Origin of the sequence: Dactylosporangium roseum, assembly GCF_025264685.1 — a bacterium.
GTDB lineage: Bacteria > Actinomycetota > Actinomycetes > Mycobacteriales > Micromonosporaceae > Dactylosporangium > Dactylosporangium roseum.
Map to the genome: position 1 here is coordinate 981,092 of NZ_CP073721.1, position 57,398 is coordinate 1,038,489.

The following is a 57,398-nucleotide window of genomic DNA, read 5'->3' on the forward strand; positions in this document are numbered from 1 at the left end:
GCCAAGCATCGCGTTCCATACACAGCGGAGTGCGTGGCAGGTCACCCGGACCTTGTCCCCTTTGCAACCAGCCTGTTACCGGACACCCAGCCAACGTCGAGTTTACGACTCCGCCGGCGTCTTGCGGAACACGATCTGGCGGTACGACCAGAATCGGAACGCTGTCCCGAGCGCCATGCCGACGACGTTCTTGGCGATGTTGTCCGCCAGTTTGGTCTGGAAGAAGGGCCACACCGTGCCGAGCACGTAGTGGCTGAACCACAGGCAGACCAGCGCGATGACCAGGCCGCCGACGTTGAAGAGGAAGTACAGCGAGTATTCGCGGCGGAGGTTGGTCCGCTCGCGGTCCCGCCAGGTCCAGAACCGGTTGCCGACGAACGCGACGGTCGCGGCCACGACCATCGAGACGGTCGCGGCGAGGAGGTTGTTGACGCCGCCGTAGAGCAGCACGTTGAAAATCGTGACGTCGACACCGAACGCGACGATGCCGACCGTGCCGAACTTCCCGAGCTCGTGCATCAGGTGCCCGAACCGGGCGTAGAGACCGCGCAGCCCGCCCGGACGTGTTTCCGGGTCGGATGTCCTCGACTGCAACTCCGTCACCTCGCAGAGGGTACGGCACCACGCACCCCGGTGGGCCTGTGCGCCGCAGACCGCACGGTTTGCGCGATGATGCGCGTTCGGCGAAAAGTTCGCGCGAAAATCTGCGAATCGGCACGAGATTATCGTTGACTTGTGCACCTTTTCACAAGCTCTCGCGATGCCCCGGCCGGGCTGCCGGTCTAGTCTGAGGCAAATCAGTTGGGCGTTTCCACGGCACGCCGGCCCTTCGCGTGCCGCGTTCCGGCATACCCCCGGGACTGCTGGGTCACTGTCGACCACGAGGAGTTCGTCATGTCCGCACCAGCCACGATCCCCGGCCTCGATCAGGCGCCGACGGCACATCCCCGGCTGCTCGCCTGGATCCGCGAGGTCGCCGAGCTCACCAGACCCGAACGGGTGGTGTGGTGCGACGGCTCCCAGGACGAATGGCGGCGGATCACCGACGAGCTGGTCGAGACCGGTGCGCTGGTGCGCCTCGACGAGGCGAAGCGGCCGAACTCGTTCTGGGCTCGCACCGATCCGTCCGACGTCGCCCGCGTCGAGGAGCGCACGTTCATCTGCTCCGTCGACGAGGCGGACGCCGGGCCCACGAACAACTGGATGGCGCCCGACGAGATGAAGCGCCGGATGACCGAGCTCTACGACGGCTGCATGCGGGGCCGGACGATGTACGTCGTCCCGTTCTGCATGGGGCCGCTCACGGCCGAGCAGCCGATGTTCGGCGTCGAGGTCACCGACTCGCCCTACGTGGTGGCGTCCATGCGGATCATGACCCGCATGGGCACCGCCGTGCTGGAGCGGATGGGCGTCGACGCCCCGTTCGTGCCCTGCCTGCACTCGGTCGGCGCGCCGCTCGAGCCCGGCCAGCAGGACGTCGCGTGGCCGTGCAGCGACACGAAGTACATCTCCCATTTCCCGGAGACGCGGGAGATCTGGAGCTACGGCTCCGGCTACGGCGGCAACTCGCTGCTGGGCAAGAAGTGCTACTCGCTGCGCATCGCCAGTGTGATGGGGCGCGACGAGGGCTGGCTCGCCGAGCACATGCTCATCCTCAAACTCACCTCGCCGGCCGGGGTGGTGAAGTACATCGCGGCGGCGTTCCCGAGCGCCTGCGGCAAGACCAACCTCGCCATGCTGGAGCCGACGATCCCGGGCTGGAAGGTCGAGACGCTCGGTGACGACATCGCCTGGATGCGTTTCGGCGAGGACGGCCGGCTCTACGCGGTCAACCCGGAGTTCGGGCTGTTCGGCGTCGCGCCGGGCACCGACTGGAAGACCAACCCCAACGCGATGCGGACGCTCGCGCAGGGCAACTCCCTCTTCACCAACGTGGCGCTCACCGACGACGGCGACATCTGGTGGGAGGGCATGGGTGAGCCGCCCGCGCACCTCACCGGCTGGAAGGGCCAGGACTGGACGCCGGCGTCCGACCAGCCGTCGTCGCACCCCAACTCGCGGTTCTGCACGCCGATCGAGCAGTGCCCGATCCTCGCCGACGAATACTCGGACCCCAAGGGTGTGCCGATCGACGCCATCCTGTTCGGCGGCCGGCGCAAGACGACCATCCCGCTGGTCGCCGAGGCCCGCGACTGGGTGCACGGCGTGTACCTCGGCGCGACGCTGTCCAGCGAGACGACCGCCGCCGCCGTCGGGCAGGTCGGCGTCGTGCGCCGCGACCCGATGGCGATGCTGCCGTTCATCGGGTACCACGGCGGCGACTACTTCCGGCACTGGATCGAGATGGGCAAGGGCGTCGACGGGGACCCGTCGAAGCTGCCGCGGATCTTCTACGTCAACTGGTTCCGCCGCGGCGAGGACGGGCGGTTCCTCTGGCCGGGCTTCGGGGAGAACTCCCGGGTGCTGAAATGGGTCGTCGAGCGCATCGAGGGCACCGCGGGCGCCGTCGAGACTCCGATCGGCCAGGTGCCGACGCCGGAGTCACTCGACGTGACCGGCCTGGACCTCTCCGCTGATGATCTCGCCGCCGTGCTGCGGGTCGACGTCGACGAGTGGCGCGCCGAGGTGCCGCAGGTGGTCGAGTGGTTCGAGAAGTTCGGCGACAAGCTGCCGGGCGTGCTCTGGGCCGAGCTCGACGCGCTCAAGGCCCGCCTCGGCCTGGTCTGATGGCAGGACGGCGGCCGGTCCGGCAGCGGGCCGGCCGCCGTCCCTTCACAGAATCCGCACTGTCCGGTCCCGGCTGACGGTGTTGTTTTGCCCGGTAGGTCGCTAGTCTTCTGTGCCGTGGGCCTGCGTGACCTGGTTTACTCGCTGTACGAGAAGCGTCTCGCCCGAAAGTTGCACGGCAAACCCCAGCCGGGTCACGTCGGGGTCATCGTCGACGGCAATCGCCGTTGGGCGCGGGAGATGGGCTACGTCGATCCCAACGACGGCCATCGTGTCGGCGCCGAGCGGATCAAGGAGCTGCTGCGCTGGTGCGACCTCGCCGGCGTCAAGCACGTGACGCTGTGGCTGCTGTCGACGGACAATCTGTCCCGGTCGGCGCAGGAGCTCGACCCCCTCCTGCAGATCATCGAAAACCTCGCGGCGGAGCTGGCCGACGAGCGCAACCCCTGGCAGCTACGCATCGTGGGCGCGCTCGACCTGCTGCCGAGCGCGAGCGCCCACGCGCTCAAGGCCGCCCAGGAGAAGACCGTCGACCGCACCGGCGGCGCGCAGGTCAGCCTGGCGGTCGGCTACGGCGGGCGGCGGGAGATCGCCGACGCGGTCCGGTCGCTGCTGCACGAGCACGCGAAGGCCGGCACGACGATCGAGGAGCTCGCCGAGATCCTCGACGTCGACCACATCTCCGACCATCTCTACACGCGTGGCCTGCCGGACCCCGACCTCGTCATCCGCACCAGCGGTGAGCAACGGCTCTCCGGCTTCCTGCTGTGGCAGAGCGCACACTCGGAGTTCTACTTCTGCGACGTCCACTGGCCGAGCTTCCGCCGCACCGACTTCCTGCGCGCCCTGCGCTCCTACGCCAACCGCCAGCGCCGCTACGGCGTCTGAGCCAGCAGCCGCCCCAGCAGCGCCGGGACGTCCTCCGGGCCGTCGACGTGCAGGTCGGCGGCCTCGATCAGGGCCTGGCCGCTCTCGGCGTTGGCGACCGCGACACGCACGGCCAGGAAGTCCGGATCCGCCTCCGCGCGTGCGTCCAGGGCGGCGAACGCGCGCAGGTCGGCCACATCGTCGCCGAAATACCAGGCGCAGGTCAGCCCCTCGGTCTCCTCGCGCAGCACGCTGCCCTTGTCGCGCTGGCCCGGCGGCTTGAGCTCCAGCACCATCCGGCCGCTCTGCAGGCGCAGCCCCAGCTCGTTGGCCCGCTCCTTGGCCCACTGCTCCACCTCGGGGCCCAGTTGCGGTGCGGTGCGGTAGTGGACGGCCACCGAGATGCGCTTGTACTCCACCAGCGTCCCGGCCGGCAGCTCGGCCCGCGCGCGGGCCGCAAGGTCGCGCATGACCCGCACGAACGGCGCGGCGCTGGGGTCGGTCTCGACCGGGCCGCCGGCCCGCTGGACCTCGAGGCCGTAGAGGCCGAACACCGCCACGTCGGGCAGGTCGCTGAAGCGCTGCCGGAGAAACTCGGCCGGCCGCGCGGAGACGATGACGACCTTGCCCAGGCGCTGGCTGACCTGCGCCAATGTGTCCGAGATCCCGGGGGCCGGGTAGACCGATTCCGGGTCGTCCTGAATCGGGGCGAGCGTGCCGTCAAAGTCGAAGAAGAAGGCGCAGCGGCCGGCCCGCTCCGCGGTGGCTTTCAAGATCGCATCGCTGTCGAGGGCGCCCATGCCTTCACAGCGTACTGGCGATTTCTCCCTACGTGCGGGTAGCTTCACGTACCTCACAAGGCGGGGGTTCGCTGGGAAAACTCGACTCGATCTAGTGGATTCGTTCGGTACCCGTTAGCGTCTGTGCTGTGGCAGGGGTTTTCCCGGCCATCCGAGGCCCGGACCGAGCGACCATGTGAAGCCACGGGGCCAAGCACCCGACCCCGTGCGGGCGTCGGAGGACGCGAGTGCGGGCGGTGAGGTGCCCGTCCCCGGAGATCCCGTGACCGTTCGCCGTAGTCCCTCCGCTTCCACTCCCACTCCCCGCGGCCGTGCCGCGAAGGCGACCGCAGCAGCAGTCGCCGAGCAGCCGGTCAAGGCCGTCCGGCGCACGCGGAAGCGGGCCGAGACCGAGTCCGTCGAGGCGCCCGGCCGGCGCACCTTCGTGCTGGACACCTCGGTCCTGCTGGCCGATCCGGGCGCCTTCCTGCGTTTCGGGGAGCACGACGTGGTCCTGCCGCTGGTCGTCATCTCCGAGCTGGAGGGCAAGCGGCACCATCCCGAACTGGGTTACTTCGCTCGGCGCTCCCTGCGCTTCCTCGACGAGCTGCGGGCCAAGCACGGCCGTCTCGACGCGCCGCTGCCGCTGACCGACGCGGGCGGCACCCTGCGGGTCGAGCTCAACCACGCCGACCAGCACGTGCTCCCGGCCGGCTTCCGGGCGGACACCGACGACGCGCGGATCCTCGCGGTGGCCCTCGCGCTGGCCGCCGAGGGTAAGGACGTCCTGCTGGTCACCAAGGACATGCCGCTGCGGGTCAAGGCCGGCTCGGTCGGCCTGGCGGCCGACGAGTACCAGCCGGGGCCGGCCTCCGACCCCAGTTGGAGCGGCATGGTCGAACTGGGGGTCAGCGAGACCGACGTCAAGCGTCTCTACGCCGGTGAGGCGGTCGAGATCGACGGCGTCGGCGACCTGCCGGTGCACACCGGCCTCGTGCTCACCTCGCCCAACGGTTCGGCGCTGGGGCGGGTCGGCACCGACAAGTCGGTGCGGCTGGTCCGCGGCGACCGTGAGGCCTTCGGTGTCCGCGGCCGCTCGGCCGAGCAACGGATCGCGCTCGACCTGCTCCTGGACGAGTCGGTCGGCATCGTCTCGCTCGGCGGCCGTGCCGGCACCGGCAAGTCGGCTCTGGCCCTCTGCGCCGGCCTGGAGCAGGTCATGGAGCGGCGCAAGCACAAGAAGGTGGTCGTCTTCCGCCCGCTGTACGCGGTCGGTGGTCAGGACCTGGGCTACCTGCCCGGCAGTGAGGCCGAGAAGATGTCGCCCTGGGCCCAGGCCGTCTTCGACACGCTCGGGGCGCTGGTGCACGACAACGTCATGGAGGAGGTCGCGGCCCGCGGCATGCTCGAGGTGCTGCCGCTGACCCACATCCGCGGCCGGAGCCTGCACGACGCATTCGTCATCGTCGACGAGGCGCAGTCACTCGAACGGGGCGTCCTGCTCACCGTGCTCTCCCGGATCGGGATGAACTCACGGGTGGTGCTGACACATGACGTAGCACAGCGTGACAACCTCCGGGTGGGCCGGCACGACGGTGTGGCCGCGGTGATCGAGGCGCTGAAGGGCCATCCCCTCTTCGCGCACGTCACACTCACCCGTTCGGAGCGCTCGCCGATCGCCGAAGTCGTCACGGATCTGCTGGAAGACCTGCCGTTCGGGCGGTGATCACCGCCGGAGTTGAAGGAAAGTGTCCAAATTGTCACGTGATTAACATCACAGAACGTGGCGTTTGGGTTCTCACCCCAGATCGATCTGGGCGATGGTGGGAGCCGAGCGCGTGACGCCAGGCAAGTCGGCATCAGGCGCTCACGGTGCGTTAGCGGCCGGGGCGGGCGGGGCTTCTTCAGTCAGGCTCGCCGACCCGTCCCGGCCCCGCGCCGTGCCCTTGTCCCCGACGAATGGATATCTTCGTGATCCGGCTGTGGCACCGGGTCGGCACCTTCCGGGCAGTCGCCGCGCTCTCCGTGCTCCTTGCGGCAGTGGTGGCAGGCCTCGTGATCGCCGGCCGACAGGCGCAGCACGAGACGTCGGCCGATCCGGTGCATGCCGCCGACGCCGCCGCGCTCCCACAGGCTTCGCCCTCGCTGTCCGCCGCGCCCAGCAGCGCACAGGCCGAGGCGCAGACCAAGGCTCAGGACGCCGCATCCGCCGCCGCCGGCCAGGCGAAGGCCGCCGAGGACGAGGCGCGCCGCAAGGCGGAGGAAGAGGCGAGCCGGAACAAGACCCGCACCACCAATCCGACCAACTCCGCGCCGAAGTATCCGGTCCCGTCCTCGTGCGACGTCTACACGGGGAACAAGAAGACCGGGTGCGCCGTCCTGGTGGGCACCGGCTTCGGTCTCGATCAGATGCCGTGTCTCGAGAAGCTCTGGCAGAAGGAGAGCGGCTGGAACCACACGGCGCTGAACCGGGGCAGCGGCGCCTACGGCATCCCGCAGGCTCTCCCCGGCAGCAAGATGGCCTCCGCCGGCGCCGACTGGAAGACCAACCCGGAGACCCAGATCCGCTGGGGCCTCGGATACATCAAGGGCCGATACAAGACGCCTTGCGCCGCCTGGTCGCACAGTCAGCAAAACGGCTGGTACTAGCGCCTTTCCGACTCCACCGAGTGCCCGGTCTCCCCGCGGAGGCCGGGCACTCGGCATTTCGGGCACATGCCCGGTCCGACTGGCGGGGTCGGCGCGGACCTGTTACCACAGTGGCGTGACCCTCGACGCCACCCGGCAGTCCGACCCGATGCGTTTCGGCACCGAGGCGTTCTACGCCTCGATCGGCCGCGCATTCGTCGCCATGTGCGCGTTCGTCCCCTTGCTGTTCCTGATCGAGTTCCTCGACCGCCTGACCGGCAACCGGCTCGACCGGGACGGCGGCATCAAGCCCCACCGGCTCGACGGTCTCGACGGCATCGTCTTCTCGCCGTTCCTGCACGCCGGCTTCGCCCACGTGCTGGCCAACAGCATTCCGCTCATCCTGCTGGGCACGTTCGTGCTCGCGGCCGGGGCCATGCGCTTCCTGCTGACGACGGTGTTCATCGCCCTCTTCGCCGGCGTGGGGGTCTGGTTCATCGGTGACGACGGCACCGTGGTCGTCGGCGCGAGCGGCGTGATCTTCGGGTACCTCGGTGTGATCCTCATGCGGGGCGTGGTCGAGCGCAGCCGGTGGCACATCGCCGTGGGCCTGCTCATCGGGCTGCTCTACGGCTGGCAGCTCTTCGGGGTGCTCCCCGGCGAGGAGGGCGTTAGCTGGCAGGGGCACCTGTGCGGGTTCATCGGCGGCCTGCTGGCGGCCGTGGTGTTCCGCCGCCGGCGGCCCAGGCCGGTCGAGCACGCCGACCCGCCGGCCCTCGACTCCTGAGAAGAAGTGGTTGTCGGGTGCGGTGGCGGCGCCGTACCGTCACCGGCATGCGGGACGTTGACCTCGCCATCGTCGGTGCGGGCCCGGCGGGACTGTTCGCCGCCTACTACGCGGGCTTTCGCGGCCTGTCCACGGCGGTGATCGACGCGCTGCCCGAGCCGGGCGGCCAGGTCACCGCGATGTATCCGGAGAAGATGATCTTCGACGTCGCCGGCTTCCCGGGTATCCGGGGCCGGGACCTCGTCGCCAACCTCGTCGAGCAGGCGGCGCAGTTCAACCCCGACTACCTGCTCGGCGTGCGGGCCGACAAGCTGTCCTATGTAGACGAGCGGCCGGTGCTCACCCTGTCCGACGGCCAGGTGCTGCACTGCGGCGCCGTGCTCGTCACCGGCGGCCTGGGCAGCTTCACCGCCCGCCCGCTGCCGGCCGCCACCCACTTCGCCGGCGAGGGGCTGGTCTTCTTCGTGCCGCACCTCGCCGACCTGGCCGGGCACGACGTGGTGATCGTCGGCGGGGGCGACTCGGCGTTCGACTGGGCGCTCGCGCTCCAGCCGATCGCCAAGTCGGTGACCCTGGTCCACCGCCGCGACAAGTTCCGTGCCCACGCCTCCACGGTCGCCAAGGTGCGGGCCCTGCCGATCGAGGTGGTGGTCAACGCCGAGGTCACCAGGATCGTTGGCGACGGCCGGTGCTCCGCGGTCGAGGTCACCGTCAAGGGGCAGGAGCCCCGCACGCTGCCCGCCGACTCGATCGTGGCCGCGCTCGGCTTCACCGCCGACCTCGGCCCGCTCGCCGACTGGGGGCTCGACCTCGACAAGCGCCACATCAAGGTCGACTCGTCGATGGCCACCAACCAGCCACGGGTGTTCGCCGCCGGGGACATCAGCGAATACCCGGGGAAGGTCCGGCTGATCGCCGTCGGGTTCGGCGAGGCGGCGACGGCGGTGAACAACGCAGCGGTGATCATCGACCCGTCCGCCCACCTGTTCCCGGGCCACTCCTCCGACAACGGCTGAGCACCCGCCGAGCCGCCGCCGCAACTTCTCAACCCTCGCGCCGCACCGCCGATCTGGTAGGCGTGGTGGGCGTCCGTCTCCAGGTCACCGGTGTGGTGCTCCTCGGCCTGCTGGCCTCCGGCGGGGCGGGGCTGCTCACGCACCGGGTCGAGCAGGAACACGCGGGGCAGGTGCTCGACCGCCGTGTCACCGCCGCCCAGGACGCCGTCGTGGCGGCCGGCCAGCGGTATGTCGACGCGCTGCGACTGACCGCCGGCGCCCTGGAAGCCCTGCCGGAGGTCGACGCCGACGGGTTCACCGTCGCCACCGCCCCGGTCGGGCGGCTGTGGCTGCCCGGTGCGACGTCCGTCGACTTCGTGGCGGCGGTGCCCGACGCCGGTGTCGCCGCGGCCCAGGCCGACTGGCGGGGGAGGGGAGTGCCGGGGCTGACGCTGACCCCGGCACAGGGCCACGGGCGCCACTACTTCCCGGTGCTGCGGCGGACGATCGACGCCACCGCGGCCGGCGCGGTCCCGCCGGGAACCGACCTCGCCGCGTCGAGCCAAGTGACGGAGGCCGTGGAGCGGGCGGAACGGGTCGGCCTGCCGGCGGCCTCCCAACCGTTCGCCGAGAGCGGCGAGGAGCGGCCGATGGTCATGCTCCAGCGGGTGCTCGACCGCTCCGGCGGCGCACTGCGCGGCTTCGTCGCGATGACCGTCCACCTGCCGGCCTTCTTCGCCGGCACCATGCCTGAGCCGTCGGGCGAGCTGCGCGCGATGACCCTCGGCGTGTTCGACGGCAGCGGGCTCCGCCCGGTCGCCCGGATCGACGGGACCGCCGGAGGGGACGATCTCCGGAGGTCCGTCGCCGTGCAGATCGCCGACCAGCGGTGGCAGCTCGACGTGGTGGCCGGCGGCGACGCCCTGGTCGGCAGCGAGGGGTACCTCGACGAAGGCATGTTCCTCGCCGGGCTGGTCCTGACCCTCGTCACGGCGCTGCTGGTCTACACGCTTGCCACCTCGCGGCGGCGGGCCGAGGATCGGGTGGCCGGGGCGACCGCCGAACTGCGGGTCGCCGGCGCCGTCGCCCGCCAGCAGGCGATGCTGCGCGCCGCGGTGATGGACACCATCGGCGACGGCGTGCTGGTGATCGACCGGCACGGCAAGGTGCTGTGGCTCAACCCGACCGCCCGGGCGATCCTCGGGCCCGAAGCCGTCGGGCACCCCGCGCCGCAGTGGCCCGAGCTGCTCGACATCCGCGAGGCGGACACCGCCACGCGGTACCGGCTGCGAAACCTCCTCAACGCCGGCCACGAGTCGCAGGTCGAGTGCGTGATCCGGGGCCGGCGCATCGACGTGCGGCTGCGCTCCCTCGTGCAGGACGGCGAACCGGCCGGTGCGGTGGCCGTGCTGCGCGACGTGACCGCCAGCAACGCGGCGGCCGAGCAGCTCCGGGCGTCGGAGGAATTGCTGCGGGTGCTGCTCGACGGCGCGCGGGACTACGCCATCTACCTGCTCGATCCGCACGGCGCCGTGGTGACCTGGTCGGTGAACGCCGAGCGGCTCATGGGGTACCGCGGCGAAGAGGTCGTCGGCGGGTCGTACACCCGCTTCTTCACCGCCGAGGACGTCGCCGAGGGGCTGCCGCAGCGGCTGCTGGCCGAGGCCGCGCGGCGGGGGCGGGTCGAGATCGACGGGCCGCGGGTGCGTAAGGATCGCAGCGTCTTCTGGACATATGGCCTGATCACCGCGGTGCGGAACCCGGACGGCTCGGTCCGCGGGTTCGTCAACGTGAGTCAGGACGTGTCCAACCGCAAGGCGGCCGAGCTGGTCATCGAGCGGCTGAACGCGGATCTGGAGCAGCGGGTCGAGGAGCGCACCGCCGACCTGGAGTCGTTCTCGTACAGTGTGTCGCACGACCTGAGGGCACCGCTGCGGGCGATCGACGGGTTCGCCAAGATGCTCGCGCTGGAGCACGGTGACGCGCTCGACGAGCAGGGCCGGCGGTACCTCGGCCGGATCCGCGCCGGCGCGCAACGGATGGGCGAGCTGATCGACGGGCTGCTCGCCTTCTCCCAGCTCCAGCGGCAGGAGCTCACGAACCAGCGGGTACGGCTCGCCGACCTGGTCGCCGACGTCTGGGACGAGCTCGCGTTCGAGCGCGGCACCCGGGACGTCGTCCTGGCCGTCGGCGAGCTGCCGGACGCGCTCGGCGACCCGCGCCTGCTGCGGCACGTGGTGGCCAACCTGCTGGGCAACGCCGTGAAGTACACCCGGGACGTGCGGTCCGCGCGGATCGAGGTCGGGCACAAGGTCACGGCCGGCGGCGACGCGACGTACTTCGTTAGTGACAACGGCGCCGGTTTCGACATGCGGTACGCCGACAAGCTCTTCAAGGTGTTCCAGCGGCTGCACCGCGCCGAGGACTACGAAGGCACCGGCATCGGGCTCGCGCTGGCGCACCGGATCGTCCAGCGCCACGGCGGGCAGATCTGGGCCGACGCCACCCCGGGCGACGGCGCGACCTTCTACTTCACCCTGCCCGCCTACCTGCCCGCGCTCGAGGTGGTGTCGCCGTGAACCGCGTCCTGCTCGTTGAGGACAACGCCGACGACGCCGAGATGCTCGTCTTCGAGCTGCGGCGCGCCGGCTTCGCGCCAGCGTGGGAGCGTGTGGACTCGCGGGCCGGGTTCCTGGCCGCGCTGACGTCGATCGACGGTCCGCCGGACGTGATCCTCGCCGACTACGCCCTGCCGCAGTTCAACGCTCTGGAGGCGCTGCGACTGGTCCGCGAAGGGGAGTACGACGTGCCGGTCATCGTGGTGAGTGGCGCGATGAGCGAGGAGGAATGCGTCGACGCCCTGCGCCACGGCGCCGTGGACTATCTGCTCAAGGACCGGCTGAGCCGGCTCGGCTCGGCGGTCGGGCACGCGCTGTCCCAGCGGCGGCTGGCCCACGACCGGCGCCGGGCCGAGGAGACGTTCCGCGCCGCGTTCGACCACGCCCCCGTCGGCATGGCCGTCACCGACCTGGCCGGCCGGGTGCTACAGGTCAACCAGGAGCTGTCCCGGATGACCGGCCTCCAGGTCGAGGGCCTGCTGCTGGACACGATCTGCGAGGAGGACCGCCCGCACGTCGCCGATCGGATGAAGCGCCTGGTCGCCGGGGAGACCGACAAGGTCAGCAAGGAGCTGCGGCTCTGCCGGCCCGACGGGTCGCGGCTATGGGGGCAGTACTCCGCCGCGCTCATCGACGGCGCCACGTCCGTGGTGCACCATGTCGCCGACGTCACCGACCGCCGCCGTACCGAGGACGTGCTACAGCGCCAGGCGGAGAAGCTCGCGCGGACCAACAGCGACCTCCAGGAGCTCGACCGGCTCAAGAGCGAGTTCGTGGCGACCGTCTCGCACGAGCTGCGCACCCCGCTGACCAGCATCCGCGGCTACACCGAGATCCTCGCCGACACCGACAGCACCACCCTCGGCGCCACCGAGCGCAGGATCGTCGGCATCATCGACCGCAACGGCCGCCGGCTGCTCGACCTCATCGAGGACCTGTTGACGTTCTCCCGCATCGAGTCGGGGACGCTGACGCTGACCGTCGGCCCGGTGCGGATCCGGCAGCTCGTCGACGCGGCCGGCGAGGCGATCCGCCCGGCGGTCGAGACGGCCGGTCTGGCCGTGATCCTCGACGTCGATGAGCACATTCCCGTTGTCCAGGGCGACGGTGACCAGCTCGAGCGGGTCGTGCTGAACCTCCTCGACAACGCGGTGAAGTTCTCCGACCCGGGCGGCACGATCACCGTCACCGGCCGCGAGCGGGACGGTGAGATCGTCGTGTGGGTCCGCGACACCGGCGTGGGCATCCCGGAGCACGAGCAGAGCATGCTGTTCACCCGCTTCTTCCGCACCGCCGACGCGCAGAGGCGGGCCATCAAGGGCAGCGGCCTGGGCCTGGCGATCAGCAAGGCGATCGTCGAGGCCCACGGCGGCTGGATGGCGCTGGAATCCACCGAGGGCGTCGGCACCACGGTCGGCTTCGGCATCCCGATCGTCTAGGTCTGGAATGCCGCGAGCAGCCGCCCACTGACGCCTTCCGGCGGGCGAGCACACCCGCGGCATCGGATCCGCCGAACGCTGGCCGGCCTTCTGCCACGCGGTCCGCGACTGGGCACTCCAGCCGCGCCGGGGTCGCCGGCCGGGAACTGCTCACCCGGGTGGCGGCGATCGGCGGGATGCCGGCACCGCGGCTGCGCACGTACCCACGGGCGTGCGCGCCGCGGCGCTGTTCGACAGGTTTTGGAGGTGCGCGGTCGACGAGGCGATCCGAGCTGTCCTACGGCTCAGTGAAGTTGCCGTCGAAGTCCACCAGTGAGTAGGCCCGCAGCTTCTCCAGCCGGTGGAAGGAGTCGATCCACCGGATCGTCCCCGACCGGGACCGCATGACGATCGACTGGGTGTAGGCGCCACCCGAGCGGTAGCGCACGCCCTTCAGCAGGTCGCCGCTGGTCACCCCGGTCGCGCAGAAGAACATGTTGTCACCCTTGACGAGATCGTCGGTGTGCAGCACGCGATCGAGGTCGTGTCCGGCGGCGATCGCCTTCTCCCGCTCGGCGTCGTCGCGGGGCCACAGCTTGGCCTGGATCGCCCCGCCCATGCACTTCAGCGCGACGGCGGCGACGATGCCCTCGGGCGTGCCGCCGATGCCCATCAGCACGTCGGTCTCGCTGCCCTCCCGCGCGGCGCTGATCGCCCCGGCGATGTCACCGTCGGAGATGAACCGGATCCGCGCCCCGGTGCGCCGCACCTTCTGCACCAGGTCCTGGTGGCGCGGCCGGTCGAGGATGCAGACGGTCAGCTCGGAGACGCTCGACCGCTTGACCTGGGCGATGCGTTTGAGATTCTCTTCGACGCCGGCCTCGATGTCGATGACGTCGGCGCACTCCGGCCCGACGGCCAGCTTCTCCATGTAGAAGACGGCGCTGGGGTCGAACATGGCGCCGCGTTCGGCCACCGCCAGCACCGCCAGGGCGTTGGGCATACCTTTGCTCATCAGCGTGGTGCCGTCCACCGGGTCGACCGCGACGTCGACCTCCGGCCCGGTGCCGTCACCGACACGCTCCCCGTTGTACAGCATGGGGGCGTTGTCCTTCTCGCCTTCGCCGATCACCACGACGCCCTGCATCGGCACCGAGTTGATCAGGAGGCGCATCGCGTCGACGGCCGCGCCGTCGCCGCCGTTCTTGTCCCCGCGGCCGACCCACCGACCGGCGGCCATCGCCGCCGCTTCGGTGACCCGTACCAGGTCGAGGGCCAGGTTCCGGTCCATCTCACGGCTCATGTTGCACTCCTCGCGCATCGTTGCGTGGGCGTGTTGAATGCCCGTAATCGTTCCAGGGACACCCGGTGAACGCTCGTTCGGCCCGCACGTGTGTGGCATCTCTCGTACCGCGGCCCGGTTGCGGTCGGCTCTACCGCTCCCTGCGGGCGTTTCCTCGGCCATCCGTCCACCCCTTTTGCCCAACCTTCTCTTCGCCCTTCGTCTCTTGTCCACTCCCTCTCTTCCGTTCCGGGTGGGTGGTTGTGGCGGAGCGGAGGCGATCGGTCAGGATGGGAGGGTGGAAACCGCTGCACCCTCGCCCACCACGCCGACTCCGTCCCAGCGCGGAGGCCGCCGCCCGCGGGACATGGCCCTGTCCATGATCGTCCTGCTGGTGCCGGTCTTCCTCCTTGTGGTGTTCTATCGCTTCCTGGGCCACGAGGAGCCCCCCGCGGTCAACACGACAGACGTGTACGGCTCGGTGCAGCGCGCCGACCAGTTCACCGCGCTCAAGCCGGAGGACCTGCCATCAGGCTGGCGGATCGCCTCGGCAACGTTCACCGACGGTGTCCTCCGGCTCGGCGTGACCGCTCCCGACGACGGCGCCATGCAGGTGGTGGAAAGCGCCAAACCCACATCGGTCCTGGTCGCCGACGTCATCGGCCCGTCCGCCAAGCCGGGCGAGACGATCACCGTCAACAACCTGTCCTGGCAGCGCTACTCCGAGGGCCGCCCGGGCGAGCGCGCACTGGTCCAGGTGACGGACCACCGCACGATCATCGTCGTGGGCCGAGCCACAGACGTCCAACTCCAACGCCTGGCCGAGTCCCTCCGCTGACCTTGCCCGGCTGCCCTGCCCGGGCTAGCGAAGGCCGCTGCGGCGGTGGCGTGGACGCCTACGACGGCGTGAGGCGGGCCCGCGCGGTGTCGAGCCAACGTTGGCAGATCACCGCCAGTTCCTCGCCCCGCTCCCACAGCGCCAGCGACTCCTCGAGCGTCGTCCCGCCCGACTCAAGCTTCTCCACCACGGTGGCCAGCTCCGCGCGGGCCTGCTCATACGACAGCTCGGGCCGCTCGGCCCGCGGTTCGCTCACTACGCCTACTCCTTCGTCAGGAACAGCACCGAATCGGTGCGCCGATAGCCGACTCGCGCGTACACACGCTCCTGCGCGTCGCCGGCCGGGGTCAGGTAGACCAGCACCGCCCCGGCCGCATGCGCGGCGCGCGTGAGCTGGAGGGTCAGTGCCCCGCCGATGCCGCGCCGCTCGTACTTCTGCCGCACTCCGATGCCAGCCACCTCGCTGATCCCGTCGCGGACGGCGACCGCCACCCCGCCGCCGACCGGCTCGCCGGATGTCGAATCGCGGGCGAGCAGCGCGATCTGCCCGCCGGTGGACCTGCCCCGCGCCGCGGCGAGGTGCTCGGCCGACGGCGGCGGCTCGCCGAACGCCTCATGCTGCGCCGACAGCATGCCGAACAGTTCTTCGTCGGAGGCCGGGGTGACGAGCTCAATGCCCTCGGGGACCGGTTTGTCGACCTCGGCTCCGGGTGGGCACTCCATGAGCGGCAACCGGTTGCTGACCACGAAGCCGGCCGCGAGCAGCGCAGCCTCGACGGCCGGGGCCTGACCGGGCAGGTACTCCAACCGCGGCGTCCGCGACCTGCTGGTGAACGCCTCGACCAGCGCTGCGACATCGTCGGGGCCGGGCATGGCGCCTGGGTCAGGGATGGCGTAGTTGAGGTAGACGTTGGGGTCGTGGCCGGTGATCGTCATCGTGAACGGTCCCACCCGGACTACCTCGCGCCCGTGGCTCGCGCTCGTGAGCATGTACTCCTGGATGCGCTGCGACAACAGAGATCCTCCTTTCACCCGTCGACGGTGGCGGCGAACTCGCCCTCGGCGAGGCGGATCCGGAGCTGGTCCTTGACCGACACGTCGGCCGGCGATCGCACGACGCTGCCGTCGTCGCGCTGGACGATGGCGTAACCGCGCTGGAGGGTCGCCGACGGCGACAGCGTGCGAAGCCGGGCGAGGGTGTGGGCCAGCTCGGTGCCGGCCCGGTCGAGGCGGTGGCTGAGGTTGCGTGTGGCCCGGTCGCGGAGGGCGGCCACCTCCGCCGCCCGAGTGTCCACCATGGTGAGGGGGCGGGCGATCGACGGCCGCGACCGCAGCGCGTCCAACCGGTGCTGCTCGCGGTCGAGCAGCCCGCGGAGAGCGCGGTCGAGCCGTTGCTTGGCCTGACCGATGAGGCGCAGCTCGTCGTTCAGGTCGGGCACGATGCGCTTGGCGGCGTCGGTCGGCGTGGATGCGCGCACGTCGGCCACGAAGTCGACGAGCGGGATGTCGGTCTCGTGCCCGACCGCCGACACGACAGGTGTGCGGCAGGCGAACACCGCCCGGCACAGCGCCTCGTCGGAGAACGGCAGGAGATCCTCGGTCGAGCCGCCGCCGCGCGCCAGCACGATCACGTCGATCGTCTCGTCGCGGTCGAGCACCGCGAGCGCGTCGACGATCTGCGGAACGGCCGACGGCCCCTGCACCGCCACGTTGATCACCCGGAACTCGACGGTGGGCCACCGGCGGCGGGCGTTGGTCAACACGTCGCGCTCCGCCGCGCTGGCCCGTCCGGTGATCAGCCCCACCCGGCCGGGCAGGAACGGCAGCCGCCGCTTGCGCGCCCGGTCGAACAGCCCCTCGGCTGCCAGCAGCTTCTTGACCTGCTCGAGACGGGCGAGGAGTTCACCCAGGCCGACCTGCCGGATCTCGTCGGCGCGCAGGCTGAGCGAACCCCGTGCCGCATAGAACTCCGGCCGTGCGTGCACGACGATCCGTGCGCCGTCGGACAGCCCCGGCGCTCCGAGATCGACCACGTCGCGGTTGGTGGTCACGGTCAGGCTGAGGTCGGCTGACGGATCACGTAGCGTCAGGAAGACCGTGTTGGTGCCGGGTCGGCGGGTGATCTGTGCCACCTGCCCGTCCACCCAGATCCAGCCGAGCTTGCCGATCCAGGCGCCGATCTTCTGACTGACCACGCGCACCGGCCACGGCGCGTCGCTCGTGGATGCTGGCTGCTGTGGCGTGGTCATAGCGACACCCTACGCACCCTGACTGACATTTTCTCAGCCCCGCAGATACGCCAACACGGCGCGCACCCGCCGGTGTTGGTCGTCGTCGTCCGCCGGCAACTCGAGCTTGGCGAACACACTGCCGATGTGCTTGGCGACCGCCGCATCGCTCACCGACATCGTGCGCGCGATCGCCGTGTTGGACCGGCCCTCGGCCATCAGCGCGAGCACCTCCCGCTCCCGAGGGGTCAGGCGAGACAGCGGATCGCGGCGGCGTCCGAGTAGCTGCGCCACGACCTCCGGGTCGACCACCGTGTGCCCGGCCCCGACCCGATCAACCGCATCGACGAACTCAGCGATGTCACCGACACGGTCCTTCAACAGGTATCCGACGCCTCCACGCCGCCCGGACTCCAGCAGCTCGGCGGCGTAGGTCCGCTCGACGTACTGGCTCAGCACCAAAATCGCCAGCTTCGGATCGGCGGCCCGGAGCTTGATCGCCGCTTGGAGCCCCTCATCGCTGAACCCCGGCGGCATGCGGACATCCGTCACGACGAGGTCCGGCCGGTGCGCGTGCACCTCGTCGATCAACGCCGGGGCGTCACCGACAGCGGCGACGACCTCGTGTCCGAACCGCTGCAGCAGCCCCTTGATGCCCTCGCGGATAAGCACCCCGTCCTCGGCGATCACGACCCGCACGGAATCTCCACGTGCACCACCGTAGGACCGCCGACGGGGCTCGCGAACGACACCTTGCCGTCCAGTGCGGCGACCCGGTCGGCAAGCCCGGTCAGGCCGGTGCCCCGCGCAGGATCGGCGCCTCCCAACCCGTCGTCGCGGATCTGGACGCTGAGCCGGTCGAACCTGACCGACGCGGCCACTCTGGCCCGTCTGGCTCCGCTGTGCTTCGTGACGTTGGTCAGCGCCTCGACAACCGCGAAGTACGCCGCGACCTCGACGGACTGTGGCAGCCGGTGTGGGATGGTCAGGTCCAGGTCGACCGGCACGGTGGCCCGGTCCGCCACCTCGCGCAGCGCCGCGTCGAGTCCCCGATCGGTGAGGATCTTGGGATGTACCCCGCGGATCAGTTCCCGCAGAGCCGTGAGCGCCTCCTTGGTCAGCCGGTGCGCACGCTCGACCGACTCGGCGGCGGGTGACCTGTCGGGTAGTTCCATGCGAGCCATGCCAAGCTCCATGCTGAGTGCCAGGAGCCGTTGCTGGGCCCCGTCATGCAGGTCGCGCTCGATGCGCCGCCGTTCGATCTCGAACGCGTCCACCAGCCGTGCCCGCGACTGGGTCAGCTCGACCAGCCGGGGGTCGTGGTCGTCCGTGCGGGGTGCCAGGATCGCCCTGGCTATTGCCGCTCGCACCCCCGCCCACCCGGCCAGCGGATACGCCGACGCGACTGCCAGGACGAGACCGGCCATCGACAGGAGCGACGTCAGCCAGATCGGCACCTCGTCGATGTAGGCCGGGCCGAACACCAGCGATGTCACCACCGTGGTGACCCCGGTGATCACGATCATGTCGACCCAGCACAGGATCGAGATCATGAGCATGGTGTAGCCGAGCTCGCGCCATGTCACTCCTTCCTTCAACCGGTAGTAGACCCACGCTCGGACCCCTGGCTTGTCCGGCGTCCGATGCGGGTCGGCCACCTCGTTCTCGTCGACCAGGCCGAGCCGCCATCGCTCGATCCGCGCGACAGGGATGCCGGACAGCGCCACGGCCACGATGCTCGCGAGCCCCACCAGCACCACGCTGAACAGCGCACCTAGCGCGATGACGGCGACCAGCACCGCAATGGTGGACAGCCCGAGGACCCCGCGCTCGGGGCGCTACTGGCCCCGCTGCTGGAGCGGCCGTTCGTGGCGGTCGGGCTGGAGCCGACCGGGTTTCAGGTCGGGTTCTCCTGGTGGGCGGTCGTCGTGTCGCTGCTGACGGGACTTGTCGTGGCGGCGCTCGGGGTGTGGCTGTCGGCGCGGCGGGCGAGCCGGGTGCCCGCGCTCGACGCGTTGCGCGAAGCCGCCGTCGAGAAACGGCCGATGACGCTGTCGCGGTGGGTGTTCGGGCTGCTCGGCGTGGTCATCGGTGGCGGGCTCGCGGCGCTGGTGCCGGGGTCGACCGCGGAGCAGAAGCCGACGATCGTGCTCGGTTCGGCGATGGTACTTCTGGTGGCGGCGGCACTCTTGGCACCCGTTGTCGTGGTGCCGCTGGTTCGGCTGGTCACCTGGCCGGCGCGTCGGGGTGCGACCGGCATGCTGGTCCGCGAAGGCACCCTGGTCGCGGCCCGGCGGGTGGCGTCGACTGCGGCACCGGTGCTGGCGGCGGTCGGATTCGCGGTGCTGCTGGTCGGCACGTTTCAGACCGCGCTCGCGGCGGTCGCCGTCGAGGACACCGCGACGATTCCGGAGATGGCGGTCGCCGTGCCGGCATCGGCGCCGGGCCTGTCGGAGGCGGCGGTAGTGGCGCAGCAGGGGCGGTCGGAGGTGGTGAGCACGGTGTTTCTCACGTCAGGCAAGCCGATCCGCGCCGCCGGTTCCTCGACGGCCGACGGGCTCTTCGCGGCACCGTCACTCGGATGGAAGGCTGGACAGGTCGTGCCTTTGCGGTTCGAGGACGGCACCGTGCAGACGATGACCGTTTCGGCCGTGCGGGACGACGTGCTGATCGACACGGTGATGCTGCCAAGGGCATTGCTCCGGGCGCATGACCCGACGGCGTTGACCCAGGTTGTGTACCTCGCTGGGCCGTTCACGGCGACACCCGGAGCCGAGCAGGTGACCGCGCGGGAGTATGTCGAACGGAAGGCCGGCGAGGAGGGCGATCTGATCAACCTGTTCCTGGCGGTGCTGTTGGGGATCTCGGTGGGCTACACGGGGCTGGCGGTGGCCAGCACGCTGCTCATGGCGACGTACGGGCGGCGGCAGGAATTCGTCACGCTGCACCACACCGGAGCGACGGCCGGCCAGACGGTCCGTGTCGTGGTGCTCGAGGCGCTTCTCGCGGTGCTGACCGGCACATTGCTGGGCCTAGCGGTCGCGGTGCCAGCGCTGTTCGAGGCTCGGGCGGGGCTGCAAGACGAGATTGGCGCCGAGGTGACCCTCGTCATGCCCTGGGCGACACTCTTCGCTGTGGTCGGTGTGTGCGCGGTGCTGGCGGTGATCGCGGGCACGCTGCCCTTCCTGCGGCGAGGCGGGTTGTCGGTGGGGGCACGTACCATGGCGGGGTGACTGGTTCGAAGCGCGTCCTGCTCGCGAAGCCCCGTGGCTACTGTGCCGGTGTGGACCGTGCGGTCCAGACGGTGGAGGAGGCGTTGAAGCTTTACGGCGCGCCGATCTACGTCCGCAAGGAGATCGTGCACAACAAGCACGTGGTCAGCACGCTACAGGCCAAGGGCGCAATCTTCGTCGAGGAGAACGAGCAGGTGCCGGAGGGTGCCACGGTGGTGTTCTCCGCTCACGGCGTCGCGCCTGAGGTGCACGAGCAGGCCAAGGCCCGCTCGCTCAAGGCGATCGACGCGACCTGCCCACTGGTCACCAAGGTCCACCAGGAGGCCCGCCGGTTCGCTGCCGACGACTACGACATCCTGCTCATCGGGCACGAGGGGCACGAAGAGGTCATCGGCACGACCGGTGAGGCCCCGGCGCGCATCCAGCTCGTCGACGGGCCGGACAGTGTCGACAAGGTCACTGTCCGTGACCAGTCCAAGGTGGTCTGGCTGTCGCAGACCACGCTTTCGGTGGACGAGACCCTCGAGACCGTGGCCCGGCTGAAGAAGAAGCTGCCGCTGCTGATGTCGCCGCCGAGCGACGACATCTGCTACGCGACTTCCAACCGGCAGGACGCCGTCAAGGCCATGGCGCCCCAGTGCGATGTCGTGCTGGTCATCGGCTCGCAGAACTCCTCCAATTCGCAGCGCCTGCGCGAGGTCGCTGTCGACGCGGGTGCCAGGGCGGGCTACTTGATCGACTTCGCCAGTGAGATCCAGGAAGAGTGGTTGGCCGGGGCGACCACGATCGGCGTCACGTCGGGTGCCTCAGTGCCGGACGAGTTGGTGATGGAGGTGCTCGACTTCCTGGCCGAGCGCGACTTCACCGACGTCGCCGAGATCACCACGGCGCAGGAGAAGCTCGTCTTCTCGCTGCCGCAGGAGCTCAAGCGAGACATGAAGGCCAGCACCGCAGCCCGTGCCGCAGAGGTCGCCAAGACGTTGGGCTGAGCGCGGAGGGCGTCGTCGTCGTGATCGAGGCTTCGCCGGCCCGGTGACGACACGCTACCTCGCCGATGCTGGACGGGTCGTCGGCCTGCTTGCCGCTCGGCGCCTTCCGGCTGGCCGCCTTGTCGGCGGTCTGCTGATCGAGCACGCCGGTTCGTATCGGTTCGGCCTGTTCCGGTACGACTCGACGACCCTGTGACGTTCCACCACGCTTGTCCGGATGGGCTGCGGTTCTTCCCGCGCTGATCCCGATGGCGACCGCATCGTCAAGGCTGGGCGTGCCGGACGATCTGGGTGGCACGAGAGTCGACACGGCTAGCGCGCGGTGGCGATCACGCTGATCGGCGGATCGCCGTGGCTGTACAGCGTGTCGACGACGATCTTCAGGCCGGGGTTGGCCCGGACGCGGTCGTACGCCCGAAGCTTGATCTGGTCGCGGTCGAAGTCGATTCGGTCCGGCTTGCCAGGCTGGAATCGCACCCAGGTCTCCTCGCCGATCATCGGCCCGGCGGTGCCGCGCAGCTTGACGTTGATCGACGCGACGAACGGCGCGGCGTCGTCGGGAAAGACGTTCACACGCACCGTGTACCGCGACGCGCGCGTGTTGCCGTGCGAGTCGACGTTCTGCAGGCCGAATTCGACGTGGGCGATCTCCCCGCGTGCGGTGATCGCGTTGGCGCCGGGTTTCCGGCCGAGTCCGAACATGCCAGGGACGCTAGGGCGTGACACGTCGAATCGCGATCATGTGTGCGACACAGTCGAGTACGTCGCCCGACATCGCTTGCAAGCCAGAACCGAATGCTCAGGTCGATTGCCGCCAAGCCCGAGCTGGTCGTGGAGTTTTCCGGTTGGCAGAGGGCAGGACCGCGGAGTTCAGCCGTGCGGTCGTCTGTCCACCCCGGTGCTGCGCTACGGGTGGGTGTCTGTCGCTCGCGGTCGCCCCTGGCCCGGGACGGCGCGTTCCGGCCCGGGCGACTCCATGATCATGGGAAAGATGTGGCTGCCCCGATAGCCACATCTTTCCCATGATCATGAGATCGAGCGGCATGGCGGCGGATTGTGCCGGAACGCGCCGCCGGCACGCCTCGGCGACGACGCCCTGCGCCCGAATTGTCGGCCTTGGTCGGGTTGATCAGTGGCTGTCGGGCCGCACTTCGAGGCCTTGTGCCAGAGGAACCAGAGGACTCCACGATCAGCCTCGATCAATCGTCGCCTATACGGTGATTTATCCGATAAATCGGGCACAAACGTGATGGCCATGGCGACGACGTGAGCCTCACGGCAGGCTTTCCGTGGTCAGCGCGCGGTGGTGGGCGTTCCAGTGCTAAGGGTCTGCGAGAGTGGGCGTCCCCGGTGTTGAGGGTCTGCGATGGTGGGCGTTCCCGGTGGTGGGGTTGAGCTTGCAGGGCTATCCGGTGCCGGTGGGCCTGTGGTGCCGGGGCTTGCTGCGTCGGCCGGCTCGCGGTGCCTGGTGAGCGGAGAAACAGTCTGCGGCTGGACGCTGGGGCGGGTTGCGCACCAGCCGGAAGGCCGCCGCCCGTGACGTCGCCGCCGCGAAGAGGAGCGGAGGCAGCGGGAGGTGGGAAGCGAAGAGGACGCGAACAGGGCGGCGCTACTGGGGAGGTTCCTCGCGCAGGGCGGCCAGCAGGAGAGCCTCGTATTCGCTGTCGACCAGCTCCGGGGACTGGAGGTTGCGCGGGGCGACCTCGACCTGGGACGGAGCCGGGAGGTCGTCGGAGCTGATGCCCAGCTCGGCCAGCTTGCGGGCGCTCACCAGCACCCGGGACTCCAGCGAGCCGACCGCCCGGTTGTACGAGGTCACGGCGCCGCTCAGCGCCGTGCCGACCTTTGCCAGGTGGTCGCCCATTGTGGACAGTCGCGCGTAGAGTTCACGGCCCGTGCGATGGACGGCCAGAGCGTTGTGCGCCAGTGACTCCTGCCGCCAGCCGTAGGCGATCGTGCGCAGCAGGGCCACCAGCGTCGCCGGGGTCGCGAGGACCACGTTGCGGGCGAACGCGTGCTCCAACAGCGCTGGGTCACGCTGCAGGGCGGCGTCGAGGAAGGTGTCCGCCGGCACGAACAGTACGACGAACTCCGGCGCCGGCTCGAACGCCGCCCAGTAGGCCTTGCCGGCCAGCGCGTCGACGTGCGCCCGCAGGTGCTTGGCGTGCTGCTTCAGCGCGGTGTTGCGCGCCGCCTCGTCACGGGCCTCCATCGCCGACAGGTAGCCCTCCAGCGGCGCCTTCGCGTCCACGACCACCTGACGTCCACCGTGCAGCCGCACCACGAGGTCGGGGCGCTGCGCGCCGCCGTCGGTCGCGGCGGTCACCTGCTCCTCGAAGTCGCAGTGCTCCAGCATGCCCGCGGCCTCGACGATCCGCCGGAGCTGGTGCTCACCCCACCGGCCGCGGACCTGGGGTGTGCGCAGCGCGCTGACGAGTTGCCGGGTCTCGGTGCGCAGCTCGCCGGAGACCTGGTGCATGGCGCGGACCTGCTCCCGCAGCGACTCGTAGGCACCGACCCGGTCCCGCTCGAGCTCGGCGACCCGTCGCTCGTAGCGCTGGAGCGTCTCGTGCAGCGGCGCGACGGCATCGGCGACCGCGTCCTGCGTCTGCGCCCGGGCCTCGAACGTCAGCGCGCGCAGCGAGCTCTCCAGTCTCGCCTCGCCGTCCCGCGTCGCCTGCAGGGTGGCCTCCAGCTTGGCCCGCTCGACCGCGGAGCGCGAGCGGGCGGCGAACCAGCCGAGGGCGGCACCGACGACAAGACCGACGAGGACGAGGAGGAGTTCCACGCTCATCAGCATGCCGTAGGGGTACGACAGAAACGGTACCGTCGAAGCATGAGTACCTGGATCGTCGTCGCCGTCGTCGTCGTCATCGCCGTCGGGCTGGTGGCCGTGGTCGGCAACGGGCGCAAGAAGCGGGCTGCACAGGAGCTCGCCGACGCTCGCGAGGACGCACTGCGCTGGTATGAGCGCCTCGGCGGGCAGGTGATGAATCTCTCCGGTGACGCGCCGGCGGTCAAGCAGGCTCTGGTCGACGCCGGGGAGCGGTACAACGCGGCCGGCTCGCAGCTCGAGCGGGCCACCTCCGCCAAGCAGTACGAGCTGGCCCGCGAGACCGCGCTGGAGGGCCTCGCCTACGTCCGTGCCGCCCGCGTGGCCATGGGCATCGATCCGGGACCGGACCTGCCGTCGCTGGCCGGTTCGCGGGCCGGGCAGATCACCAAGGAGCGCGAGGTCGACGTGCAGGGCCACACGTTCCGGGCCAGCCCGACGCCCGGCAACTCGACGCCCTACTACTACCCGGGCGGCCGGGTCGCCGGTCGTGGCGTCCCCGCCGGCTGGTATTCCGAGCCGTGGTGGAAGACCGCGCTGGTGGCAGGTGCCTGGGGTGTCGGCTCACTGCTCGTCTTCGACGCCCTGTTCAGTCCGGCGTGGGGCGACACCGGCTACGACGCCGGCTTTGGCCAGGGCTATGACCAGGGCCTCGACCAGGGCTTCGATCAGGGCAACGGCGCCGGCGGGGACTTCGGCGGCGACGGTGGTGACTACGGCTACGCGGGGTTCGGCGACGCAGGGGACTTCGGCGACTTCGGCGGGGACTTCTAGCGCCTGTCGCACAACCGGGGTCGGGCCGCGGCGGTCCCAGCCATGAAACAGGCGCTCAGTAGCGGTGTGTGCCCAGCGTCCCCCGCAGGGCACCCTCGGCGAGGGACAGGTCGGAGGCGGCCGCCCGGGCGAAGGGACTGCTGGCACCGAGGAGCTGGGCGTAGACCGACTGCGCCGCACGGTATTCGGTGATCGCCTCGTCCAGCCGGCCCAGGTCGTGGAGCACGCTGGCGAGCCGGTGCCGGGACACGGCGGTGTCGAGGTGGATCGGCCCGAGCAGCCGCAGCCGGCTGCCGAGGACGGCCCGGTGCTCGCCCTCGGCCTCGCCGAGCCGGCCGGCGTGGTGCAGGGCCGAGGCCAGCAGGCTGCGGCTCATCAGCGTGTCCCGGTGCTCGGGGCCCAGGAGCCGCGCGCGGGCCTGCATGACCGTGCTGTGCTCGTCGATGGCCCGGTCCAGCTCGCCCATGTCCTGATAGACCTTGGCGAGGTTGCTCCGGCTGATCAGCGTCTCCTGGTGGTTGGCGCCCAGGACGCGGGTGCGCGACTCGAGGACCCGCTGGTGCTCGGCCTCGGACCGGGTCAGGTCGCCGAGCTGGTGGTAGATCGTCGCCAGGTGGCTGCGGCTGGTCAGCGTGTCCGGGTGGCCCTCGCCGAGGATGCGCATGCGGGCGGTCAGCACCTCGTCGCACTCGACCAGCGCCTCGGCCAGCCGGTCGAGGTCGCGCAGCACGGTGGCGTGCTGGTCGCGGGCGGTCAGCGTGTCGGGGTGGTCCCAGCCGAGGGCGTGTGCGCGGGCGTCGACGATCTCACGGTACGCCGCCTCGGCCTCCTGTAGCTGGCCGCGCCAGTGTAGGTCGGTGGCGCGCTGCCAGGTCGCGGAGTCGTCGTAGACGTGGGGCGCGGGGGAGGGGCGGCGCCGCGGCTCGGGCGTCGGCCAGTCGACCGGGTCGGGCTCCGGCTGGTCGACCGGCTGCCCGTAGACGGTGGAGCTGGTCGCAAACGTGGGCACGCCGTAGTCGTCGAGGTGGCTCGGCTGCTGTGTGGGTATCGGCGGCGGGTGCTGGACGGGGCGGGTCGGGATGCGCACCGGCTGGGGCTCGAACGGCTCGTCGGGCTCCTCGACGAAGGAGACGATGTCGGGCACCTCGATCGGCGACTCGAGTGCCCGGCGGCGCAGCTCACGCTTGAGCGAGACGATCGCGTCGGAGATGCAGTCGGAGGGGTCGCCGAGCCGCCAGGCGACGGCCGCGACCGGCCGGTCGAGTAGCGTGCCGAGCTGCCGCACCGAGGACAGGATCGACTCGTCGGGTGCCGCGTTGACGATGACCAGAGCGGCCTGGAACGGCGCGGTGGGCCCGACCAGCAGCGCCTGGTAGGTGGCCTGCATCCGGGAGATGGAGAAGCCGGTGCCGGCCCGGACGTCGACGATGATGTGCAGCTCGGACATCGCGATCGGGCCGAGGAAGTAGCCGAACACCGGCTGGAGCTGCTGCCCCTGGCGCCCGGCCGCCTCGTAGAGCGCGGCGTTGGCGCCCTCGTGGTAGGCGATGGCCTGCGGCGCGTGGCCGCGGATGAGCTGGACGAACCGGTCGTAGGCGCCCTCCGCGTCGCCCTCCTGCTGGGCCTTGCCCGCGGACGCGAGCCGCTCCTCGCGATCGCCGGAGCGCACCACGACGGCACCGCCGGACAGCCCCGCGAGCCCGACGAGCACGCCGGCCGCGACCAGGGCGGCGGCACCGGCGGTGCTGCGGAACTGCACGGTCGTGAGAACACCCAGGCCGACCAGTGTGAACCCGACGAACACGACGGTGAATCGGGTCTGGCTACTCCATCGTCCGCCAGTCATCGGTCCTCTTCTGCGCGATGTTGCCATCACTGCGGGCGACAAGCCCAGATCCGTAGCGTGACGAGAATCTTCCCACGAACCAACCAGTCCACGATAGATCGACCGCGTGAACCTCGCCATTCATCCGCGGGCGGACTCAGAACTGTCAATTACCTGACAATCAAAGGAGTGAATCACGCCATTGTGTGTGCAGTTCGGCGTAATGCCCGCCGCCCCGGATGAGTGACGACGGCGGCCCGTCCTCCACGATCCGGCCGTCGCCGAGGACGAGCACCCGGTCGGCGATCTCCACCGTAGACAGCCGATGTGCGATCACCAGCGCCGTGCGTGACGCCAGGATCGTGCGCAGCGCCTCCTGCACCAGTCGCTCCGACGGGATGTCCAGCGACGAGGTCGCCTCGTCGAGGATCAGCACCGCCGGGTCGGCCAGGAACGCCCGGGCGAAGGCGACGAGCTGCCGCTGCCCAGCCGACAGACGGCCGCCGCGCTTCCGCACGTCGGTGTCGTAGCCGTCGGGCAGCGCGCGGATGAAGGCGTCCGCGCCGATCGCCGTGGCCGCGGCCTCGATCTCGGCACGTGACGCACCCGGGCGGCCGAAGCCGATGTTCGACGCCACGGTGCCGGAGAACAGGTAGTTCTCCTGCGTCACCATCACCACGGCCCGGCGCAGGTCGTCCTCGGTCAACGACCGCAGGTCGACGCCGTCGAGCAGGACCGCGCCGGACGTGGGGTCGTAGAAGCGCGCCACGAGCTTGGCGATCGTGGACTTTCCGGCGCCGGTCGCGCCGACCAGGGCGACCGTCTGCCCGGCCGGCACGTGCAGGTCCAGGCCGGGCAGCACCACGGACGAGGGGCGATACGCGAACGACACCCGGTCGAAGGTCAGCTCGCCGCGCGCCTCGGGCAACGGCACCGGCCGGGTGGGCTCGGGGACCGCGGGCGCCTCGTCGAGTACCGCTGCCAGCTTTTCCAACGCCGCGGTCGCGGACTGCAACGTGTTGTAGAACTGCGCCAGCTCCTGCATCGGCTCGTAGAACCGGCGCAGATAGAGCAGGAACGCGGCGAGGACCCCGACCTCGGTGTGGCCGTGCAGGACCCGCCAGCCGCCGTAAGTGAGCACGACGCCGATCGATACGTTGCCGATCACCTTGATGGCGGGCGAATAGATCGCGGCGAGCCGCTGCGCGGTCAGGCTGGCCTGCCGGTAGTCGTGGTTCACCACGGCGAAGATCTCGTCGTTGCGCCGCTCCCGGCGAAACGCCTGGACGGCGCGGACCCCGCCGAGCGACTCCACGAAGTGGATGATGACCAGCGCGATCGTCTCCCGCGTGCGGCGGTACGCGCGGGCACTCGCGCGCTGGAACCAGCGCGACAGCCACACCAGGAACGGGAACGACGCGAGCGTCACCAGCGCCAGCGGCGGGTCGAGCCACAGCAGGATCCCGGCGACCGAGAGCACCGAGAGCCCGGCGAGCACCAGGTCGTCGAGCGCGCCGTCGGTCAGCTCCGCGATGTTGTCGACGTCGCTGGTGAGCCGCGCGATGACCCGGCCCGAGGTGAACCGTTCGTGGAAGCCGATCGACAGCCGCTGCACGTGGTTGTACACGCGGGTGCGCAGGTCGAGCAGCACGGCGTTGCCGACCCGTCCGGACGTCGCCAGGAACCAGCGGCGGGCCAGGAACTCCGCCGCCGTGGCGACGCCGAAGAGCACCGCGACCTCGATGAGCACCGTCGGATCGCTCCGGCCGTCGGCGAGCGGCGGGATGCCGTGGTCGATGCCCAGCTTCACCAGATACGGCCCCGCCATCCCCGCGAAGTTCTGGGCGAGCAGCAGAAGAACAAGGACCAGGATCCGGCCACGGTACGGCCTGAGCAGTGACCCGAGCAGCCGCCGGCTGGCGACGCGCACGGTCGGGTCGGGCTCGTCGGTCGCGGTGCCGCGCCACCGCTGCACGTCAATGGCCACGCAGCACGTCCCGGTATCCGGCGTGGGACGCCATCAGCTCGGAGTGCGTGCCGACGGCGACGAGTCGCCCGTCCTGCAGCAGCGCCACCCGGTCGGCGAGGGCGATCGTCGACGGCCGGTGCACGACGAGCAGCGCGGTCGTGCCGGCGAGCACGGTGGACAGCGCCGACTCGACCAGGGCCTCGGTGTGCACGTCGAGCGCGGACAGCGGGTCGTCGAGGACCAGCACCTTGGGCCGGCCGACGACGGCGCGGGCGAGCGCCAGGCGCTGCCGCTGGCCGCCGGAGAGCGACAGTCCCTGCTCGCCGACGCGGGTATCGAGGCCCCACGGCAGGTCGTACGCGAACCGGGCCTGTGCGATCTCCAGCGCCTCGGCGATCTCCTCGTCGGTGGCGTCGGTGCGGCCGAGCGTCAGGTTTTCCCGGACACTCATCGAGAACAGCGTCGGGTCCTCGAACGCGGTGCCGACGATCCGGCGCAGCGAGTCGAGCGTCAGGTCGCGGATGTCGTGGCCGTCGATGGTGATCCGCCCGGCGTCGACGTCGTAGAGCCGCGGGACCAGCGAGACCAGCGTCGTCTTGCCGCTGCCGGTGAGCCCGACGACGGCGACGGTTTCGCCGGGCGCGACGTCGAGGTCGACACCGCGCAGGACGGGCCGCCCGGGCTCGTAGCCGAACTCGACGCCCTCGAAGCGCAGCCGGCCCTCCACCGTGGACACCACGCGGGCGCCGGGGCGGTCCACAATCGACGGTGGCGTGTCGAGAACCTCGTAAATCCGGACCGAGGCGCTCATCGCCTCCTGCGCGTTGGCGATGATCCAGCCGAGGAGGTCGATCGGCCACACCAGCATGACCTGCAGCGCGACGAAGGCGACCAGCGCGCCGATCGACAGCTCCCCCCGCGCGACCTGCACGGCGCCGACGACCAGTACGACCGCGAGCGTCACGTTGGGCACGAGGTCGAACTGCGACAGCGTCCGGGCGATCATCCGGGACTTGCCGACACCGAGGTCGTGGACCCGGCGGGCGCCCTCGGCGAACCGATCGCTCATGTGCTCGTGCCGGCCGAACGCGCGGATCACCCGGATGCCCTGCGCGGACTCCTCGATCCGGGTGGTCAGGTCGCCGAGCTCGTCCTGCAGCTCGCGGGAGGCGGCGAAGTATCGGCTGGTGAACCGTCGGCTGATGACGAACAGCGGGATCGCGCTGAGCGTGACGAACACGCCGAGCGGCCAGTACAGGTGGATCAGCAGGATCGAGACGGCGACATACGTGCCGAGGTTGAGCACGAAGAAGAACAGCCCGAACGCCAGGAACCGCCGGATCGTGGACAGGTCGGCGGTCGCCCGCGAGAGTAGCTGCCCGGACTGCCAGCGGTCGTGGAACTCGATCGGCAGGCGCTGCAGGTGCGCGTAGAGGTCCTGGCGGAGCTTCGCCTCGATGCCGACCGACGCCGCCGACTGCGCCCAGCGCCGGATGAAGCTCAGCAGCCCCTCGAACAGCCCGAGCGCGACCGCCAGGGCGCCCAGCAGCAGCAGCCCGCGGGTGTCGCCCCGCCGCACCGGCCCGTCGACCACCCGCTGGATGAGGATCGGGATGGCGAGGCCGGCGGCCGTGGCGGCGATGGCGGCGACCATCGACCATGCGGTCAGCGCGTAATAGGGCCGCAGGTAGACCCGCATGCGCCACAGCGCCCGCGCCTTCGCCGGCCGCCCTGTCTCTGTGGACACGACGACCGGCGGCATCAGTCCAAGCTACTTGGCGACTAGATCGACGCCAAGCCATATTCCGGCTGGGCGGCGGCCTCGAAGTCCAGCAGCCAGCGTTTCACCGGCAGGCCCCAGCGGAACCCGCCGAGGGTGCCGTCCAGGCGCAGCACCCGGTGGCAGGGCACGAACAGCGCGGCGGCGTTGCGTGCGCACGCCTGGGCGGCCGCGCGGACCGCCGCCGGGCGCCCGGCCCGGACCGCGAACTCGCTGTAGGTCACCGGCGCGCCGGCCGGCACCTCCCGCAGCACCTCCCAGGCGTGGTTGAGAAACTCCCCGCCACTGTGCTGCCGGACCGGCACCGCCTCGACGGCGGTCAGGTCACCGTCCAGATAGGACAGCACGGCCTTCGTCGCCGGTCCGACGTCGTCGCGTCGCTCGGCGGTCCCGGTCACCTTCGCCAGCCGGGTCAGCTCACCCACGTCGGTCGTCCAGCCGCTGGCTAGGACGGCGCCGTCGGCGTCGACGACGGTGGTGAACGGGCCGACCGGCGTGCGGGTCGTGGCGTAATACCTGGTCATTGCAGTCTCCAGAGTCGGATCACGGCGTACGAGCGCCAGGGGCGCCAGCGCTCGGCGTGTGCGGACAGGGCTCGTGGTTTGTCGGGCAGTCCGGCGGCGCGGGCACCGCGCAGCACACCCAGGTCGGTCGGCAGGAAGGCGTCGGGGTCGCCGAGGGCGCGCATCGCGGTGTACTGCGCGGTCCAGTCCCCGATGCCTGGCAGCGCCTTGAGCCGCTCGACCGTCTCGTCCCGGCCACCGCCGTCGAGGTCCAGCTCGCCGGCCGCGACCGCGGTGGCGAGGGCGCGCAGCGTCCGCCGGCGCGCGTCGGGCATGGCGAACGCCTCGTCCGGCAGCGCCAGCAGCTCCTCCGCCGTCGGGAACGCCTCGCCGACCAGCTTCCGCAGGACGGTCCGGGCCGCGGCCACGGAGATCTGCTGGCCGACGACCGCGCGGACGGCGATCTCGAAGCCGTCGGTCGCGCGGGGTACCCGTACGCCCTCTTCCTTTCCGACGATCGGGGCGAGCGCCGGGTCGGCGGCGAGCACCGCGTCGACGGCCGCCGGGTCGGCGTCGAGATCGAGCAGCCGCCGGCAGCGGGCCACGGCCGGCGCGAGGTCACGCAGGTCGGCGAGGTGGAGCGTGGCGGCGACGTGCCCCGCCTTCGGCAGCAGCGTCACCCGCCCGGTGCCGTGCGGCAGGCGCAGCACGCGGTGGTAGCCGTCGGCGTCGACCTCGTCGACGCCGACGACCGCGCGCACCTCGAGGAACGACAGCAGCGCCTCGGCGTGCAGCGGCGCGCGGAACGGCAGCCGCACGGAGACCACGCCCTCGTCGTGCTCGGGCAGGCTGCGGCGGGCCCGCAGGTCCGACGGCGTGCGGCCGTAGATCTCCCGGATCGTGTCGTTGAACTGCCGGACGCTGCCGAATCCGGCGGCGAACGCGATCTCGGCGAGCCCGAGCCGGGTGGTCTCGATGAGCACGCGAGCGGTCTGCGCCCGCTGGGCCCGGGCGAGCGACAGCGGCCCGGCGCCGACCTCGGCGGTGAGCATCCGGTGCAGGTGCCGCTCGGTGTACCCGAGCCGGCCGGCGAGCCCCGGCACCCCGTCGCGGTCGACCACGCCGTCGGCGATCAGCCGCATGGCCCGGCCGACGACGTCGCCACGGACGTCCCAGTCGGGGGAGCCGGGTGCCGCGTCGGGCCGGCAGCGCAGGCAGGCCCGGAAGCCCTCCCGCTGTGCGGCCGCCGCGGTGGGCAGGAACCGGACGTTCTCCGCCTTCGGCGTGATGGCGGGGCAGGACGGGCGGCAATAGATGCCGGTCGACCTGACGGCCGTGACGAAGACCCCGTCGAACCGGGCGTCACGGCTGGTCGCCGCCTTGCGGCAGGTGTCGAAGTCGAGTTCCACGCGCTCAATCCTGCCCCGCCCCGGCGGCTCCGGCTGGCGGTTTTCGGACACGACGGTCGGCGTCACTCAGATGTCGCCCGGACGCCGGCCGGCTCCGGGAGATGTCCGTTAGCGGACGCTTTGCTGGCACGTTTGTGGGAGTTCCCGGGGTGATCCGTTGTCTAGGTTGTTCTCACCAGCGAGCCGGAACCCCCTGATTTGGAGACAGCACCATGAGTGACTACGACACCGCCGACACCGCCGAGGCGGGCCAGGCCGGCACGGAGTACGGCGACCCCGAGGTCACCGTCTCCGAGGGTGCGGACGGCTCGGTCATCTACGCGGTCGACGAGAACCGTGACGGTGCGGCGGAGTCGGTCGTGTACGACCAGGACGGCGACGGCGTCGCCGAGGCGGTCGCGGTCGACACCGACGGCGACGGCAGCCTGGAGACCACGGTCGTAGACCTCAACAGCGACGGCGAGTTCGACGCCGTGTTCATCGACACCGACGGCGACGGCGCCCCGGACGTCGCGGCCCTGGACCGCAACGGCGACGGGCTGATCGACCGGGTCGTCGCCGACACCGACGGTGACGGCAAGGCGGACACCGACGTGCGTGACGACGACTTCGACGGGGTCGCCGACTCGGTGGTGCGGGACACCGACGGCGACGGTGACAAGGACGTCACGGTGACCGACAAGGACGGCGACGGCACGTTCGAGACCGTCACGTTCGAGGACCCGAGCACCAACCCGCTGGCTCAGGCCTGACATCCGGGGCCGGCGGGCAGTGGCCCGCCGGCCCCGTGTCCGCGTGGCCGGCGCCGCGACCCCGCGGGGAAGCGGCTGCGCGACATGCGGAACCCGGCGCGGGTGGACAGCCGTCAGCGCACCCGTGACGACAGCCAGCGCGCGCCGAAGTCGACCAGATCGCGCTGGCGCATGAGCCGGGCGGTGCCGGCGCCGACCGGTCCCGCCAGTTCCTTGCCGGTGATGGTCGCGAAGTCCGCCGCGATCAGCTCGAACAGCGACGTCTCGTCGGCGAGCTCGCGGTATTCGACCCAGCGCCGCTCGCCGTCGACGGTGATGGGCGAACCCTGGCGCAGGTACCGCTTCGGCACCTCCGCCCGGTACTCGGCCAGGTGCAGCGAGGTGTTGTTGTCGTGGCCGACGCCGAGCAGGAGCACCCAGGCGTCCAGCTCGTACAGCCGGGCGAGCGGCGACCCCTCGCCGAGCCCGTCGTCGAGCGTGTGCCCGGCGGTGATCCGCTCCGCCAGCGGCCCGAGCGCCGCGAACGACACCGTCGGGTGGTTGCTGCGCAGCACGCCCGGGAAGCGCCGGAAGCACTCGACGACGGCACCCATGAAGTACGTCGGCGTGACCTGCGGGTCGAACGGCGGCGTCTCCCGCCGGATGACGTCCCACCACGACTCGGGCACGGGCGGGTTGCCCCAGTCGGCGGGCTCGGTGAGCTGGCGCGAGTGGGTCGGCATGACGAGCGTGCCGTCCGGCCCGAGCGCGTCGAGCAACGCGAGCACCACGGCCTGCGCGCCGCCGGCGACCCAGCCGAGCCGCGACAGCGAGGAGTGGACGATCACCGTCGCGCCCCGCGGCAACCCGAGCTCGGCGAGCTGCCGGGAGATACCGCCGACGGTGCCCGGCGACGCCGCCCGTCGAACCGCGTCCGCTTCCACGTCGAGCCACCATACTGGGGGACGCCGCCGCCCCCCGCCGCCCCCCACCTTTGCCGATCTTGCACTTGTGGTGCCGGGACGCTCCCTGAATGCCCGGTTTGTCAGGCACCACAACTGCAAGATCGACGCGCGATGAGGCGGGGCGTCACGCGGCCACCGGCCCGGCCGCCGGGAGCGTGACGGAGCAGCTCACGGGAGCGCCGTTCGGGCATTGCGTAAGCTGACATGTCGTGGCACTCACCATCGGCATCGTCGGCCTGCCCAACGTGGGCAAGAGCACTCTGTTCAACGCCCTGACGAAGGGTGACGCGCTCGCCGCGAACTATCCGTTCGCGACCATCGAGCCCAACGTCGGCGTGGTCGGCCTGCCGGACGCCCGCCTGGCGCGGCTCGCCGAGCTGTACGACTCGCAGAAGATCGTCCCGGCGCCCGTGTCGTTCGTCGACATCGCCGGCCTCGTGCGGGGCGCCTCGAAGGGTCAGGGCCGCGGTAACGCCTTCCTCGCCAACATCCGTGACGCGTCGGCGATCTGCCAGGTGGTCCGGGCCTTCTCCGACCCCAACGTGGTCCACGTCGACGGCAAGATCTCGCCGTCCGACGACATCGAGACGATCAACACCGAGCTGATCCTCGCCGACCTCCAGACCATCGAAAAGGCGCTGCCCCGGCTGGAGAAGGAGGCCAAGGTCCGCAAGGACCGGGCGCCGGTGGCCGCCGCGGCGAAGGCCGCCGCCGAGCTGCTCAACGAGGGCACGACCCTCTACGGCGGCAGGTTCGACACGGCGGAGCTGGGCGAGCTGCACCTGCTGACCGCCAAGCCGTTCCTCTACGTGTTCAACGTCGACGAGGCCGGCCTGGCCGACGAGGCGTTCCTCGACGAGCTGCGCTCGCTCGTCGCCCCGGCCGAGGCCATCTTCCTCGACGCCAAGATCGAGTCGGAGCTCACCGACCTCGACGAGGAGGAGGCGCTGGAGCTGCTGGCGTCGATCGGCCAGCCGGAGCCGGGCCTGCACCAGTTGATCCGGGTCGGGTTCCGCACCCTGGGCCTGCAGACGTACCTGACGGCCGGCCCGAAGGAGACGCGGGCGTGGACGATCCCGATCGGTGCGACGGCCCCCGAGGCGGCGGGCGTGATCCACACCGACTTCCAGCGCGGCTTCATCAAGGCCGAGGTGGTCAGCTTCGAAGAGCTCATGGCGGCCGGCTCGCAGGCCGCCGCGAAGGCCGCCGGCAAGGTCCGCATCGAGGGCAAGGACTACGTCATGCAGGACGGCGACGTGGTCGAGTTTCGCTTCAACGTCTGAGAGGTCCGTCGATGCCGTGTCCCGGTCGAGCCACCGCCCGGCTGGGAAGCGGTGTCGGGCGCTCGGTCGCAGTTCGCCAGGTTTGTGGCAGGCAGGCCGGATTCGGTCCTTCTCGCACGTCGCTGCCGCTGCCCAAGGAAGCGGGTGGAACATCCTGGCCGGGATCAGGCGGCACCCGCGATGATGGTTTTGTACATGTCCTCGATGCGGGCGGCCAGCGTCACCTCGCCCGGGGACAAGTCCGCGGTGCCGGGGATGTGGAGGCGGATCTGGGTGCGGCCGTCCAGGCGGCGCACATCGGGACGCACCTGCAGGGCGTCCGCGACCACCTTCATTCGCTCTGTCAGTGCCGCGTGTTGGGAGTCGTCGAGATGGAGTGTCCGGCGGATCTCGCCGCCGTCGTGTGTCCAGCCTTGCAGCAACGCCAGTGCATCACTGAGATAGTCGCGGTGATCGTCGCTCCACCGGGCCCGCATGTCGACCTACCCTCCCTCGGCATCGTTGCCAGCTTGTGGCCGTTTCGAAGCCTGCCCGTCATCAAAGGTGTACGCAAGTCTGCCGAGCAGCCGGTGGATCTGTCCACGGCCACATTTCCCTCGTCTGGTGAACAACAGGGCAGAGCCCGACACCGAAACTTCATTTCGATCTGGCACCCTGGTTGCCCGTGCAGACCGAACGGCTGATGCCAAGGATCATCGTCGGCGCCGCGATCGTCTCCGACGGCCGCGTGTTGGCCTGCGAGCGCGCCCAGCCGCCCGAAATGGCCGGAAAATGGGAGTTTCCGGGTGGCAAGGTGGACCCTGGCGAAACCGAGGAGCAGGCCCTGGTCCGTGAGTGTCAGGAAGAGCTCGGGGTCGAGGTCAAGGTCGGCCGGCGTGTCGGTGCCGACATCTCGATGCTGAACGGCGGCGCGATCCTGCGGGTGTACCTCGCGACGCTCGTCAACGGGGCTCAGCCGGTACCGCTGGAGCACAGTGACCTGCGGTGGCTCTCTCACGACGAGTTGGACAGTGTGCCGTGGCTGCCCGCCGACGCGCCCATCGTGGCGGCGCTGGGGCCGTTGCTACCGTCGTCCGCGTGACCGTGACCTATTCCGAGGTCGGCGCGACCCGCGAAGGGCCGATGCCACCCGGCTACCTGCACGTGACGCGCCGGGTGCGGCTCGGGTCGGGGCCGGAGGTCTTCGCGGCCGCGAAGGTGGGCCTGGCGCATTGGCAACCGCAGCGCGGCGCCGGACTGCGCGTGCGCACCGACGCCGAGACCGCCGGGCCCGGGGTGGAGTTCGCGACCGGCATCGGGATCGGACCGCTGCGCCTGTGGGTGCCGTGCCTCATCGTGTGGCTGGTCGACGAGCCGGACCGTTACGGGTTCGGGTTCGGCACGCTGCCGGGGCACGTGGAGACCGGCGAGGAGTCGTTCCTGCTGTCGACGGACGGGGCCGGCGACGTGTGGTTCGACATCCGGGCGTTCAGCCGACCGGCGAAGTGGTGGGTGAAGCTCGGCAACCCTGTCGCCAAACTCGTCCAGTCGAAGGTCACGGACCGCTATGCCGCCGCGATGCGGCGAGGGCCTCTGCCGTAGCGGCAGAGGCCCTCGGATCGGACTGTGTCAGTGCCCGTGCGCGTCCCCGTCGGGAGCCGACGGGTGCTGGTAGCGCAGCTTCTCCGGCGGCAACGGGAACTCCTGGTCGTCACCGAACGGCGAGGCTGCCGCGGCACGGTCGAGGTAGAGCTCGGCGACCGTCAGCTTGCCGTCGGGGCCCACGGGAGCGGCCTGCGGCAGCGGGCCCTCCTGGTGCCAGCCCATGCTCGTGTCCGCGGTCGCCAGGTCCCCGGACCGGGTCGCCACGCTGGTCCCGGTCGCCGCGGGACGGCCGGCGGTGGGGTCGTCGAGCTGGTCACGGCGGAAGATCTTGCGCCCAAGCCAGGTCACGGGGTCGTACCTCCGATCGACAACACGTTCCTTCATGGGGATGATCGCATTGTCGGTGATTTTGATGTGCTCCGGACACACTTCGGTGCAGCACTTGGTGATGTTGCAGTAGCCGAGGCCCTGCTCCGCCTGTGCCATCTCCTTGCGGTCGGTGCGCGCGTCGAGCGGGTGCATGTCGAGCTCGGCGGCCCGGATGAAGAACCGCGGGCCGGAGAAGGCCTGCTTGTTCTCCTCGTGGTCGCGGATCACGTGGCACACGTTCTGGCACAGGTAGCACTCGATGCACTTGCGGAACTCCTGCGAGCGCTCCACGTCGACCTGCTGCATCCGGTACTCACCGGGCTCCAGGTCCTTCGGGGGCGCGAAGGCGGGCAGCTCGCGCGCCTTCTGGTAGTTGAAGTTCACGTTCGTGACCAGGTCACGGATCACCGGGAAGGTCCGCAGCGGGGTCACCGTGACCGTCTCGTTGTCGGCGAACGTCGACATCCGCGTCATGCAGCCCAGCCGTGGCTTGCCGTTGATCTCCATCGAGCACGAGCCGCACTTGCCCGCCTTGCAGTTCCAGCGTACGGCCAAGTCGGGCGTCTGGGTGGCCTGCAGCCGGTGGATGACGTCGAGCACGACCTCGCCGTCGTTGACCTCCACCTGGAAATCCTGCAGCGATCCGCCCGTGTCGTCGCCGCGCCAGACACGGAAGTGGCGCTTGGTGCCCATCACAGCTCCTCGTCGGTCATGTACTTGGCCAGTTCGCTCCGCTCGAACAGACCCTGGAGCTCGGGGCGCATCACCGGCAAGGGCTTGCGCTCCAGCCGGACGTCCTCGCCGTCGAGCGAGCAGACCAGGTTGACCCGACGCCAGTTCGGGTCCATCTTCGGGTGGTCCTCGCGGGTGTGTCCGCCCCGCGACTCGGTGCGCTCCAGCGCGGCCTTCGCGGTGCACTCGGAGACGACGAGCATGTTGCGCAGGTCGAGTGCGAGGTGCCAGCCCGGGTTGTACTTGCGGCCGCCGCCGACGCCGACCTTCTTGACCCGCTCCTTCAGCTCCGCGAGCCGGCCGATCGACTCCTGCAGCTCGCCCTCGCGGCGGATGATGCCGACGAGCGTGCCCATGATCTCCTGCAGCTCGTGGTGGAGGGTGTACGGGTTCTCGCCGCCCTCACCCCGCGTGAGCGGCGCCAGCGCCGTCTCCACCGCCGCGTCGACCGCCGCCGCGCTCGGCCTGCGCCGGCCCGTCTCGGTCGCGTAGTTCGCCGCGAACTCGCCCGCCCGCTTGCCGAACACCAGCAGGTCGGACAGCGAGTTGCCGCCGAGCCGGTTGGAGCCGTGCATACCGCCGGACACCTCGCCGGCCGCGAACAGGCCCGAGACCGCCGCCGCCGTGGAGTCGGCGTCGACCTCGACGCCACCCATCACGTAGTGGCAGGTCGGCCCGACCTCCATCGGCTGCTTCGTGATGTCGACGTCCGCCAGCTCCTTGAACTGGTGGTACATCGAGGGCAGCCGCTTGCGGACCTGCTCGGCCGGCAGACGGCTCGCGATGTCCAGGAGCACGCCGCCCGCCTGGGTGCCCCGGCCGGCCTTGACCTCGCTGTTGATCGCGCGGGCAACCTCGTCACGGGGCAGCAGCTCCGGCGGGCGCCGGTTGTTGTCCGGGTCGGAGTACCAGCGGTCCGCCTCCTCCTCGGTTTCCGCGTACTGCTTGCGGAAGACGTCGGGGACGTACCTGAACATGAACCGCTTGCCGTCGGTGTTGCGCAGCACGCCACCGTCACCACGCACCGACTCGGTCACGAGGATGCCCTTGACGGACGGCGGCCAGACCATGCCGGTCGGATGGAACTGGAGGAACTCCATGTTGATGAGCGTCGCACCGGCGCGCAGGGCCAGCGCGTGGCCGTCGCCGGTGTACTCCCAGGAGTTCGAGGTCACCTTGTACGACTTGCCGACACCACCGGTCGCCAGGACGATCGCCGACGTCTCGAAGAGCACGAACTCGCCGGTCTCGCGGTAGTACCCGAACGCACCCGAGATCGCGTCGTTCTCGACGAACAGCTCGGTGATCGTGCACTCCTGGAAGACCCGGATGCGGGCCTCGTAGTCGCCGTGCTCGGCGAAGTCCTCCTGCTGCAGCGAGACGATCTTCTGCTGCAGCGTGCGGATCAGCTCCAGGCCGGTGCGGTCGCCGACGTGCGCGAGGCGAGGGTACTCGTGGCCGCCGAAGTTCCGCTGGCTGATCTTGCCGTCCTTGGTGCGGTCGAACAGCGCGCCGTAGGTCTCCAGCTCCCAGATGCGGTCCGGGGCCTCCTTGGCGTGCAGCTCGGCCATGCGGAAGTTGTTGAGGAACTTGCCGCCGCGCATGGTGTCGCGGAAGTGGACCTGCCAGTTGTCGTTGGCGTTGACGTTGCCCATCGCCGCGGCGGCGCCGCCCTCGGCCATGACGGTGTGCGCCTTGCCGAACAGCGACTTGGAGATGATGGCGGTCTTCTTGCCCGCGAGCCTTGCCTCGATCGCGGCCCGCAGGCCGGCGCCGCCGGCGCCGATCACCACGACGTCGTAGGTGTGTCGTTCGATGTTCGTCATCGGGGGCTTCCTAGTTGAAAATGCGGAGGTCGGTGAACAAGCCGGCCGACACGGCCATGATGTAAGCGTCGGTCAGGATGACCGTGAACAGCGAGGTCATCGCGAACGTGCCGTGGCGGGTGTTCAGCTTCGAGATCAGCGTCCACAGGTGGTACCGCACCGGGTGCTTCGAGAAGTGCTTGAGGCGCCCGCCCATGACGTGACGGCACGCGTGGCAGGATGCCGTGTAGCCGGCGAGCGCGATCACGTTGACCACGATGATCAGCGAGCCCAGGCCGATGCCGAACCCGCCGTCGGCGCCCTTGAACGCGTGCAGGGCGTCCCAGATGTTGATCAGCAGGATGGCCGCGGCCAAGTAGAAGAAGTACCGGTGCGAGTTCATAAAGATGAGCGGGAAGCGGGTCTCACCGCTGTACTTCTTGTGGGGCTCCTGCACGGCACACGCCTGCGGCGACATCCACAGCGAGCGGTAGCCGCTCTTGCGGTAGTAGTAGCAGGTCACCCGGAATCCGGCGACGATCGGGAACGCGGCCAGACCGAGCGGGAGCCAGACGGGGAACTCCCCGAACGGCGTGCCGAAGTGTGACGACCCAGCAACGCAGGAGTCGCTCAGACACGGTGAGTACAACGGTGTCAGGTAGCCATACGGCTGAACGAAGTACCACTTGGCCATGAAAATGCGGATCGTCGAGTAGACGATGAAGAACAGCAGAATGGCCGCGATGGACAACGGCGAGGCCCGCCACCCGTCCGTCCGCAACGTTTTGGCGCTGATCGCGGCGCGGGGCCCCGCGCCAAAGGCTGACCGGGGCCTGGCCGGCGTGGTCGTCATGGTGACTGCTCCCTGGACGGGCTGGGGTCTAGTGGAAGAGTTCTCCGATGTACCGATCTGTAGTCGGTGCACACGTTACGCCCGATCACCGCAGCGTCGTGCGTTGGGAGTCTGGCGTGTGTCGGCTCGATGACGAAAGGCCTTCCGGATTTTCGGTCGTCCGTTGTGGAGAACTTCACTCCAGCATCAGGGGACACACCGCCGGACCGAACTCTTGTGCGATGACTCCGCACTCTTGTGCGATGACTCCGCGCCTGTTGCCCGGGCCGGTTCAGCGCCCGTTGCCGGGTCCGTGTCCCGCGCCGACTGTCTGGCCGCTGCAAGGCATTCCGACTGGATGCAGACGGCCTGGTGACGGGTGCTTTGGTGCTGGTCAGGGCCGGTTCGGGTGCGTCCGCCACCGCTCGCCCAGCGCGCCGAGCCCCGCGGGGCCTTCGGCGCAGGCCACCGCGAGGCGCACCCTGCCGAGCAGTGCGCCTCCGTCCCGGGCCCCGTTCCGGCGGTCAGCCGGAGGCGCCCCCGGTGTAGTTCCACGACGCGAGCCGCAACGCGGGCGCGATGAAGCCGGCTTCGCTCCACGGACCCGGCAGTTCGACGGCGCGCGTGCCGATGCCCAGCACCGCGCCCGGAGCGAGCGCCTGCGGATAGGACTGGGTGAACCGGAAGTTCCGCACCGGGGTCGTGATCACGCCGTTTTCGATGAGCCAGACGCCGTTGCGGGTCAGCCCGGTCACCACCAGCGTCCGCGGGTCGAGCACCCGCGTGTAGTGGTTGTCGGTCACCAGCAACCCGCGCTCGACCCCGGCGACGAGCGCGGAGACGCTCGAGTCGGCGGCCGGCCCGTCGACCTCTGTCGGCGCAGGCCCGTCGGCCGGCAGCAGCCGCATGCTCGACGGCACCGCGCCGAAGCTAGCCCCGCCCGGGATGGCATGCCCCGTCGACTCCGCGCCACCGCCGGCGCGTGCCGCGGTCCGCCGGTCGTGGACCACCGCGCTCGACGTCCCGCCGTCGACCAGCACGACCCGCCGTCGTGGCGTGCCCTCGATGTCGAGCGGCAGTGCCGTCGAGTCGGGTGCCGTGACGTCCTCGACCACCGTCACCGAACGGTCGAACTGCGCCTTGCCCAGCTCCAGGAACGACTGCCGGTCGAGCACCATCTTCGCGTTGAACCCGTACACCCCCAGCATCTGCAGCACATCGGCGACCGCCGTCGGCTCCAGCACCACCTCGTAGCGCCCCGGTGGCAGTTCCACCGGGTCGGCACCCGCCCGCGCCTTCGCCGCAGCCCGCGCACCGAGGACCGCGCCGTCGATGTCGGCGAGCCGCACCGACGCCAGCCGGGCCAGCCCGTCCGAGGTCCCGGTCCGGGCGATACCGTCCATCGCCGCGCTCGTCTTCGCACCGCTCACGTGCTGGCCCGCCGAGTTCGCGTAGACGATCCGCGTCGCAGCGGTGCGGCAGTAGCCGGCCGCATCCATCCCGGCGGCCTGGTCGACGAACGCACGAACCCGGGCCGCCCGCTCGTCCGGCGACGCCGTGGCCGTTTCCTCATCGACGTTGCCGCCGAACGTCGACGGCGTCGACGGGGTCAACCCGGGCCACGTCGGGTCGGCCGGCGCCTGGCGCATCGAGGCCAGCGTTCGCCGGACCAGATCATCGAGACCCTCCAGCACCGTCGTCGCGGTCGTCGCGGTCCGACCGTCGGCGTGGAGCCGCAACCTGATCGTCGTGGTCTCGTCGGTCACGTTCTGGTGGATGTACGAGTTGGCGAACCGGGTCAGCGCCAGCTCCGCGCGCTCGACCACGACCTCGGCCTCGACACCGCTGTCGACCAGCTCCAGTACCCGCTGCGCCAGGTCGGTCTCCGACACCGTCGCGCTCATCCCCGCACCCCCACCCGCACGTTGGTGAACCGGGCCGCCGCGGCCGGGTGCCCGGTGTGCCCGATCTGGCCCGGCTGGCCCTTGCCGCAGTTGGGCGTGCCCCACGCCGTCACGTCCGACGACAACATGTCCATCGAACCCCAGAACCGGGGGCCGATGCCGGTATACGTCGGGTTGCGCAGCATCCGGCCGAGCTTGCCGTTCTTGATCTCCCAGCCGATCTCGCAGCCGAACTGGAAGTTGAGCCGCTTGTCGTCGATCGACCAGGACCGGTTGATGTCCATCAGCACGCCGTCGTCGGTGGCCGCGATCATCTCTTCGAGTGTGTGCGGCCCGGGAGCCAGCCCGACGTTGGTCATCCGCACCATCGGCAGGCGCGCCCAGCCGTCGGCCCGCACACTGCCCGCGTAGTCCAGCCCGGCGACCGCCGCCGAGTCACGCCCGGCCAGCGTGCCGACCCAGATCCCGTCCCGGACCGCGAACCGGCGCTCGGCAGGCGTCCCCTCGTCGTCGTATCCGAACGAGCCCAGGGCACCCGGGATCGTCGGGTCGATGGTGATGTTCATGAGCTCTGACCCGTACCGAAGCTGATTGAGCTTCGGAAGCTCCAGCCATGACGTCCCCGCGAACGCCGCCTCCCAGCCGAGGATCCGGTCCAGCTCGATCGCGTGCCCCACCGACTCGTGGATCTGCAGCGCCATCTGCTCGCTGCCCAGGATCAGCGTCGTCTCGCCGGCCGGGCAGTGCGGCGCGCTGAGCAGCTCCCGCGCCTCTTCGGCGATCCGCGCGGCGTGCGCCCGCAGGTCCAGCTCGTCGACCAGCTCCCAGCCACGTGTGCCGTATTGCCCTCGATACGACGGATAGGACCGGCGCTGCGTCTCGCCGTCGCCGATCACCGTCGCCGAGATGCCCGCGCCCGACTCTCTGATGTGCTGGTCGATCCGATGCCCCTGCGAAGACACGAACCACTTCCGCGTGTCCCAGATCTGGTAGAGCCCTTCGGCGATGTCAGCGCCCGCCTTGTGCGACTGCGCCGTCGCGCTCGTCAGCAGGTCGCCCTTCGTCGACAGCGCCACGCCCAGCGGGTCGACCTCGCAGGCGCTCGCCCACGAGTCCGTCCGCGCCTCGATCTCGACCAGATCGACCGGCGGCCCCGGCACTCTCACGGAAGCCCGCGCGATCGCCGTCGCCCGCTCACCGGCCTGTCTGGCGGCATCCCGCCCCAGATCGGGAACGGCGAAGAACCCCCAGCTCGAACCGATCAACGCGCGCACACCGACGCCGGCGTCCTCGTCCTGGCTGAGCTCCTCGATCTCCCCGTTTCTGGCGGTCATCGACTCGGAACGCCGGTGCATCACACGCGCGTCGGCATATCGCGCCCCGGCAGCCAGTGCAGCCTCGACCGCCGCGGTCGCCACGTCGAAGTGGGTCATGGTTGGACAGTACCGAGAGGGTGTGACATTTTGGGCGTACACAACCCTCGGTGCGTCGGGTGGCTACCCGATAAGGTTGTTGATCTGCCGGGCGAGGGTGATGTCCTTGTCCGTCACGCCGCCCGCCGAGTGCGTCGACAGCCGGAAGGTGACGGTCCGCCAGCGGATGTCGATGTCCGGGTGGTGATCCGCCTGCTCAGCCACGTGCGCGACCTCGGCGACGAGCCGGATCCCGTCCAGGAAAGCGGGCGCGGTGACCGACCGCTCAATCCCGTCGGTGCCGCCGGACCACCCGGCAAGGTGAGCCAGCGCGGTCGCGACCTCATCACTGCCGAGCACGTCAGTCATACGAGCACGCTACCGTGCGGATGGCCATGCCGCCGCTCGCCCTGGGGGTGATCACGCAAGGCCCGCGCGGTCATGCCATGTCGCACTCCGGAACGCTGACGCACAGTGGTGCGGGCGGGTGTCTGCCGCTCGCGGTCCCCGCTGGCGCCGGGACGGCGCGTTCCGGGTCGGACGACTCCATGATCATGCAAGGCCGCGAAGTCAAACCCAACGGCCTCTTGCCAACCCGGACCAGGCTGACAATTCGGGCGCGGGCCTCGGAGGCGTCGCCGCCGAGTCCGCCGGCCGGCACGCGTTCCGGCGCAATCCCGCCGCCAGGCCGGGCGACCCCATGATCATGGGAAAGATCTGGCTATCGGGGCAGCCAGATCTTTCCCATGATCTGTGAGATCGAGCGGCACGGTGGCGGATTGAACCGGGAACGTGCGCCGCCCGGCATACCTCGGCGGTGACCCCTCGGAGCCGTGTGCCCGAATTGTTGGTCTTGTTCGGTTTGATAAGTGACCTGTCGGGTTTGACTTCGCGGACTCGGGCGATCACTCGCGCCGATCCCTGCCGATGGGCGGCGGCAACGGCCGGGGGTTCCACTCGGACCGCACCGCCCGTCGCCGTCGGCCGAGCACGATGAGCAGGAGCAAGACGACAACGAGAACGCCCGCGAGAGCGACGAACATACCGGCCCGACCGCCACGCGAGTCACCCTTCGGTGCCGCCGCAGCAGTTGTACCGGCAACAGTCGCGCCGGCCGAGGCCGGGGGAACATCGGCAGTGAGCGCCGCGACAAGGTCGAGGACGCCATACCCGTATTGCTCGTCCCGCCCAGGAGCCCCACGGTCCTGCGCGGTGGCGGTGAGCCGCCGGACCACCTCAGGCCCGCTGAGCTGCGGATACTTCGACCGAACGAGCGCCACCGCCCCGGCCACGATAGCGGTGGCGTCACTGGTCCCAGAAGCTGTCCGATACCGCTGACTCGCCCCGATCGAGAGAATATCGACGGCGGGAGCCGCGATCATGACTTCGGGCCCAGTGACGGAGATCCCGGCATGGTTGCCCTGTCGATCAACCCCTCCGACAGCAAGCACGCCAGGTAGCCGAGCAGGGTATGCGACTTTCTTGTCGTTTGGCGCGTTGCCGGCTCCGGCGACAACAACGACGTCCGCGGCGATCGCCTGATCAACTGCCGTCTCGATGGAGTCGTCCTCGCTGGTGCTGATCGAAATAGAAATGACCTTCGCGCCGTGCTCGACCGCCCATGCGATCCCGTCGCCAAGATGGGCGGGATCGCCGGTGATTCCGCCTGGGAGTACCCGCAGCGGAAGAATGGTTGCTTTCGGCGCAATGCCGAGCGCTCCGTTGCCGTCCCCCTTGCCGCGGGCCGCGATGAGCGCCGCCATGGCCGTGCCGTGTCCGTCGGTGTCGGTACGGCCATCGCCGTCGCGGTCGAATTGCTTTCCTGCTACGACGACAGAGCTGAGTTCGCTCGATCGAGGATCCACGCCTGTATCAGCAACACCGACGAGGATGCCGTCACCCTTGCTGAACTGATGCGCCACAGCAAGATTGAGGAATTGCAGGTGCCACTGCCGGTCGCGAATAGAATCGGCGTATGCGACCGATGGGGAGGCAGTGGTGGCGATCAATGCGACCGTTATCAGCGTCAGGAAACGTACGATCATCGATCGATGCCGATCACGCCACTACCTGCATCATGACCTTTAGGCAATCTTGGAGCGTCGAGCACCGGTGCTACACCTGCGCCGACTTCCCAGGGATCACCGGGATCCATTTGCCGGTGGATTCTGCGGCGTTCGACATACTGCTCGAATGAGTGGTCCCGCCACCCGCTACTCGATGTTCGCGTACTGCTCGCAGATTCACCGTGGCTGAAGGGCGGTCGTGCTGGCGACCGGTGAGAGTTGTTAGGACTGAGCAAGGGGCTGCCCCTGGTCGCGCCAACTGACGGCGACGTGCCGCCACGCGCGACAGTGGCCCCGTTGTTTGGTGCTCCACCGAGTACGCCGCTGACGGGGAGACTACTCCGAGGGGCAATCCGTTCCTGTGGTCCTTCGCTGCCAATTACCCCGCCAGGCCGCAATGCAGTGGCGCCATTACCGGTTTTGCTGAACCAGGGTTTAACCGCCTGCCCTGCAGATGTGGGCGGCCACGGTCCGGCGATTGGCTGAGAGTCGGGCAGCGATCCCGGGCTTGCTGGCGACAGGGGTAGGGCTTTGGGAGAGGGTGAAAACTGGGGGCCGCCGGCCAGGGCGGGCGCCTCATTTCCGTTCAGTGGCGGCGCAACATCTAGAAGATGTGGCAGTGCGGATGGCGGAGGCGTATCGAATTTTGGTGCCGGTACATGGGTACCCTCACCGCTATTTCCGCTGCGGCCATGGTTGGTCAGGCGCGCTTCCGGATCGTACATCGGGCCGACGTCAATTCGGGCTATGACCGGCATTGATTTGATCAATTTCGCAGCTTCGTCCACGCGAACGTCTGTGGCGGTCATTATGTCGCGCGCTTGCTGGTCGAGTCGCTCCTGGTATTGCCGCATGATCAGCGGGCCCAATCCAGGGACTGGTAGGAGCGGGTGATCGGAACCCAGGATACCCGACATTGTCGGGAATATCCGCATGTTGAACTCGCCCGCTGCGGCTTCGTTGCTCCTGTACTTGGCCTGGAGTGCTTGCAATTGACTCTTCGCGTCGGCGATTGCATTCGTGATGTGTCCGAGTCCGGCCCAAATCTGTGCGGCTGTCCTGCTGGCCGACTCCAGCACCGAGACATGTGCGTTTAGCTGATCGATGAAGGTCTGGGCTGCCTCGCTCTTGGCTGGACTCCAATTTGCGGCAAGGTCGGCGGCCAGTGCCTTGAGGTTCTGTTTCTGTGACAACAGTAGGTTGTGTTTCTGTTCCCATGCCTGGAGGTGGGCGGTGGCGGACGCGTCGGTGTCGTTCTCGACCATCGCCAAGAGTTCGGGCAGGCGCCACCGATCGTAGGCGCCGCTCATCGGGTCGGCCCGCCGTGCCGGCGCATGAACAACTCTTCGGCTTCCGCGGCCTCCTGCTCGGCCCTCACGCGTGCTGCTTCGGCTGCCTGGGCTGCCCCGGCAACCCTCGCCGACGCCCCTCCGAGAACGACTTGAATGTCGGCCGCCGAAAGCTCGTCGCCTTTCCGGTAGGCGACCACCACGTCTTGCGCGGCCTGGGCCATCACGCCGGCGTTGTGGATCAACGTGTCCAGGAAGGTCATGGCGGCGTTGAGTTGAGCGTTGTACTTCACCGCGGCTGCCTGTACCGCTGGACTGCCGCTCCTCGTGCCGAACGCCGGGTACCACGTCAGGATCTGTTTGATGCGCTCGCTCGTCGGCGCCATGTCCTTTTCGACGTCTGACTTCAGTTGTGCGCCGAAAGCCATCACCCCGGCTGTGTTGATCTCGAAACCCTGTCCGTTGCCCACGGTCCCCTCCGGTCCCCCGTGTATTGATGAACCTCAAGGTAGCGGACCGGCGGTAGTCATGGCGTCCCTGTGAGTCACGGTCTTGCGGCGTTCAGCCCGTGAAGGGCGATACAGCCGTCGGCGAATGGCAGTACAAAGGACAGCATGTCGATCGACGGCGTCACCCGGGAACTGCTTGTGCGCTATCTGGATACGTGGGCGCCCGGCAGCCTGCACTCGGCGCACGGCGCGACCTTCCTCTACGCGTCGGGCACCGCGCTCGACCACACCACCGGCGAGGCGGCCGTGCGTGCGCTGGCCGAGTTCGCCGACCGTCTTCGCGGCCGGCGGCTGTCGCTGCTGTTCGTCGCGCCCGGCGTCGAAGGTCTCCAGGACCGGCTCCAGCAGGTGCAGCGCGAGCTGCAGACCCCCGCCGAGCTCGCTGTCCACGTCGTCCCCGGTGCCGCGGTCGCGCCGGTGCTCAAGGCGGCGGGCGCGGCGGCCGGGCCTCTGCTCGCGATGGTCGACGACGGCATTCCGAAAGCCTTCACCGCAAAACCGGCCGAGGTGCTGGCAACGGCCCCCGCCGGCACCTGGCCCTCCCAGCGGCGGGAGCTGCGGGAGCGGGGCTTCGAGCTGACCGCCGGTGTCGAGCTGGTCGAAGGGGCGAACGAGCTGCTCGTCGCCTTCGGCACCCGTTCGGCGAAGAGCCTGGAGGCCTTCAAGAACGAGATGTGGGCCCTCGACGAGTTCGCGGGTGTGCAGTATCGCGACCCGGGGGACCCGGAGGGCCACCTCATGGACATCTCGCTCGAGCCGAACCCGGGCGCACTGCGTCGCGAGCTCCTCGACACCCTGCGCGCCGGGCCGAAGACGGTCACCGAGCTCAAACGGTTTGCTCTGACCGACACCGTGTATCGCGCCGCCGATGCGCAGAAGGTGGTCACGGCGCTGCTGCACACGGGCGCCGTGACCCGAAGCCCTGAGGCGGGACGCCTCGGCGGCGACGTCGTCATCCGACTGCCCGGCGGATGAAGTCGAGCTCGAGGCGCAGCAGCTTTTCGGCGAGTCCGCCGGCCGCCATGTGGGTCGCGCCGGTCAGCGGGATCATCGAGTGCGGCCGGCCGGAGGCGAGCAGGGCCGCGGAGAGCCGCAACGTGTGCGCGGCCACGACGTTGTCGTCGACCAGGCCGTGGACCAGCAGCATCGGCCGGGCGTCATCGGGCCGCACCGGCGGCTCGGCCGCCAGCTCGATGAGCGAGTTGTGGGCGTAGACCTCGGGTGCGTCGGCCGGCAGCCCGAGATACCGCTCGGTGTAGGCGGTGTCGTAGAGACTCCAGTCGGTGACGGGCGCGCCGACGACCGCGCAGCGGTACACGTCAGGCCGGCGCAGCACACCGAGCGCGGACAGCCACCCGCCGAAGGACCAGCCGCGGATCGCCACCCGCTCCAGGTCGAGGTCGGGATGCTTGTCCGCGAGGGCCTGCAGCGCGTCGACCTGGTCGGCCAGGATGACGTCCGAGAACCGCCGGTGGATCGCCTTCTCGAAGCTGGGAGCCACGCCGGGCGTGCCGCGGTTGTCGATCGACACGACCGCGAACCCGGCGTCGGCCCACCACTGCTTCTCCTGCCACCGTGCCCGTGCGGCGACCACCTCCTGGTGCCCCGGCCCGCCGTAGATCGACACGAGCACCGGCAGGCGTCGCCCGGACACGTGCCCGCGCGGATAGAGGACCCCGGTGGGGAGGCGCCGGTCGGTGACCCGCTCGAGCGCGGGTCTCGGCGCATATGGGGGATCGGCCGCGAGTGACGAGATCTCGCCGATGACCTCGTCGTCGTGATGGATGCGGTACCGCCAGCCGCCGTGCTCCAGCGTCTGTGAGCCGATGACGAGGGTGCGACCGGCCGCCTGCGCCAGATGCCACCCAGGCTCCGTCGAGAGCCGCTGTGCCTGGGCACTCGAATGGGTGACCGGAATGCGGAAGACGTGCTGCTCGCTGGGTTCCCCTTCGCTGGCCTCGACGACGAGGTCGCCGTCGAGGCGGCCGGCGACGCGTCGCACGTACAAGTTGGGGGGTGTTATCAGACTGCCGTCGGCGAAGAGGCAGCGGGCGTCGTAACCGTCATGGGCGAGCTCGCCGCCGACCAGCACACGTCCGTCGTTGAGATGTGCGGGCGTGCCCGGCACCGGTTCCACCCAACGCGGGTCGGCCAGCTCGGCGTGCACCTGCGTCTCCCCGGTGCGGGGGTCGACGGCGATGACGAGGCCGTGCTGCTGGAGGCGGCGCAGCACCGTCAGCAGCGGTCCGCTCGACTCCGACCAGGCGGCCGCGACGAGATACGGATAGGTCTCCCGGTCCCAGTGGACGTCGACCCAGCCGCCGTCGAGGTCGAGAACGTGCAGAGTGACCTTGGCGTTGGTCGACCCGGCGTGCGGGTAGGCCACGGTGGTCGGCGGCTGCTCCGGCATCGACGGGTCGTGCAGATGCCAGCGGGCCACCCTCGACTCGTCGACCCGGGCGGCCAGGATGCTGCGGCCGTCGGGGGACCACCAGTGCCCCCGGTAGCGGTGGAACTCCTCGGCCGCGATGAACTCCGCCATGCCCCACGTGACGCCGTCCTCGCCGGCGAGCAGGGCGTCGGTGCCGTCAGGCTGGATGACGCGCAGCGCGCCACCGGTGACATAAGCGATCCGGCGCCCTGCCGGATCGGGCCTGGGGTCGACGACCGGCCCCGCGGTGGGCAGCTCGGCGACATCACCGGTGGTGAGATCGGCGCGGAACAGCCGGCCGCCGAGCGGGAAGGCCGCGATCACGCCGGCGTCGTCGAGCGCGAACGAGCCGATCCCGCCCGCCGACAGCCTCAGTCGCTCGCGCAACGCGCGCTCTGCGGGCGGTAGGTCGGTCTGGTCCTCTCGCAACAGCGTGGCCGGGTCGGCCAGCCGGCGCTCGGTGCGGGAGGCGACGTCATAGACCCACAGGGCGTCGCTCGGATCCTCCGGGCCGGAGGAACGCAGGAACACCACCCGCGCACCGTCCTGGGTCACCGTGACGGCCCGGGGTGCGCCATAGGAGAAACGTCGGGTACGTGCGGCCAACTCCGGATAGTCCACCCCGGAATGTTTACTCGATCGCGGCGGATTGTCATGTGACCGAACCGGAAGGTGACACAGGGTTGTCTCGTGATCACGCAACTGGTGGCCGTGGGGAGAAGTGTCGGCCGGAGGCCGTAGAGTTGCTCCCGTGAGTGCTCGGAGCATCCTTTTCGTCCACGCGCACCCCGACGACGAGTCGATGGGGACCGGCGCCACGATGGCGCGCTATGCGGCTGACGGTGCCCACGTCACCCTCATCACCTGCACTCTCGGTGAGGAGGGTGAGATCCACGTGCCGGCGCTGGCCGGGCTCGCCGCCGCCGAGGCCGACCAACTCGGTGGTTACCGCATCACCGAGCTGGCCGAGGCGTGTCGCCTGCTCGGGGTCACCGACCACCGGTTCCTCGGCGGGGCGGGGCGATACCGGGACTCCGGCATGATGGACACGCCGGCCAACAAGCACCCCCGGGCGTTTTGGGGCGCCGACCTGGACTCGGCCGCGGCCGAGCTGCTCGAGGTGATCCGCGAGGTGCGCCCGCAGGTCGCGGTGACCTACGACCCCAACGGGTTCTACGGGCATCCCGACCACATCCAGGCCCACCGGGTGCTGATGCGTGCCGTCGAGCTCGCCGAGGCCGAGGGGACTGCCCCGGAGAAGGTGTACTGGACGGCGGTGCCGCGCAGCGTCCTGGAAGCGGGCATGCGCGAGTTCCGCGATTCGTCGGACAACCCGTTCGCCGACGTCGAGCGGGCGGAAGACCTGCCGTTCGGCTCTGCCGACGAGGTCATCGCCGCCCGGGTCGACGCACACGAGTTCGCCGAGGAGAAGACGGCCGCGCTGCGGGCGCACGCGACGCAGATCCCGCAGACCTCCTGGCTGTTCTCCATCGCGGGCAACTTCGGCGCCGAGTTCATGGGCGTGGAGTATTACCAGTTGGCGCGTGGCGAGAAGGGACCCGGCGTCGGTCCGCACGGCTGGGAGGAAGACCTGTTCGCCGGCCTGGACGTCGACCCGCCGAGGACCCCCGGCCCGCGGGCGGGCGAGGTCGTGGCGGCGGAGGCCGGCGTATCACTGGAGGCCACGGCATCGTGAGGACGAAGCGCGGCCGCCCGCAGGCGAGGAACACCGCGACCCTGGCGGAGCCCGGGACGAGCGCGGCCGACGACCTGCCGAACGGCCGGGAGGACGTCGAGATCAACGCCGTCGCCGGCGAGGTCGCGGAGCCGGGTTCCGCGCCGGGGGAGGTCGTCGTGACATTCGATGAGGGGGCGGGTGACGAGTCCCAGCGGGTGCGCCGCGAGCTGCCGCCACGCTGGGCGAAGCGGCTCGACGTGGGCATCACCGTCGCCGGGCTGGTCGTGGCGACGCTGCTGGCGTTGGCGCTCGCGATCGTCGAGGCGTTTCTGGCGCCGCTCCGGCTGAACGGTTCCGGCATGCGGCTGCCGATCTCGCTCGTGCTGGCGTTGGTCACCAATCCGCTGCTGGGGTGGTTCGCGTTCGTGACGACCGGGAAACGGCTCGCGGCGCTGCTGCCCGCCGCGGCCTGGTGCGTGGTGTGGATTCTGGCGGCGGCCCGAACCTCCGAGGGTGACCTGCTGATCGCCGACAGCAACTGGGTCGGCCTGCTGACGCTGTTCGCCGGGCCGATGGCGTTCGCGATCGGCATCTACGTGGCGGCGCTGCGCCGGCGCACGGACCTGGCCGGGGCCGGAGCGAGAGGTGGCGCACCGGGTAGCACAGCCGGCGGCGGCCAGGTGGGCGGCAACGCGCCGCACGGTCAAGGATGACGCCTGTCGATGGCCGAGCGAGACCCAGCGAACTCCAAGGCGGCGGGGCCTTGCGCCACGGAGCGTGGACAGGTAGACACGTTCCCTGCGTAGCGCCGAACGGGTCCGCTGTGTGCGCGGCGCCGGATCGATCACGGGGCGAGTGGTGACGGAGGCTTGCGATGAAGCAACGGTGGCTGCCGGCCGGCCTCATTGCGATGGGCCTCTTCCTGGTCAACGTCATCGCGCGGCTGGTGGTGCGGTTCGCCGCCGAGAGCGACGACGACAAGCAGGTCACGATCGGGTTGTGGGCGTTGATCGCGGTCGGGGCGGTCATGATCCCGGTCGCGTTCTGGTACGGGCGGCGGCACCCGATGCTCCGGGTCATCGGCGATCTCGGGCTCGCTGTTGTGGTCGCCTGCCTGCTGGCGGTGCTGATCGGACCGTTCGTGTCGGGTGTGGCGCCGTTCAGCAACGGGGTCGGTCTGGTCTTCCGGCAGTTCTTCTACTTCGTCGGGCTCTCCGCGATCGGTGCGGTGTTCGGGCTGCTCGCGCTGATGACGATGGGGCTGGACCATCGCTCGCAGTCCTGGAAGCGATACATCCAGCGGGTCGGGACCAACCCCCGCAAGGGCGTCCGACGCTAGCCGGGAAATTGTCGGCCAGGAGGGATGGCGAGGCGCCGCGACGAGTAGGTGTGGTGCACCGTGAAACCCAGGCGGTCGTACAGCGCCACTGCCGGGGTGTTCCGCTGCTCCACTTGCAGGTAGCAGTCCTGCGCACCCAGGTCCGACGCCCACGCGGCCAGCGTCCGGACCAGGCGTTGAGCCAGGCCCCGGCGGCGGAACCGGTCGTCCACACCGATCAGGGACAGGCCCAGCCAGCGGCCGTCAGGGTCCGCCACGCAGCCGCGGGCGGTGGCGCGGAGGGTGCCGCTCTGGTCGTACCACTCCCCGAATCGGACCTCGGAAACGTCGGTCAGCACATCGCGCGCGGCCGGAGGGAGCGGGCCCTTGCGGCCGGCCACCGTCGTCAGCCACTCCTCCGAGGGTGACGTGGCGAGGACGATCTCGCCGTCGATCGAGGGTGAGAGGTCGGCCAGGCGTGCCACCATCATCTGGGTCACCGGCATCGCCGTCCAGCCGCGCCGCGCCAACTCGTCGTCCAGGCGTTGGAACAGCGGCACGGGGACGCTCATCGCCGGTGGGAGGCCACGCTCGCGGTACCACTCCTCGACAAACGCGATCGCCTCGTCCTGCGGCAGGTCGGGGGAGCCGATCGCCAGCGCCGAGTTGCCTCGCTGCGTCCAGCCGTCCGTTGCCCGCAGGATCCAGTCGCCGAGGGTGGCGCGCTCCTTCGGCGGCCAGCCGGCCGCGGCCGCGTGCTCGATCGCCTCGGTCGGCGTAAACCGCCGGCGGGCAGGCACAACCTTCGCCCGGGCGATCTCATTGGTTGGTACGCGCACCGCGCCCGTCCGTGCACGCACTGTGAGATGCGTCTCCGTAGCTTCGACGAGGTAGCCTAGAATGTCGGAAAATACCGGTCGTGCGTCACGGATGCCGGCGAAACGACGCACCACAACGCGTTGTCCGACATGTTGTGGCCCGAGCACGATCGACCTCCCGTGAACCTGGATACTAGGCTCGTACCGCCGCGGTAGGGACGCGGCGGGGTTCGCCAACCACGTTGGCAGCCTCAGGTGCGAAAGAGGGCGACCCGTGACATACATCATCGCCGAGCCTTGCGTGGACCTGCTCGACAAGGCCTGCATCGAAGAGTGCCCTGTCGACTGCATCTACGAGGGCAACCGCATGCTCTACATCCATCCGGATGAGTGCGTGGACTGCGGTGCCTGCGAGCCGGTGTGCCCGGTCGAGGCGATCTTCTACGAGGACGACGTCCCGGAGAAGTGGAAGGACTTCGTCGGCGCCAACTACACGTTCTTCGACGAGCTGGGCTCGCCTGGTGGCGCCTCCAAGGTGGGCAAGATCGAGAAGGACGCGCCGTTCGTCGCAGCCCTGCCGCCTCAGGAGCACGACCACTGACCAGCACCGTCTCCGCACAAGCCCGGCGCGCGTTAGCAGCCGGGCTGCCGGACTTTCCGTGGGACCGGCTCGAGCCGGCCAAGGCAGCCGCTGCCAAGCATCCCGACGGGCTGGTCGACTTGTCGATCGGCACGCCGGTCGACCCCGTGCCCGCGGTCATCCGCGCGGCACTGGCCGACGCGTCCGACGCGCCCGGCTATCCGCTGACCGCCGGCACACCCGGGCTGCGCGAAGCGATCCGTGGCTGGGTGGCCCGCTGGTGCGAGCCGTCCGGCGACGGGTTCGGCGTGCTGCCGACCATCGGCTCGAAGGAGCTGGTGGCCTGGCTGCCGACGCTGCTCGGGATCGGCCCGGGCGACACGGTGGTCATCCCGCGGGTGTGCTACCCGACGTATGAGGTCGGCGTCCAGCTTTCGGGCGCCACGGTCGTGCGCGCCGACTCGCTGACCTCGGTCGGCCCGGCCCGGGTCCGCCTGGTCTGGGTGAACTCGCCGTCGAACCCGACCGGCCGGGTCCTGCCACCCGCGCACCTGCGCAAGGTCGTCGACTGGGCGCGCGAGCGCGGCGCGATCGTGGCGAGCGACGAGTGTTACCTGCCGCTGTCTTGGGAGTCGTCGCCGGTGTCGATCCTGTCGGTCTGCGACGGGTCGTTCGACAACGTCCTCGCCGTCCACTCGCTCTCGAAACGCTCCAACCTCGCCGGGTATCGCGCGGGCTTCGTCGCCGGCGACCCGGCGCTGGTCGACGAGTTGCTGCAGGTGCGCAAGCACTCCGGCATGATCGTCCCCGCCCCCGTGCAGGCAGCCATGGTGGCCGCCCTCGGGGACGAGGCCCACGTCGAGGAGCAACGGGAGCGGTATGCGCGACGCAGGGTCGTCCTCCGCACCGCCTTCGAGCGCGCCGGCTTCACGGTCGAGCACTCCGAGGCCGGCCTGTACCTCTGGCTGACCCGGGGCGAGGACTCCTGGTCGACGGTCGACTGGCTGGCCGAGCGCGGCATCCTGGCAGCTCCCGGCGCCTTCTACGGCCCGGCGGGGGAGCGGCACGTGCGGGTCGCGCTGACCGCGAGCGACGAGCGGGTCGCGGCGGCGGCCGCCCGCCTGTAGGGGCGCGGCCCTCCCCGTCGCAACGATCATGCAGTTGTGGTGCCCCAAAAGCCGGACATTCTGGGAGTTTCGGGGCACCACAACTGCATGATCAACGCGAATGGGAAGGGGGTCAGTCGTTGGCGTGCAGCGCGGCGTTCAGTTCGATGCCGCGGCCCTGGCGCTCGCGGACCTCCAGGCGACCGTTGACCGAGTTGCGGATGAAGAGCAGGTTGCTCACGCCCGACAGGTCACGCGCCTTCACCACCCGGCCGTCGGGGAGCGTCAGCTTCGCGCCGGCGGTGATGTAGCAGCCGGCCTCCACCACGCAGTCGTCGCCCAGCGAGATGCCGATGCCGGCGTTGGCGCCCAGCAGGCAGCGCTCACCCAGGCGGATGGTCTCCTTGCCGCCGCCGGAGAGCGTGCCCATGATCGACGAGCCGCCGCCGACGTCGGTGCCGTCCCCGACCACCACGCCGGCCGAGATGCGGCCCTCGACCATCGACGTGCCCAGCGTGCCCGCGTTGAAATTCACGAAGCCCTCGTGCATGACCGTCGTGCCGGAGGCGAGGTGGGCGCCGAGACGGACCCGGTCGGCGTCGGCGATCCGCACGCCCGACGGCGTGACGTAGTCGACCATCCGCGGAAACTTGTCGATGCCGAACACGTTGAGCCGGCGACCGGCGAGCCGCTCGGCCAGCCGAAGCTCGTCGACGCGCTCGGGCGGGCAGGGTCCGGCCGAGGTCCACGCCACGTTGGCCAGCAGGCCGAACTGGCCGTCGAGGTTGGCCTGGTGCGGCTGGACCAGCCGGTGGGAGAGCAGGTGCAGGCGCAGGTAGACCTCGGCGGTGCTGGTCGGCGCGTCGCCGAGGGACTGGATCTCGACACGGACCGGCTCGGTGCGCAGGCCGGGCAGCGCACCGCCGGAGGGTGCGGACAGGTCGGGGACATCCGAGGGCGCGGCGCCCAGGCTCAGGTGGCCGGCCGGGAACCAGACATCCAGCACCTGGCCCGATTCCGTCACGGTGGCGAGGCCGGAACCCCAGGCGGGCGAGTCGATGTAGGCGGTCGTCACGTGATCGAACGCTACCCCATCTACCGTGGACGGCATGCTCACCCGTGATGTGCTCGCCGATCCCGTCGCCCTGACCCGGGCGCTCGTCGACATCGAATCGGTCTCCGGCAACGAGGCCGAGATCGCCGACCGTGTCGAGGAGGTGCTGCCCGAGTGGCTGCGGACCGAACGGTTCGGCAACACCATCGTGGCCCGGACCGAGCTGGGCCGTCCGCAGCGGGTGGTGCTCGCCGGGCACCTCGACACGGTGCCGCTGCACGACAACTGGCCGTCCACTGTGGAAGGCAACCTCATGCACGGCTGCGGCACCGCCGACATGAAGTCCGGCACCGCCGTCGCGCTCCACCTGGCCGTCACCCTGGCGGAGCCCCGCCACGACGTGACCTACGTCTTCTACGAGTGCGAAGAGGTCGACTCCGACCGCAACGG

53 protein-coding genes (1 of these 53 cut by a window edge) are annotated in these 57,398 nt (G+C 70.2%); 24 read left to right on the forward strand and 29 right to left on the reverse strand.

Annotation, left to right across the window (positions count from 1 at the left end; all coding sequences use genetic code 11):
* Window positions 1-102: 102 nt before the first annotated feature.
* Window positions 103-603, reverse strand: coding sequence for a GtrA family protein (locus tag Drose_RS04790; RefSeq protein ID WP_260726954.1), 501 nt, complete (start codon window positions 601-603; stop codon window positions 103-105).
* Window positions 604-894: 291 nt separating this feature from the next.
* On the opposite strand from Drose_RS04790, the gene Drose_RS04795 reads away from it, so the two are divergent.
* The gene (locus Drose_RS04795; protein WP_260726955.1) at window positions 895-2,727 is read left to right on the forward strand and encodes a phosphoenolpyruvate carboxykinase (GTP); all 1,833 of its coding nucleotides are present in this window, start codon (window positions 895-897) and stop codon (window positions 2,725-2,727) included.
* Window positions 2,728-2,844: 117 nt separating this feature from the next.
* Window positions 2,845-3,615 (forward strand): isoprenyl transferase, encoded by a 771-nt coding sequence (locus Drose_RS04800; protein WP_260726956.1) that lies wholly within the window; start codon window positions 2,845-2,847, stop codon window positions 3,613-3,615.
* Here Drose_RS04800 and otsB read toward each other — a convergent pair.
* Window positions 3,603-4,394 (reverse strand): trehalose-phosphatase, encoded by a 792-nt coding sequence (gene otsB / locus Drose_RS04805; RefSeq protein WP_260726957.1) that lies wholly within the window; start codon window positions 4,392-4,394, stop codon window positions 3,603-3,605. The genes Drose_RS04800 and otsB overlap by 13 nt on opposite strands.
* 262 nt (window positions 4,395-4,656) lie before the next feature.
* Between otsB and Drose_RS04810 the strand changes: the two genes are divergently transcribed.
* The 6 genes from Drose_RS04810 (at window position 4,657) to Drose_RS04835 (ending at window position 12,840) form a co-directional block, all read left to right on the forward strand.
* The gene (locus tag Drose_RS04810) at window positions 4,657-6,099 is read left to right on the forward strand and encodes a PhoH family protein (RefSeq protein WP_260726958.1); all 1,443 of its coding nucleotides are present in this window, start codon (window positions 4,657-4,659) and stop codon (window positions 6,097-6,099) included.
* Between the two features lie 245 nt (window positions 6,100-6,344).
* A complete protein-coding gene (locus Drose_RS04815) occupies window positions 6,345-7,022 on the forward strand; it encodes a lytic transglycosylase domain-containing protein (protein ID WP_260726959.1) in 678 nt (225 codons plus the stop codon).
* A 148-nt stretch (window positions 7,023-7,170) separates the two neighbouring features.
* The gene (locus tag Drose_RS04820) at window positions 7,171-7,788 is read left to right on the forward strand and encodes a rhomboid family intramembrane serine protease (RefSeq protein ID WP_260729611.1); all 618 of its coding nucleotides are present in this window, start codon (window positions 7,171-7,173) and stop codon (window positions 7,786-7,788) included.
* A 47-nt stretch (window positions 7,789-7,835) separates the two neighbouring features.
* A complete protein-coding gene (locus Drose_RS04825; protein WP_260726960.1) occupies window positions 7,836-8,804 on the forward strand; it encodes an NAD(P)/FAD-dependent oxidoreductase in 969 nt (322 codons plus the stop codon).
* A 65-nt stretch (window positions 8,805-8,869) separates the two neighbouring features.
* Window positions 8,870-11,362, forward strand: coding sequence for an ATP-binding protein (locus Drose_RS04830; RefSeq protein ID WP_260726961.1), 2,493 nt, complete (start codon window positions 8,870-8,872; stop codon window positions 11,360-11,362).
* Entirely contained in the window at window positions 11,359-12,840 is a 1,482-nt protein-coding gene (locus Drose_RS04835) for a sensor histidine kinase (RefSeq protein ID WP_260726962.1), read from the forward strand. Before Drose_RS04830 ends, Drose_RS04835 begins: the two co-directional genes overlap by 4 nt.
* 277 nt (window positions 12,841-13,117) lie before the next feature.
* Here Drose_RS04835 and glpX read toward each other — a convergent pair whose 3' ends face one another.
* The gene (gene glpX / locus Drose_RS04840) at window positions 13,118-14,122 is read right to left on the reverse strand and encodes a class II fructose-bisphosphatase (RefSeq protein ID WP_260726963.1); all 1,005 of its coding nucleotides are present in this window, start codon (window positions 14,120-14,122) and stop codon (window positions 13,118-13,120) included.
* Window positions 14,123-14,399: 277 nt separating this feature from the next.
* Between glpX and Drose_RS04845 the strand changes: the two genes are divergently transcribed.
* The gene (locus Drose_RS04845; protein WP_260726964.1) at window positions 14,400-14,939 is read left to right on the forward strand and encodes a DUF4245 domain-containing protein; all 540 of its coding nucleotides are present in this window, start codon (window positions 14,400-14,402) and stop codon (window positions 14,937-14,939) included.
* A gap of 58 nt (window positions 14,940-14,997) precedes the next feature.
* On the opposite strand, the gene Drose_RS04850 is transcribed toward Drose_RS04845, so the two are convergent.
* From Drose_RS04850 to Drose_RS04870, 5 genes are read right to left on the reverse strand one after another with little or no spacing between them, the layout of a single operon-like run.
* Window positions 14,998-15,195 carry an exodeoxyribonuclease VII small subunit gene (locus tag Drose_RS04850; RefSeq protein WP_260726965.1) on the reverse strand — a complete coding sequence of 66 codons (198 nt, stop codon included), beginning with the start codon at window positions 15,193-15,195 and terminating at the stop codon, window positions 14,998-15,000.
* Window positions 15,196-15,200: 5 nt separating this feature from the next.
* On the reverse strand, window positions 15,201-15,953 hold the full coding sequence (locus Drose_RS04855) for a GNAT family N-acetyltransferase (protein ID WP_260726966.1): 753 nt from the start codon (window positions 15,951-15,953) through the stop codon (window positions 15,201-15,203).
* A gap of 14 nt (window positions 15,954-15,967) precedes the next feature.
* Window positions 15,968-17,188, reverse strand: coding sequence for an exodeoxyribonuclease VII large subunit (gene xseA / locus Drose_RS04860; protein WP_260726967.1), 1,221 nt, complete (start codon window positions 17,186-17,188; stop codon window positions 15,968-15,970).
* A gap of 33 nt (window positions 17,189-17,221) precedes the next feature.
* Window positions 17,222-17,866 carry a response regulator gene (locus Drose_RS04865; RefSeq protein WP_260726968.1) on the reverse strand — a complete coding sequence of 215 codons (645 nt, stop codon included), beginning with the start codon at window positions 17,864-17,866 and terminating at the stop codon, window positions 17,222-17,224.
* Window positions 17,854-18,966 carry a sensor histidine kinase gene (locus Drose_RS04870; RefSeq protein WP_260726969.1) on the reverse strand — a complete coding sequence of 371 codons (1,113 nt, stop codon included), beginning with the start codon at window positions 18,964-18,966 and terminating at the stop codon, window positions 17,854-17,856. The genes Drose_RS04865 and Drose_RS04870 overlap by 13 nt, the downstream gene beginning before the upstream one ends.
* Window positions 18,967-19,035: 69 nt before the next feature.
* On the opposite strand from Drose_RS04870, the gene Drose_RS04875 reads away from it, so the two are divergent.
* Genes Drose_RS04875 through Drose_RS04885 form a run of 3 tightly spaced genes read left to right on the forward strand, consistent with a single transcriptional unit; the run spans window position 19,036 to window position 21,585 of the window.
* On the forward strand, window positions 19,036-20,400 hold the full coding sequence (locus Drose_RS04875) for an ABC transporter permease (protein ID WP_260726970.1): 1,365 nt from the start codon (window positions 19,036-19,038) through the stop codon (window positions 20,398-20,400).
* On the forward strand, window positions 20,397-21,389 hold the full coding sequence (locus Drose_RS04880; protein WP_260726971.1) for a 4-hydroxy-3-methylbut-2-enyl diphosphate reductase: 993 nt from the start codon (window positions 20,397-20,399) through the stop codon (window positions 21,387-21,389). The genes Drose_RS04875 and Drose_RS04880 overlap by 4 nt, the downstream gene beginning before the upstream one ends.
* Window positions 21,390-21,432: 43 nt before the next feature.
* Window positions 21,433-21,585, forward strand: a complete 153-nt coding sequence (locus tag Drose_RS04885; protein WP_260726972.1) for a hypothetical protein — start codon at window positions 21,433-21,435, stop codon at window positions 21,583-21,585.
* 116 nt (window positions 21,586-21,701) lie between these two features.
* Here the strand turns inward: Drose_RS04885 and Drose_RS04890 are convergent, their stop codons facing one another.
* Window positions 21,702-22,091 carry a hypothetical protein gene (locus Drose_RS04890; RefSeq protein ID WP_260726973.1) on the reverse strand — a complete coding sequence of 130 codons (390 nt, stop codon included), beginning with the start codon at window positions 22,089-22,091 and terminating at the stop codon, window positions 21,702-21,704.
* Window positions 22,092-22,998: 907 nt separating this feature from the next.
* Window positions 22,999-24,183: a DNA recombination protein RmuC gene (locus Drose_RS04895; protein WP_390891323.1), complete on the reverse strand. Its 1,185-nt coding sequence runs from the start codon at window positions 24,181-24,183 to the stop codon at window positions 22,999-23,001.
* Between the two features lie 42 nt (window positions 24,184-24,225).
* Here Drose_RS04895 and Drose_RS04900 point away from each other — a divergent pair, with 42 nt between their 5' ends.
* The gene (locus Drose_RS04900) at window positions 24,226-24,996 is read left to right on the forward strand and encodes a hypothetical protein (protein ID WP_260726975.1); all 771 of its coding nucleotides are present in this window, start codon (window positions 24,226-24,228) and stop codon (window positions 24,994-24,996) included.
* A 55-nt stretch (window positions 24,997-25,051) separates the two neighbouring features.
* Here Drose_RS04900 and Drose_RS04905 read toward each other — a convergent pair whose 3' ends face one another.
* From Drose_RS04905 to Drose_RS04925, 5 genes are all read right to left on the reverse strand, one after another.
* The gene (locus Drose_RS04905; protein ID WP_260726976.1) at window positions 25,052-26,842 is read right to left on the reverse strand and encodes a tetratricopeptide repeat protein; all 1,791 of its coding nucleotides are present in this window, start codon (window positions 26,840-26,842) and stop codon (window positions 25,052-25,054) included.
* A 160-nt stretch (window positions 26,843-27,002) separates the two neighbouring features.
* A complete protein-coding gene (locus tag Drose_RS04910) occupies window positions 27,003-28,808 on the reverse strand; it encodes an ABC transporter ATP-binding protein (protein WP_260726977.1) in 1,806 nt (601 codons plus the stop codon).
* Window positions 28,798-30,552, reverse strand: a complete 1,755-nt coding sequence (locus Drose_RS04915) for an ABC transporter ATP-binding protein (protein ID WP_260726978.1) — start codon at window positions 30,550-30,552, stop codon at window positions 28,798-28,800. The genes Drose_RS04910 and Drose_RS04915 overlap by 11 nt, the downstream gene beginning before the upstream one ends.
* 20 nt (window positions 30,553-30,572) lie before the next feature.
* A complete protein-coding gene (locus Drose_RS04920; RefSeq protein WP_260726979.1) occupies window positions 30,573-31,094 on the reverse strand; it encodes a methylated-DNA--[protein]-cysteine S-methyltransferase in 522 nt (173 codons plus the stop codon).
* Window positions 31,091-32,482 carry a DNA-3-methyladenine glycosylase 2 family protein gene (locus Drose_RS04925; protein ID WP_260726980.1) on the reverse strand — a complete coding sequence of 464 codons (1,392 nt, stop codon included), beginning with the start codon at window positions 32,480-32,482 and terminating at the stop codon, window positions 31,091-31,093. The genes Drose_RS04920 and Drose_RS04925 overlap by 4 nt, the downstream gene beginning before the upstream one ends.
* Window positions 32,483-32,694: 212 nt before the next feature.
* Between Drose_RS04925 and Drose_RS04930 the strand changes: the two genes are divergently transcribed.
* Window positions 32,695-33,234, forward strand: coding sequence for a hypothetical protein (locus Drose_RS04930; protein WP_260726981.1), 540 nt, complete (start codon window positions 32,695-32,697; stop codon window positions 33,232-33,234).
* 113 nt (window positions 33,235-33,347) lie between these two features.
* On the opposite strand, the gene Drose_RS04935 is transcribed toward Drose_RS04930, so the two are convergent.
* Window positions 33,348-34,157, reverse strand: a complete 810-nt coding sequence (locus Drose_RS04935; protein ID WP_260726982.1) for an aminoglycoside N(3)-acetyltransferase — start codon at window positions 34,155-34,157, stop codon at window positions 33,348-33,350.
* Window positions 34,158-34,387: 230 nt separating this feature from the next.
* Here Drose_RS04935 and ychF point away from each other — a divergent pair, with 230 nt between their 5' ends.
* Window positions 34,388-35,461, forward strand: a complete 1,074-nt coding sequence (gene ychF / locus Drose_RS04940) for a redox-regulated ATPase YchF (RefSeq protein ID WP_260726983.1) — start codon at window positions 34,388-34,390, stop codon at window positions 35,459-35,461.
* A 164-nt stretch (window positions 35,462-35,625) separates the two neighbouring features.
* On the opposite strand, the gene Drose_RS04945 is transcribed toward ychF, so the two are convergent.
* Window positions 35,626-35,937, reverse strand: a complete 312-nt coding sequence (locus Drose_RS04945) for a 4a-hydroxytetrahydrobiopterin dehydratase (protein WP_260726984.1) — start codon at window positions 35,935-35,937, stop codon at window positions 35,626-35,628.
* Between the two features lie 206 nt (window positions 35,938-36,143).
* On the opposite strand from Drose_RS04945, the gene Drose_RS04950 reads away from it, so the two are divergent.
* Together Drose_RS04950 and Drose_RS04955 are read left to right on the forward strand one after the other, a co-directional pair.
* On the forward strand, window positions 36,144-36,542 hold the full coding sequence (locus Drose_RS04950) for a (deoxy)nucleoside triphosphate pyrophosphohydrolase (protein ID WP_260729612.1): 399 nt from the start codon (window positions 36,144-36,146) through the stop codon (window positions 36,540-36,542).
* A complete protein-coding gene (locus Drose_RS04955) occupies window positions 36,539-37,042 on the forward strand; it encodes a DUF1990 family protein (protein ID WP_260726985.1) in 504 nt (167 codons plus the stop codon). Before Drose_RS04950 ends, Drose_RS04955 begins: the two co-directional genes overlap by 4 nt.
* 27 nt (window positions 37,043-37,069) lie before the next feature.
* On the opposite strand, the gene Drose_RS04960 is transcribed toward Drose_RS04955, so the two are convergent.
* From Drose_RS04960 to Drose_RS05000, 9 genes are all read right to left on the reverse strand, one after another.
* Window positions 37,070-38,107 carry a succinate dehydrogenase/fumarate reductase iron-sulfur subunit gene (locus Drose_RS04960; protein WP_260726986.1) on the reverse strand — a complete coding sequence of 346 codons (1,038 nt, stop codon included), beginning with the start codon at window positions 38,105-38,107 and terminating at the stop codon, window positions 37,070-37,072.
* The gene (locus tag Drose_RS04965) at window positions 38,107-39,972 is read right to left on the reverse strand and encodes a fumarate reductase/succinate dehydrogenase flavoprotein subunit (protein WP_260726987.1); all 1,866 of its coding nucleotides are present in this window, start codon (window positions 39,970-39,972) and stop codon (window positions 38,107-38,109) included. Before Drose_RS04965 ends, Drose_RS04960 begins: the two co-directional genes overlap by 1 nt.
* 10 nt (window positions 39,973-39,982) lie before the next feature.
* The gene (locus tag Drose_RS04970) at window positions 39,983-40,804 is read right to left on the reverse strand and encodes a hypothetical protein (protein ID WP_260726988.1); all 822 of its coding nucleotides are present in this window, start codon (window positions 40,802-40,804) and stop codon (window positions 39,983-39,985) included.
* 503 nt (window positions 40,805-41,307) lie between these two features.
* The gene (locus tag Drose_RS04975) at window positions 41,308-42,687 is read right to left on the reverse strand and encodes a TldD/PmbA family protein (protein ID WP_260726989.1); all 1,380 of its coding nucleotides are present in this window, start codon (window positions 42,685-42,687) and stop codon (window positions 41,308-41,310) included.
* Window positions 42,684-44,120: a TldD/PmbA family protein gene (locus tag Drose_RS04980; RefSeq protein ID WP_260726990.1), complete on the reverse strand. Its 1,437-nt coding sequence runs from the start codon at window positions 44,118-44,120 to the stop codon at window positions 42,684-42,686. Before Drose_RS04980 ends, Drose_RS04975 begins: the two co-directional genes overlap by 4 nt.
* Window positions 44,121-44,183: 63 nt before the next feature.
* Complete coding sequence (locus tag Drose_RS04985; RefSeq protein WP_260726991.1) at window positions 44,184-44,468, reverse strand: 4a-hydroxytetrahydrobiopterin dehydratase; 285 nt, start codon at window positions 44,466-44,468, stop codon at window positions 44,184-44,186.
* 536 nt (window positions 44,469-45,004) lie between these two features.
* Window positions 45,005-46,144: a S8 family serine peptidase gene (locus Drose_RS04990; RefSeq protein ID WP_260726992.1), complete on the reverse strand. Its 1,140-nt coding sequence runs from the start codon at window positions 46,142-46,144 to the stop codon at window positions 45,005-45,007.
* Complete coding sequence (locus Drose_RS04995; RefSeq protein ID WP_260726993.1) at window positions 46,141-47,475, reverse strand: hypothetical protein; 1,335 nt, start codon at window positions 47,473-47,475, stop codon at window positions 46,141-46,143. The genes Drose_RS04990 and Drose_RS04995 overlap by 4 nt, the downstream gene beginning before the upstream one ends.
* Complete coding sequence (locus Drose_RS05000) at window positions 47,472-47,924, reverse strand: hypothetical protein (protein WP_260726994.1); 453 nt, start codon at window positions 47,922-47,924, stop codon at window positions 47,472-47,474. The genes Drose_RS04995 and Drose_RS05000 overlap by 4 nt, the downstream gene beginning before the upstream one ends.
* Window positions 47,925-48,068: 144 nt before the next feature.
* On the opposite strand from Drose_RS05000, the gene Drose_RS05005 reads away from it, so the two are divergent.
* Window positions 48,069-48,938 (forward strand): hypothetical protein, encoded by an 870-nt coding sequence (locus tag Drose_RS05005; protein ID WP_260726995.1) that lies wholly within the window; start codon window positions 48,069-48,071, stop codon window positions 48,936-48,938.
* On the opposite strand, the gene Drose_RS05010 is transcribed toward Drose_RS05005, so the two are convergent.
* Window positions 48,916-51,015 carry a S9 family peptidase gene (locus Drose_RS05010; protein ID WP_260726996.1) on the reverse strand — a complete coding sequence of 700 codons (2,100 nt, stop codon included), beginning with the start codon at window positions 51,013-51,015 and terminating at the stop codon, window positions 48,916-48,918. The genes Drose_RS05005 and Drose_RS05010 overlap by 23 nt on opposite strands.
* A 181-nt stretch (window positions 51,016-51,196) precedes the next feature.
* On the opposite strand from Drose_RS05010, the gene mshB reads away from it, so the two are divergent.
* The 3 genes from mshB to Drose_RS05025 all read left to right on the forward strand — a co-directional run bounded on the left by mshB (window position 51,197) and on the right by Drose_RS05025 (window position 53,411).
* Window positions 51,197-52,090, forward strand: a complete 894-nt coding sequence (gene mshB / locus Drose_RS05015) for an N-acetyl-1-D-myo-inositol-2-amino-2-deoxy-alpha-D-glucopyranoside deacetylase (protein WP_260729613.1) — start codon at window positions 51,197-51,199, stop codon at window positions 52,088-52,090.
* Window positions 52,087-52,785 carry a hypothetical protein gene (locus Drose_RS05020; RefSeq protein WP_260726997.1) on the forward strand — a complete coding sequence of 233 codons (699 nt, stop codon included), beginning with the start codon at window positions 52,087-52,089 and terminating at the stop codon, window positions 52,783-52,785. The genes mshB and Drose_RS05020 overlap by 4 nt, the downstream gene beginning before the upstream one ends.
* 161 nt (window positions 52,786-52,946) lie before the next feature.
* Entirely contained in the window at window positions 52,947-53,411 is a 465-nt protein-coding gene (locus Drose_RS05025) for a hypothetical protein (protein WP_260726998.1), read from the forward strand.
* Here Drose_RS05025 and Drose_RS05030 read toward each other — a convergent pair.
* Complete coding sequence (locus Drose_RS05030) at window positions 53,408-54,229, reverse strand: GNAT family N-acetyltransferase (RefSeq protein WP_425545096.1); 822 nt, start codon at window positions 54,227-54,229, stop codon at window positions 53,408-53,410. The genes Drose_RS05025 and Drose_RS05030 overlap by 4 nt on opposite strands.
* A 253-nt stretch (window positions 54,230-54,482) precedes the next feature.
* Here Drose_RS05030 and fdxA point away from each other — a divergent pair, with 253 nt between their 5' ends.
* Window positions 54,483-54,809, forward strand: coding sequence for a ferredoxin (gene fdxA, locus Drose_RS05035; protein WP_259861542.1), 327 nt, complete (start codon window positions 54,483-54,485; stop codon window positions 54,807-54,809).
* Window positions 54,806-55,915, forward strand: coding sequence for a succinyldiaminopimelate transaminase (gene dapC, locus Drose_RS05040; RefSeq protein ID WP_260729614.1), 1,110 nt, complete (start codon window positions 54,806-54,808; stop codon window positions 55,913-55,915). The genes fdxA and dapC overlap by 4 nt, the downstream gene beginning before the upstream one ends.
* A 112-nt stretch (window positions 55,916-56,027) precedes the next feature.
* Here dapC and dapD read toward each other — a convergent pair whose 3' ends face one another.
* Window positions 56,028-56,969, reverse strand: a complete 942-nt coding sequence (gene dapD / locus Drose_RS05045) for a 2,3,4,5-tetrahydropyridine-2,6-dicarboxylate N-succinyltransferase (protein WP_260727000.1) — start codon at window positions 56,967-56,969, stop codon at window positions 56,028-56,030.
* Between the two features lie 34 nt (window positions 56,970-57,003).
* On the opposite strand from dapD, the gene dapE reads away from it, so the two are divergent.
* Window positions 57,004-57,398, forward strand: partial view of a succinyl-diaminopimelate desuccinylase gene (dapE, locus tag Drose_RS05050; RefSeq protein ID WP_390891324.1) — the 5' portion only. It continues 664 nt past the right edge of the window; only the first 395 of its 1,059 coding nucleotides appear in the window; it begins with the start codon at window positions 57,004-57,006; its stop codon lies beyond the right edge, outside the window.

Coding starts and splice junctions, on each gene's coding strand:
- Drose_RS04795 (WP_260726955.1), top strand. CDS start 895: ATGTCCGCACCAGCCACGATCCCCGGCCTCGATCAGGCGCCGACGGCA.
- otsB (WP_260726957.1), bottom strand. CDS start 4,394: ATGGGCGCCCTCGACAGCGATGCGATCTTGAAAGCCACCGCGGAGCGG.
- Drose_RS04820 (WP_260729611.1), top strand. CDS start 7,171: ATGCGTTTCGGCACCGAGGCGTTCTACGCCTCGATCGGCCGCGCATTC.
- Drose_RS04825 (WP_260726960.1), top strand. CDS start 7,836: ATGCGGGACGTTGACCTCGCCATCGTCGGTGCGGGCCCGGCGGGACTG.
- glpX (WP_260726963.1), bottom strand. CDS start 14,122: ATGAGCCGTGAGATGGACCGGAACCTGGCCCTCGACCTGGTACGGGTC.
- xseA (WP_260726967.1), bottom strand. CDS start 17,188: ATGACCACGCCACAGCAGCCAGCATCCACGAGCGACGCGCCGTGGCCG.
- Drose_RS04890 (WP_260726973.1), bottom strand. CDS start 22,091: ATGTTCGGACTCGGCCGGAAACCCGGCGCCAACGCGATCACCGCACGC.
- Drose_RS04895 (WP_390891323.1), bottom strand. CDS start 24,183: ATGAGCGTGGAACTCCTCCTCGTCCTCGTCGGTCTTGTCGTCGGTGCC.
- Drose_RS04900 (WP_260726975.1), top strand. CDS start 24,226: ATGAGTACCTGGATCGTCGTCGCCGTCGTCGTCGTCATCGCCGTCGGG.
- Drose_RS04905 (WP_260726976.1), bottom strand. CDS start 26,842: ATGACTGGCGGACGATGGAGTAGCCAGACCCGATTCACCGTCGTGTTC.
- Drose_RS04915 (WP_260726978.1), bottom strand. CDS start 30,552: ATGCCGCCGGTCGTCGTGTCCACAGAGACAGGGCGGCCGGCGAAGGCG.
- Drose_RS04920 (WP_260726979.1), bottom strand. CDS start 31,094: ATGACCAGGTATTACGCCACGACCCGCACGCCGGTCGGCCCGTTCACC.
- Drose_RS04930 (WP_260726981.1), top strand. CDS start 32,695: ATGAGTGACTACGACACCGCCGACACCGCCGAGGCGGGCCAGGCCGGC.
- Drose_RS04945 (WP_260726984.1), bottom strand. CDS start 35,937: ATGCGGGCCCGGTGGAGCGACGATCACCGCGACTATCTCAGTGATGCA.
- Drose_RS04950 (WP_260729612.1), top strand. CDS start 36,144: ATGCCAAGGATCATCGTCGGCGCCGCGATCGTCTCCGACGGCCGCGTG.
- Drose_RS04960 (WP_260726986.1), bottom strand. CDS start 38,107: ATGGGCACCAAGCGCCACTTCCGTGTCTGGCGCGGCGACGACACGGGC.
- Drose_RS04965 (WP_260726987.1), bottom strand. CDS start 39,972: ATGACGAACATCGAACGACACACCTACGACGTCGTGGTGATCGGCGCC.
- Drose_RS04970 (WP_260726988.1), bottom strand. CDS start 40,804: ATGACGACCACGCCGGCCAGGCCCCGGTCAGCCTTTGGCGCGGGGCCC.
- Drose_RS04975 (WP_260726989.1), bottom strand. CDS start 42,687: ATGAGCGCGACGGTGTCGGAGACCGACCTGGCGCAGCGGGTACTGGAG.
- Drose_RS04980 (WP_260726990.1), bottom strand. CDS start 44,120: ATGACCCACTTCGACGTGGCGACCGCGGCGGTCGAGGCTGCACTGGCT.
- Drose_RS04985 (WP_260726991.1), bottom strand. CDS start 44,468: ATGACTGACGTGCTCGGCAGTGATGAGGTCGCGACCGCGCTGGCTCAC.
- Drose_RS04990 (WP_260726992.1), bottom strand. CDS start 46,144: ATGATCGTACGTTTCCTGACGCTGATAACGGTCGCATTGATCGCCACC.
- Drose_RS04995 (WP_260726993.1), bottom strand. CDS start 47,475: ATGAGCGGCGCCTACGATCGGTGGCGCCTGCCCGAACTCTTGGCGATG.
- Drose_RS05005 (WP_260726995.1), top strand. CDS start 48,069: ATGTCGATCGACGGCGTCACCCGGGAACTGCTTGTGCGCTATCTGGAT.
- mshB (WP_260729613.1), top strand. CDS start 51,197: ATGGGGACCGGCGCCACGATGGCGCGCTATGCGGCTGACGGTGCCCAC.
- Drose_RS05025 (WP_260726998.1), top strand. CDS start 52,947: ATGAAGCAACGGTGGCTGCCGGCCGGCCTCATTGCGATGGGCCTCTTC.